The organism is Clostridium sp., assembly GCF_034179595.1.
Classification (GTDB): Bacteria; Bacillota; Clostridia; order Clostridiales; family Clostridiaceae; genus Clostridium.
The window spans coordinates 1-48825 of sequence record NZ_JAXFPT010000082.1; the positions used below are offsets into that span (position 1 = coordinate 1).

The window sequence follows — 48825 nt, forward strand, 5'->3', positions numbered from 1 at the left end:
TTTTCGGCTTCTTTTTTCATTTTAGCCATGATTCTTTGAGTTTCTCTTTTATCTACCTTTCCTTTTTTATCAAATCTCTTTTCAAAGGAAGATGCTTTTTCTCTAAAGTTGCAGTTAGTTCCAGTACAAACGTATATCTTACCTTCGCCTTGACCTCTAACTTCTAGTTTCTTTTTACATTCTGGACATCTAGCATTAGTAATTCTTGATACATTTTCTCTATATCCACATTCTCTATCTTGGCATACATTCATAGTTCCATTTTTGCCCTTAACTTCAAGCATATATTTCCCACACTCAGGGCATTTTTTACCTGTTAAATTATCATGATGGAACTTAGTGTCTTCTTGTTTTACTGCTTCAACTAATGCAGTTGAATAATTCTTCATATCCTTTATAAACTTTTTAGGATCTTCTTTTCCTTTTGCTATCTTATCAAGTTCACCTTCCCATTTTGCTGTAAGAAGTGGTGATTTTAATTCTTTAGGAACTAAGTCTATAAGTTGTTTTCCTTTTGAAGTTGGGAATATTTCTTTTCCCTTCTTTTCTATAACAAAAGAATTAAATAATTTATCTATTATATCAGCTCTTGTTGCAACTGTTCCAAGTCCACCTGTTTCTCCTAATGTTTTAGCAGATTCCTTATCTACAGTTATATATTTTTGTGGGTTTTCCATTGCAGATAAAAGCGTTCCTTCATTAAATCTTGCTGGTGGTTTTGTTTCACCTTTCTTTTCAATAACTTCTTTAACCTTAAATACATCACCTTTATTTATCTTAGGAAGTTCTTGTTCTTTTATATCTGTATCTTCTTCGTAATCTTCTCTATCAAAAACTTTTTTCCATCCTTTTGATTTAATAACTTTCCCTTTAGCAATAAGTCTTTCACCATTTACTTCCCCCTCAAGAGTAGTTTGAATATATTCAAATGGAGGCATAAGAACTGATAAAAATCTTTTAACTACTAAATCATAAACATGTCTTTCTTCTAAACTTAAGTTTTCTAAAATTCCTCTTTCTTCTGTTGGAATTATTGCGTGGTGATCTGAAACTTTAGAATCATCAACAAAACTTTTATTTCCTGTTATCTTAGTTTTAAGTAAATCTGTAGCTATCATTCTATATTCGCCTACTGAAATTGCTTTAAGTCTTTCAGGAATTGTAGCTACTATATCCTTAGAAATATATCTTGAGTCTGTTCTTGGATATGTTAAAAGCTTATGATTTTCATAAAGTCTTTGCATTATATTTAATGTTTGCTTTGCTGAATATCCAAATATTTTATTACAATCTCTTTGCAGTTCTGTTAAATCATAAAGTTTTGGTGAGAATGTTTTTTTATGACTTTCAGTAACCTTTACTATTTTTCCTTCAGAATTTCTAAGCTTTGATGCTACTTTATCTGAAAATTCCTTATTAAATATTCTTGAATTATTATCTTTATTTACCCAAGTAAAATTGCATTTATCAGCCTTAATATTAATAGTTCTATATTCTTTTGGTTTAAAGTTTTTAATCTCTTCTTCTCTTTGAACTATCATAGCTAAAGTTGGTGATTGAACTCTACCTGCTGAAAGCTGTGCATTATGCTTACATGTTAATGCTCTTGTAACATTAAGCCCAACAATCCAATCTGCTTCTGCTCTACATTCTGCTGCATGATAAAGATTATCATATAATCTTCCATCTTTTAAATTCTTAAATCCATCTTTTATTGCCTTATCTGTTTGAGATGATATCCAAAGTCTTTTTATTGGCTTTTTAACATGTGCTTTTTCTATAATCCAACGTGCAACTAATTCCCCTTCACGACCTGCATCTGTTGCAATTATTATTTCATTAACATCTTTTCTTTGCATCTGCTCTTTTACAATCTTATATTGTTTTCCACTACCTTTAATGACTGTAAGTTTCATGTGTTTTGGAAGCATTGGTAGTGTTTCCATACTCCATTTTTTCCACTCAGGATTATACCCTTCTGGTGCATCTAAAGTTACTAAATGACCAAGTGCCCAAGTTACTATGTATTTATCTCCTTCTAAAAATCCATTTCCTTTTTTATTACATTTTAAAACTCTTCCAAGTTCTCTTCCAACTGAAGGCTTTTCTGCTAAAACTAATGATTTCATAAATCTTTTCCTTCCTTAATTTAATTTATTATTTTTATTATACTACATTAATATAGTTCTTTATAAAAACATTTACCCTAAAAATTAAAAAGAGTTAAGAAATATTTTCTTAACTCCTTTTTACTATTTTTTCTTTCTACTTTTTATCTTTCTAAGCATCTTTGTTCCAAATACATTTGTACCAATTCCTAATAAAAACATTCCGCCACCAAAACTTGTTGCTAAAGTTTTTTTAAGCTTTGTTCCATCAACTACTACATCTTCTGGATCATATTCACTTACAAGTTCTAAAGTATCTTCTAAAAGCTTAACTCCAAAATCAATATCCATATTCATTGGCACTATATGAGCATAAACTTTAATATCATCATTAATATTATCTATTTTAAATCTATAAGCTACTATATTCTTTTCACTATCTTCATCTACTAATTCCATTTCAACATCTTTATGATTTACTTTTATCTTTATATTATTCATAAGATCAGTACCTGAAAATCTTAATGTTAAATACTTAACTCCATCAATTTCTTCAATTAAGGCTGTTTCATTTACATATTTTCTTGCCATCTTTTTTCCGATTGCACTATCGCTTATAATTTCATTTTTTATCGTATACTCTTTATAAGATTTTTTTGCTAAACTTTTCTTGCTAGCTTTTATGTTGCTTTTATTATTTTTACTTGTATTACTATTCTTTTCAGTGCTATCTGAGTCTGAATTTAAATCAGATTCTAAAGTAGAGTCTGAAATAATACTTGAAATATTTTCAATGTTTGGTATTGATAATGCTGTATTAGATTGTGATTCTGGTATAAATCCTATTTGAGTTACTGTATCTTTTAAAAATTTAACTCCAAAATCTATGTCTTCTCCAAGCATATCTATATGCATTTTAAAGTTAATATTATCATCTAATGAACTTACTAAAAACTCTATATCCATCAAATTATTATTCTTATCATCTTTTAAAACTGTATAATTAACTGATTTATTATTTACAAAAACTCTTATGTTAGACATTAAATCTGTGCCTGATATACTTATAGTTATATATTTTTTTCCTTCTCTAACTTCCATATAATTAATTTTTGCAATGGCTCCTCTAGCTGCAGTATATCCAATTTCACTTTCTGTTAATATTTCATTTTGCATCTTATATATCTCTTTATTTTGAGTTTGTATATTACTTTCAACTTGGTTACCTAAATTATTATTAGTATTTTGCTGATTTGTTATCTGAGAATTTGTTTCTCCATTTGTTTGTGGCTTATTTGCATTTTGTGAATTAGATATTGATCCGTTTGTTTCAGGCTTTTTATCTTCTTCTTTTTCTATTTCAGGTTTTTCTATTTCAGGTTTTTCTATTTCAGGTTTTTCTATTTGAGGTTTTTCATCATCTTCTTTCTCTTCTTCTTTTTCATCAGCATCTTCTGGTTTAGTTAAATCTTCTTCTTTTTCAAGCGTATTTTCTTTTAGTATTAATCTAAAATCAACATTCATAGTTGGAAAAGGTGTTGAACTTACTATAATATCATCTTTTATAGAATCTATTTTAAATTCATAAGTAATTTTATCATCAGTTTCATTTACTATTTTAATTTCCACAACTTCATCATTTACTTTTATCTTAACATTTTTCATCATAGATTTATTTAAAAATGTTATAACTAATCTAGCTTGTCCCTTCTCTACTTTTAGAGTACTTTCTTTTTCTAAAAACTTTCTAGCCATAGACTCTTTATCTTCTGTAAGATGAAATGCATCATTTTCTATTTTATATTTTCCATCTTTGAGTTTATTCTCTTCTTCTATACGCTCTTCTAATACTGTATTCAAAGTAGTTGCGGCTACTGGAACTGCAATTGAAAAACTCATAGTTCCAGCAATAGTTAATGCTATAATTTTATTTCTCATAAATAAATTTCTCTCCTTTATCTTATTTAAAAATATGTCTTATAAATTCATATGGTCTATAAATTATAAGTCTACATCCTGAAAATCTCATAACTTGCTTTATTTTAATTTTCATATCCTTCTTATAACAATGAATCGGACACCTTTTACAAGAAGTTTTTTCATTTCCAAATTTACAATAACTTAATCTCTTATGTGCATATTCTAATAATTCTCTGCATTCATCACATAATTGGTTATTTTTTGTTTTATGTTTCTTTTCACAATATATTTCTATCATTAATTTAACAATATCTTTTTCTTTATCTATTCTGTTTTGTTTTGTCATTTTATTACTTCCTTTATTAAATTTTTTCTTCTAATCTTAAAGTTTTTATTCTAAACATGAAGTACCAATACTTAGTTAATATAAGTAAAATTATTAAAACTTTTATCAAAATTGAATCTAATATTATTAGTGGAAACATAAGCATAATATCTGCAAATAATAATATTGTTATCTTTTGCTTCATTGTCATAGCTCTATTATTTACAAAACTTTCAAGGTGCTTTTTATACATTTTAGTTCCTCTAAACCATCTATTAAATCTTTCTGACCCTCTTACAAAACAAAAAGATGAAAGTAATAAAAAAGGTGTTGTAGGTAGTATTGGAAGTACTACCCCTATGCCTCCTAAAGCAAATGAAATAAGCCCTACAACTATATATAAAAATTTCTTTATTTTATCCAACATTAACCCCTCCTAATAATCTTCTCTTACTAACTTTTTATTTTCTACCTTAAACACTTTCTCACATACCGAAGATGTTGATTTTCTATGAGTTATTAATATTATCGTTTTATCTTTTTTGTTTTCTTTTAAAGAATTTAATATAATTCCTTCATTTAAAGTATCTAAATTACTTGTTGGTTCATCTAAAATAATAACTTCTCCTTTGCTTAAAAATGCCCTAGCAAGACCTATTCTTTGCTTTTCTCCAGAAGAAAGATTCAATCCAAGTTCTGAAACCTTTGTTTTGTATCCATTTGGAAGGCTTTCTATAAATTCATGTATAGCCGCTTTTTTTGCTGCTTCTTTCACCTCAAATTCAGTAGCATTTAAATTACTAATCTTTATGTTATCTTCTATAGTTTCATTAAATAAATATGTTTCTTGGCTCATAAGCACTTGATGTCTTCTAAGTGCATTTGTTTCAAGTGTCTTTACATCTTCTTGTCCAAATATTACTTTTCCAAAGTTAACATCAAAAAATCTCATAAGTAACTTTACAAATGTACTTTTCCCACTTCCACTTTCTCCAATAATTGCAATGCTTTCTCCTTTTTTAATTTGTATATCTATATCTTCTAATATTTCATTTCTTCCTTTGTATCCAAATGTAACATTCTCATAATTTATATCTAAATTAGTAAGAATTCTATCGCCTTTATTTTCAACAACTTCTGGCTCTTCATCTAAAAGATTAAAAACTCTTTCTGCTGATGCAAATGTTTGTAATAAATTATTTGATAAATTACTTAAAGCAACTACGGGTCCAAAAGATGCTGATACTATAATAATCGCAATAATCATTCTTTCAAATTGAATTGAATTATTTAAATATAAATATATTCCAAGTAATAAAAATCCCATAATTCCAATCATTATAGTAAAATCAGTTGTCGCTCTTATAATGCCTTCATGCAATTTTATTCTTTTTTGTTTTTCATTAAGTTCAGTAGAATATCTATGAATATTTTCTTTTCTCTTTTCCCCATTTTTAAATATTAAGACTTCTTTAAGGCCTCTTAATGAATCTAATAGATATGAATTTGTTTCTCCAAATTTATTTCTATAATCTATACCTGCTTTTTTACCAATTTTAGATGTGAAATATGGTATAAAAAATCCAATTGTAATATATAAAATAAATGCTAAAACTCCATAATATGGACTAATATTAAATAGTATTATTGCTATGATTGTATTTGTTATTATCGCAATAGAAATAGGTGCAATAGTGTGAGCATAAAATACTTCTAATAATTCAATGTCCGCTGTGATTAATGATATTAAATTACCTTTTTCTTTATTTTCAAGCTTAGCTGGTGCAAGCTTTCTAAGTGCTGTAAATACCTTATCCCTTAATATAACTAAAATTTTAAATGCTATATAATGTCCAGATAGTTGTTCTACATATCTAAGAGGCCCTCTTAAAATTGCACAAAGTGCCATAATTATTAAAGATGTAGTAAATGTTATCTTAGCTCCTTCTTTAAGCAAACTCATTATCGCAATTGCTCCAAATGATGTCATAAAAATAGCTGATAAAAATCCTAAAACTCCCATAGATATAGTAATAAACATAATTGGTATTAGAGGCTTTAATTCTAAAATTAATCTTTTCATAAGATAAACTCCTGATTTTCTATTCATTACATTACCTCCCTTTTCTCTAATGTTTCTTGTTCTTTTACCATATCAAAATAATTTTTTCTATTTTCTAAAAGCTCTTTGTGTTTTCCACTTTCAACTAACTTTCCATCATCAAGAACATATATAATATCTGCATCCTTTATATTTGCAAGCCTATGAGAAATTACAATAACTGTTTTTTCTTTTGCTAATTTTTTAATAGCTTTCCATATAATTTCTTCTGATTCAACATCAACATTTGATGTAGCTTCATCGAAAATATATATTTCTCTATCTTTTAAAATAGCTCTTGCAAGAGCTAATCTTTGCTTTTGCCCACCAGATAAAAGTGAACCTCCTTCTCCAACATTTGTATTAATTCCATCTTCAAGAGAATCTACAAAAGATTTTAGATTTGAAAGTTCTAATGCATATTGAATTTCATTATCACTCAAATTTTCTTTTGCAACCTTTAGATTATCTAATATGCTTCCATTAAATATATAACTATTAGTGTTTATTAGCATTATCTTTTCATATATATCACTAAAAGAAATATTGTTTATATTAACTCCATTAAATAATATCTCACCTTTATTTACTTCACGAGTATTTAATAAAAGGTTTGCTATTGTACTTTTTCCACTTCCACTTTTACCTACTATAGCTGTAAATTCTTTATTTTTTATATTTAAAGAAACATCTTCTATTACATTTCTTTTTCCATCATAAGAAAATGTAATATCCTTAATGTCTATATCTATATTATCTAAATTGTTAATATCAAGTTTTATATCTTTTTCCCTTTCTTTACTATCTAAAAGTTCAAATATCCTTTCAGATGCTGCAACACCATTCATAGCAACATGAAAATATGATCCTAAAAGTCTAAGAGGTATAAAAAATTCAGATGATAATAAAATGATTATAACTGTTTGTCCAATATTTATTCGTCCATTTTTAAATTCTATAAGAGCAATTATTGAACCAAAAGCAGCTCCTCCAAAAGCAATAAGGTCCATAACTGTTATTGAATTTAGTTGCATACTTAAAACTTTCATAGTTATTTTTCTAAAGCTTTCTGCTTCTTCATTCATTTTCTTATGTCTTTTTTCATCAATATTAAATACTTTTAATGTTGTAAGTCCTTGAAGATTTTCTAAGAATGTTTCACCTAGATTTGAATAGTTATTCCAGTAATTTTTTAATAATCTTTTTGCAAATTTCATTATTGCTACTATTGATATAGGTATTAATGGTACACATAATATAAATACTACTGCTGCCTTAAATGATATAAATGAAATTACAAAGAATAATGTAATAGGTGCTAAAAGTGCATAAAAAAATTGAGATAAGTATTTACCAAAATATATTTCTAAGGCTTCTACTCCTTCGATAGCACTTTGAACAATAGATGATGTAGATAAGTTTTTGTTATAATCTAATCTAAGTTTAAGTAACTTATCATAGATTATATCTCTAAGTTTTACTTTTACAATATCAGATGATTTATTTGAAAAATATCCATATAATATATTAAAAATAAATCTTATTAATAATAAAACTATAAATATCATTAAATATGATATTATGTATTCTCCAATAAATTGTTTAAAATTTACCCCACTTAAATCATTTATGTTATAGAATACTTTGTTTATAATCCCACCAACTAAAAGTACCATAACAAGATTACATACCGTAACGATCCAACTTGATAATATCGTAAGGCCTATATACTTTTTTGATTCTAAGCAAAGATTAATAAGTCTTTTATTAATCATCATAAAAATCACTCCCTTCCATTAATTACTATATAAATATATCACTTTTGATAATGATTATCAATATCTTTGTAAATTTTTTATTAAATTTTTCGAAATAAAAAAGGCATAGTAGTTTTTTACTATGCCTTAAATCTAATTATTATATGTACTATTTAAATTTCTCTTTGTATCTAGGTAAATTTCTTATAACATCAAGTTCTTTGTCTTTTTTCATATATTCTACAAAAAACTCATCAAGCTCTACTGCTTTTATTATATCATCTAGTGCTTTTTCTAACTCTCCAATTAAAGCATAAAAACAAGCTCTATTATAGTATAAAAATCCTTGATCTTTATTTTCTTTTATTCCATTTGATATAATCTCTATAGCCTTTTTATAATTGTTAGCTTCTCTATAAATTACACCTAAATTTAAATGGCTATAAGGAAAGTTAGGATTACTTTCTATTGATTTTTTATAATATTCTTTAGCTTTTTCATTATTCCCTAAGCCTTTTTGTACTACTCCCATATTAAATAATATCCTAAATTGATTTGGCTCTATATCTAATGCACTATTATTATATTTTTCTGCTTCTTTAAGTCTTCCAACTTCCTCCATTATACATGCTATATTAGCATTAGCCCAAAGATCTTTTGGATTTATCTCTAAAACTTTTTTATAAAGCTCTATTGCCTTTTCTTTTTCTCCTTCTTCATCATATATATTAGCTAAGAAAAAATATGCTTTATCGTAATTTTTATTAAGCTTTATTGCTTTTTTATAATATTCTTTTGCTTCTTCAAAGAAACCATCTTCATCATAAAGAGTTCCAAGTCCATAATAAGCTCTCTCTTCTTTATCATCTATCTTAAGGACTTCTCTATATTTTTCTTCTGCTAAATCTATTTGCTCTAACTCATGATATAAAAGTGCCATATCTAAAAGAAGTTCTATATCATGCCTTCCTTCTTCTAATTTATAAGCCTTTTTATAAAACTGAAGAGCCTTTAATTTGTTGCCTTCAGCTTTAAAACTTCTAGCAACATTTATATGATTATTAAATAAATAGCTATCCATTATATTTTCCTCTCTTTTTATAATTTATAAAAATATTATAGCAGATAAATTTTAAATATTGTAAATATAAAAAAGCCATAGAACTAAAGTTCTATGGCTTATTATTAACATATTATCTGTTGTTAAATCTTTGCTTTCTAGCTTTTCTGCATTCTGGGCATCTAACTGGTTCGTTTTCGAATCCTTTTTCTTTATAGAATTCTTGTTCTCCTACAGTGAAAACGAATTCCTTTCCACAGTCTCTGCATGTAATCTTCTTATCTTCCATTTTTCATTCCTCCAAAAAACATAAAGTTTTCAATAATTAACTTTTTCTATGAATTTGGAGAAAACTCTAAAAAACATAAAATACTTAATTATTTAAAGCTTTATTTATATTTACAGATTAAGTATAGCATAGTATTTTTAGTATTTCAAGAAAATTTTCTAAATATTCTTAATTTATTCTTCAATTAAAAATGGTTGAAGCCAAGCCCTTGCCCCATCTTCTCTATAAGCTTCTACTCTAATATATCCTTCATCACCTTTTACAATATATGAAGCTTCATTTCCTTTTTCTTCTTTAAGAACTTTTCCATTCTTTCCAATGAATTTAAAATACACATAAGGTACTCTTTTATCTCCATTTTTTAATGATATTATATTATCTTCTACTTTTATATCTTCTAACTTTATTCCAAAACTAGCATAAAAACTTCCTCTTTTAATTGCATTTATTATGCTGTCTATAGATTTTTCTTCGCATAATACCATATTGTAAGCTCCACCAGCTCTTGAAAAAATGTGCATATCATCATTTGCAAATCCATATACATATTTTCCATTGCTTAATAATTCATCCCATAAATCTGTTGCAACAGCTCTACCTTTGCAATCCATTCTAACATTATTATTAAATATCTCTATACCAGTATAATTATCTAACTTTAACAATTCTTCTAAAGTCCAATAATCTTCTCTAGTACCATGAGGATGACATATTATATTTATTCCGCCTTCAGCATCTACTTTATTAAATAATTCTTGATGATTAGTATCATCATCTAAATTATCATCATATTCTTTTATGTTTATTCCTAAAGTTTGATGATCTTTTCTTTTATATTCTACACCCTTTATAAGTAATATATCTGTTCTATCATTAAACTCACTAATATCTGTAAGTTTATAATGATCTGTTATTGCTAAAAAATCATACTCCATTTTATATGATGTATACATATTAACTATTTTTTTGGGTTCATAAAAACCACATGGACTATTTTTACTATGTGTATGAAGGTTTCCTTTTAAAAATTCTCCTTTATATCTATATGGATTTATAATTTTCATTTTTAATTCTCCCCTTTTTCATGTGTTATTTATATGCTATCTCTTTAGCTAAATTTATAATTTCAATAACTTTTTCATCAGTTAATTTATAATATCTATACATTCCTTCTTTTTTGCACTCTACAATATTTGCATTTTTTAATATTTTAAGATGCTTTGATAAATTAGCTTGAGAATATTTTATATCTTTATTTAAATTACAAACACAAGTTGGACTTTCATATAATTCTTTTATTATTTTTATCCTAACAGGATGAGCTATAGCTTTTAAAACTTCATTTGTTTTTTCATACATTATTTTATCTCCTTAAAAAGTAGATTTAAAACCTTCTCTCCTACCTTTCTATTTAGCCCTTTATAAGGATAGCAATGTATATGAATAGCAGGATTAAAGTTTATTTCTATAATTCCATAGCCATTTTCACAAGCTTCTTTATTTATATCTTGTATCATCATATCTACTCCAGTTATCTTAGCATTAACACTTTTTGCAGCTTCTATAGCTATCTTTTTATAACTTTCATGGATATCATCTGTAAAGTCTATACTATCTCCACCTGTACTTATGTTTGAATTTTCTCTTAAGTATATAATTTCGCCTTTCTTAGGAATATAATTAAAATCAAGTCCTTGTTCTTTTAAGAACATCTCTTCAATTTCACCTAAAGAAATTTTCTCTAAAGGAGTTTTATAGCCTTTTCCTCTTAATGGATCTTTATTTTTTTCATTGACAAGTTCTGTTATAGTGTCCTTTCCATTACCTAATACATTAGCTGGAACTCTATGAAGTATTCCAACAACTTCATTATCTATAATTAAAAATCTATATTCTTTTCCTTTAATAAATTCTTCAATTAATATTTCCTTATCACTTTCAAAGCCTATTTCACAAGCTCTTTTAAAATCTTTTTCTGTAAAATCACCTTTAAATATAGTGATACCAATACCGAAATTAGTTGATTTTGGCTTAATTACTATTTGTCTATCTTTATACTTATAATAATCCATTAGGGCATCTTCAATATTATCGTAGTATCCACCCTTTGGTACTCTTATATTGTTTTCTTCTAATACCTTTTTAGTAACAAGCTTATTTTCCATTATTAATGCTGTTATGTAACTGTCTTTTGATGTTTTAGTTGCTTGTTTTACATACTCTATATGATTATCTTTCTTTAATGAAATAAAGTTATCTATTCTATCTAATACCTCAAATTTTATTCCCTTTTTTATGCTGTCTATAATTAATATTTGAGTAGATAATTCTAAGTCTTCATATCCTTTTAATTTAAATACATTTTTCTTACTATATTCTAAATATTCTTTACTAAGATTCATGAAATAATCTATATAATTTGATTTTTTTATTCCACTTATTAATTTACTTGCAATTGTATTTTCATAATCATTAAATCTGCTTCTTGAAATATCAATTACTTTTTTTAATTCTTCGTTATCAGAGAATAATGTATTTACTATTTCTTCGATTTCATCTAATACTTTAAGCCCTTGCTCTCTTAAATCAACTTTTTTGCCATTAAAGTTTATTAAATGATACTCATGATTTTCTATAGCATTATTATCATTTTCTACATATTCTTCATGTAATTTAACTGTGTATTCTTGATCCTTAGTAAACAATGTAAATAATATAAATAAGAAAATTAAGTTAAGAGTGTCTTTGCTTACTCCTATCTTTGATAATGGATCTAAATCAAGAAGTCTTATTTCTATATACTTAACTCCATCATTTAAAAGATTTAAGAGCATATCACCTTGTTCTTTGCTTTTAAATCTAATAGGACTATAATATTCTCTTGCCCCTTGTATACAATTATCTTCTATAAGCTTTCTTATGTCTTTAACATATTCTTCTACATTATTATAAGAAACATAAAAATCTTCTGAGTTTTTATATCCACACTCGCTATTTCTTAAAGAGTTTACGCCCTTAAAGTAATAATCATCTTCCCCAATCTTTTCTGATTTTTTACTGCATGTTCCTTTATAACTCTTATGGAATACCGGGCTAGCTCCTGTTAAATATATTAAAAACCATTTATACTTTATTAAGTTTCTTCCTATCTTAAAATAGATATTATTTTTAAAATCTTTATAACTATCTTTGCATTTAGTTAATTTATAAAGTTCTTTTAATAATTCTTCATTAAATGAAAAATTAAAATGAACTCCACTTACAAGTTGCTTTTTAGCACCATACTTTGCAATAAGCCCTTGTCTATATTTAACCTCATCTTTATTTTTAAGCATTGCAACTGGTATCTCATCATCGCTTGGAATTATAGGAGGATTACTTTGTGGCCATAAATATTCATTCTCTAAACTTGTTGATACTATATTATGAAGGTTTTCCATAAAATCATAAACTTCATCTATAGAATTGCATATTGGTGTTACCATCTCAACTTGACTTTCAGAAAAATCTCTTTTTATATATGGATTATTTTCATCAAAAATCTTCGGATGCTTTGTTAATGCAAGTCTTCCTTTAGAATCCACCCTTAAATTTTCTTTTTCAAGACCAAATCCACTTCTTAATAATTTTCTGTTTAGTTTATTATCACTAATTAAATGTAATAAATTATTATACATAATATCTTCTCTACCTTTCATTTTCTTGAAATTTTAATACATCAAAACACCTTTAAATATTATTATCCTTTAATAAATCATTAACACTTATACTCTTTAAAACTTTATTTATTACAGTAAATCTATTTTTTCAATTAATTTTTTAAAATAAAATTTTATATTACTATATAACTATATAGTAATATAGTTATATAGTAAAGTACATTATAAATATATTATATATTTATTTTAATTCTGTATTATTTTATTTATATGTTCTATGAATTAAATTTTTATTAAAAAAAGAAGTTATGCAAAAATGCATAACTTCTTTTATGTTAATTATCTTTATTTTGTTTTATAGGAAGAGTTATTATAAACTCGCTTCCTTCACCAAGTTTACTTATTAAAGTTATTTTCCCATTATGAAGTTTAACTAAATTTTTAACTAATGTAAGTCCTAAGCCACTACTATGATGCTTATTTTTTGTATCTATTTCTACTTGTGAAAATCTATCAAAGACTATATCTCTTTGATCTTCTGCTATTCCAATCCCAGTATCTTTTACTATTATATCCACACTATCTTCATTTTCTTTAATGCTTACAAATATAGAACCACTAGGTTTATTATATTTTACAGCATTAGATATAAGATTTATTACACATCTTTCTATGTTTGTTTTATCACATTCTATAATCTTTTCTTCAATTTCTGGATCTATTATAAGCTCTAAGCCGTTATCTTCTATATAAGTTTTCATAGATAATGCAGTTTCTTCAACAAGATACACAATATCTACTTCTTCTATATTTAGCTTATAATATCCTGAATCAATTTTAGAACTATCAATTAAATCATTTATAACCTTTAAAAGATTTTTAGAATTTTTCTTTATTATTCCCATATACTTTTCTAAATCAACTTGTTTTATTCCTTCTAAATTTTTATTTAGCATAGTTATAAGTTGTTCAGTTGATAATATAACATTAAGAGGTGTTCTAAGTTCATGAGATAAATTAACTAGATATGTATTTCTAACTTTCTCGCATTTTAATAATTTATCATACATATTCTTATTTTCTTTCATCTTTTGATTAAGTTCTTCAGTTCTTTGTTTAACTAATTTATTTAGTATATTAACATAATCTATAACAAAATATGCTATAATAATCAATACTATAAAATATATAAAATATGCTATATTAGTTGCATACCAAGGCTTCTTAATCTTTAAAGAAACTTCTTTCACTTCGCTAAGCTTACCATTTTTATCTCTTGCTCTAACTTTAAATTTATATTTTCCAGGTTCTAAATTAGTGTATCTTGCAAAATTTCTCTTTCCTGAATATACCCACTCTTTATCAAACCCTTCAAGCATATATTCATATGTTCCTGCACCTAAGATTCTGTAATCTGGAAGAAAGAAATCAAAAGTAAACGTATTTTCATTGCTCTTTAACACTACTTTATCATCATTTAATCTTATATTTGGATTGCTATAAACATTAAACTTAGATATAGTTATTTTTTGTTCTATATTTTTGTCATCATTTAATTTTTCTGGGAAAAATGCTGTAACTCCATTTATCCCACCAAAGAACATTTCATCATCTTTTCCTTTAAATTCTGCTGTTCCATTAAATTCGTTGCTTTGTATACCATCTATTATCGTATAATTGTTAAAAGTATCTTCCTTTTGGTCATATTTTGATAATCCACCATTAGTACTAACCCATAAATTATCATCTTTATCTACAAGTATTCCATATGCATAATTATTTGCAAGTCCATCTTCTTCAGTATAAGTCTTAAATTCTCCACTTTTAGGATCTAACTTGCCAATTCCAACTGATGTTGTAACCCATATATAACCATTTTTATCTTCGTTTATACCTTTTATAGCATTATTGCTTAAAGATTTACTATCACCTTTAATATTTTTATAATTCTTAACAAACTTCTTGTTTTTATCTAACTGTATTAAGCCACCGTTCCATCCAGTTGCAATCCAAAAGTTGCCTTTAGAATCTTCAAATACTCTTCTTATAAATGTTTCCCCTATATTATTATCAACTAAAAGATTAGTTAAATCTGTAAACTTATCTTTTTCTGTATCGAGTATACATAATCCATCTCTTGTTCCTATCCAAAGATTCCCTTTACTATCAAAGTAAATTTCTTTAACATCATTATTAACTAAAGAATTTTCTCCTTCTTCATATTTATATCTTTTTATTTCCTCTGTTTTAGGATTTAATCTACATAATCCCTCTTTAGTAGCTACCCATATGTTACCTTTTTTATCTCCAGTAACTTGGAATATTGTATTACTTGGTATGGTGTTTTCATTATTTCTATCAAATTTATAATGAGTCATTTTATTATTTTTTCTATCAAATTTATTTAATCCATCATTTGTTGTTCCAATCCATAATACTCCATCATCATCTTGATATATTCCACCTATGCTATTATTGCTTAATGTATTTTCGTCTCCAGCTTGACTTTTATAATGTATGAATCTTTGATTTGTATCTAGTATACTTATACCACTGTATGTACCAATCCATATAAGTCCTTCATCATCCCTATAAACACTTTGTACACTATCATTTACTAAGCTTTCTGAATCATATGGATTGTTATTAAAGCTCTCTATTTTTCCTGTATCTAAAGAATATTTTATAAGACCGCCTTTACTTCCAAGCCACATATTTTTATTTGAACCTTCATACATACTGTTTACTGCAAAATTCTCTGATCCATATCTTTTATTAATACTTTCTAATTTATCTAGCTTTTTGGTTTTAAGATTAAATTTAACTACTCCACCATCTTGTGTAGCTATCCACATATTCTCATCAGAATCTTTATATAATTTTATTATATAATTGCTTGGTAATATACTTCTTGGTATTCTAGTTACTTTTCCAGTATTTCTATTTAATATATTTAACCCATCTTTTGTGCCGATCCATATTTCATCGTTTTCTCCTTCTGAAATTGAGGTAATAAAATCATCACTTAATGTATTTTTATCCGTATTAGATGGAAGAAATTTTTTAAATTCTTTTGTTTTGTAATCATATAAGTTTAATCCTGACTCTGTACCTACCCATAAATTGTCCTTACTGTCAATATATAAATCCCAAACATGGGCATTTGATAACTTTTTACTATCATTAATATCTGCATCTATTCTTTCTACAGATAATGACTTTCTATCTAATCTTCCAAGTCCTGAACTTGTCCCAATCCATAAATAGCCTTCTTTATCTTCTACTATTGATCCTATAATTCCTGAAGGTATTGTTTTTTCATCCCTATCATCAGATTTTAAAACAGTATAATCATATCCATTAAACCTATTTAAGCCATCGTTTGTTCCAAACCACATATAGCCATCTTCATCTTTAAAAATTGCATAAACTGACCCTTGCGATAAACCATCTTTTACTGTAATATTGGTGAATTTAAAATATTTATCATTCTCTTCAGCACCAACACTTATACACCCAAAATTACCTATTAAAAATATACTTAATATAAATAATGTAATTATGGTAGATTTTTTCTTCATAATTTCCTCCATCTTTCGACATTTTTTTCACATAATTTTATTTTGCCATACACGGAATTTATTGTCAATAAGTAAACTTTTCAAACTATATGTAAATTAATTTATAAAGCAAAAAAGTTATATGAAATTTCATATAACTTTTTTAAAAACTTATCTTTACTAGAATCTTGTATATTATTAGCTTTCCATGAATAATTTTATATCATCATCAACATTTGATATACCTGCAATTCCAAAATTATCAACTAATACTTTAGCTACATTTGGTGAAAGGAATGCTGGTAGAGTTGGTCCTAAATGTATATTCTTAACTCCTAAATGTAATAATGAAAGTAATACTATTACAGCTTTTTGTTCATACCATGCTATGTTGTAGCTTAATGGTAATTCATTAACACTTTCTAATCCAAATATTTCAACTAACTTTAATGCGATTAATACTAATGAATATGAGTCATTACATTGTCCTGCATCTAGTACTCTTGGGATTCCATTGATATCACCTAAATTTAATTTGTTATATTTGTACTTAGCACAACCTGCAGTAAGTATTATAGTATCCTTTGGTAATTTTTCTGCAAATTCTGTGTAGTAGTTTCTTGACTTCATTCTACCATCACAACCTGCCATTACAAAGAATCTCTTTATAGCTCCGCTCTTAATTGCATCTACAACTTTATCAGCTAATTGGAATACTTGATTATGAGCAAATCCACCAACTATTTCTCCAGTTTCGATTTCTGTTGGAGCTTTGCATTTTTTAGCAAGTTCTATTATTTCGCTGAAATCTTTATGTCCATTTTCATCAGCTTCTATGTGTTTACATCCAGGCATTCCGCTTGCTCCTGTTGTAAATAATCTATCCATGTATGGTTTCTTTGAAGGAACTACACAGTTAGTAGTCATAAGTATTGGTCCATTAAATGTTTCAAATTCTTTATCTTGTAACCACCATGCATTTCCGTAGTTTCCTGCAAAATGATCATATTTCTTAAATGCTGGATAATATTGTCCTGCTAACATTTCACTATGAGTATATATATCTACTCCTGTACCCTTAGTTTGTTCTAATAGCATTTCTAAGTCTCTTAAATCATGACCTGATATTATTATACCTGGATTCTTTCTAACTCCAATATCAACTTTTGTTATTTCTGGATGTCCATAGCTTTCAGTATTAGCTTTATCTAATAATGCCATACCACTTACACCAAATTTACCTGTTTCTAAAGCTAATTTAACATAATCATCTACAGTTAAGTTATCATCTAAAGTAGCCGCTAATGCTTTTGCCATAAATCCATGTACATCTGTATCATTATAGCCTAAGTTCATAGCATGCTTCATATATGCTGATAAACCTTTTAATCCATACATTATAAGTTCTCTTAAACTTCTTATATCTTCATCTTTAGTTGCTAAAACTCCAACTGTTTCTGATTTTGCAACAAATGCTATTTCATCTTGCGCACTCCAAGTAGCTGCATCTGGCATTATAAATTCTTTTGTTTGCATACCAAATAACTTCTTAAAGAATCCACCCTTTATTACAACTTCTCCAACTTTTCCGCCTGCATTTATAACTCTTTGTTTTAAATCTTCTCTAAGCTTTAAAGTTTCTCTTACTCTATTTAATATTACTTCTTTATCAAAGTTTGCATTTGTTATTGTTGTAAATAAATTTTCTGTTATGTATTTATCAACTTTAGTATCTATTATTCCAACTTTTCTTCCTTCATCACTTACTATAGCAAGACCTTTTGTTACATATATTAATAAATCTTGTGCCTTAGCTACATCTTCTGTCTTTCCACAAACTCCTCTTACTGTACAGCCCTTACATCCAGCTGCTTCTTGACATTGAAAACAAAACATTCCCATTTATATTTCCTCCTTGGTTATTTACATTTATCTGAATTTTATTATTTACTCTTTTTATCTTTTGTCTTCCGACAAAACAAAGTATACTAAAATACTCATATTTAATTCTGTAACCAAGGTTACGAAATATAAATTAATTTTATTTTGTTTTAAAATACCTTATTCATCTTCTTGTTTTAAATAATTATAATAACTTATAAGCTTATTTTTATTTTCCTCTGATAATTCAGTTATTTCTATATATATTCTATCTTCATCTTCTATAAACATATGTTCTCTATGGTTATTTAATGTAATTAAATATGTAGAAAATGTAGATGTTAAAGTTGATAAAAACCCAATCCCCGTCAACATTAAAATAGTTGCTACTAACCGACCTGCTGATGTTTTTGGAGTTATATCACCATATCCTATAGTTGTAAGCGTAACTATTGCAAGCCATAAAGAATCCCAATAATTTTTTACATCTCCACCTTCTCTTTCAAAAAAATACATTAAAACCGATCCAATAAGCGTTATTGTCATGACACTTGCTATTATCTGCAATACCTTAGTTGTCCTTAAAAAATCTTTCATGTTATCAACTAGCCTTAGAAAATATATAATAAACCTAAGAATATTTAAAAAATCACTAGAAATATTTTTAAGTAAAAATTGAATAGGTATTAATGCTATATAATCAATTTTATTTTTCATAATAAATTCTTTCCAATCATCTGATAATATGCATTTAATTATCCCATCTATAAGAAATAAACTATAAACAAAATTATCACATAAATTAAGAAATATAGATTGATTTTTACTTAACTGAATATCAAATTGAAGTGTAACTATAAGTATAGAAAAAACTGATAAAAAACCTATAACTATATCATATATAATTCCAAAATTCTTATTTATAAAGAATTCAAATTCATGTACTCTCTTTTTCATATTTGCACCACACTATTAAATATTATTTAAATATAGTATTTATAGTATTTTTATAAAAATACTATATTAATATAAATAAATTCAATTAATAATGCAGTATAACTTTTAAATTTACACTAAATTTTCTACATTTCTTTCATAAATATCTGCTACAAAATTAAATACCTCTTCATTATCAACTGCACTATAATTATCTTTTCCTTCCATGTCTTGAGTATATTTTAAAATTAGGAATTCTCCATTTGAATTAACAACCCTAAATAGTGATTTTTCTTCAAGCATATCTACTTGAGATAGCACTTCAACTGAATCATAATTATTAGTTTCTGAATTAAATAGCTTTACATAATTATCTTTAAACATAGTTATATTATTTTTTTCTTTATCACACTCTGTTACCTTCCCTGTTTTTCCACATAATAAACATGCATGGAATGGACAATTTTTTAGACAATTTAAGCATTTACACTTAGAACAGCATCTAAGCTTTTCTATTACATTATTAAATTTATTTTTGTAGCTTAATATAGAATCAATTTCATTATTTACTTCATTTAAATCTACATCATTTACAGTAAAAAATAAAACTTTTTTCTTTTTGTTTAATTCATTTTCAGCATACTCTAACATTTCCATATATTTATCAAGTATTTTTATATTCTTAATAAAATATCTTGTTTTTATATCTGTTCCTTCTTGAAATTCAATAATATCATTTATATTAAAAGTTATATTAGTATAATCTTCTCCTAAATAATCTTTTTCTTTTCTTACAAATTCCTTAGCTTTTTCTATATTCATCTTATATCACCTCTAAATTAATTTTATTACTTTTTCTTATATCTAAATACCACTTTACCTAAATAATACAAAATGTTCATCAAATGTTTTTACAATTCTATACTTTTTATAGTAAATTAAGTTTATAACTATTTTAAAAATGGGGGTAAATATCAATGAAAAATAAGAAAAAGTCTTTTTTTAAATTTCTTATTATAATCACTATACTTTTAAGTAATATCTTAGCATATGTTATTCCATCATATGCAGCTACCTTTAAAAGCTCATCAAACTATAGCAAACCATCAGTTTCTAGTAGCTATAATTCTACTACTTCACAAGGTAGTAAATCAAATTCAAGGTTTAATACCTCTAATAAATATAATAATAACAATTCCACTAAATCAAATGGAAATACAAATTCAAAATTCAATACTTCTGATAAGTATAATAATAATTCTTCTAAAAATAATAGTAGTAATTCAAATAATGATAATTCTAATAACAAAAATACAACTCAAACACCAAATATGAATACAGGTGATTATAATTCTAGACGAAGAAGTATTAGCTTTTTCCCTAGTTTTTCATTCTTTAGACCTCATTATGGCCATAGCTCTTCATTTATGTTTAAAGCTATAATAGCTCTTTTTGTTATAGCAATCATAATATTTATAGCTTATCACATGTTCTTTAATTAATAATTTATTAATTATAAATAATAAATTGTCTTTTAAGGAGATTAAGCATTATAATTATAATAATTAAAATAGAGAGGAGAGATATTTATGGGTATATTTGATAGAATATCTAATATGGTAAAGGCAAAAACAAATGCTGCACTTGATAACATGGAAAATCCTATAGAATTACTTGACCAAAAGATTAAAGATATGGAAGAAAACTTAAATAAAGCAAAGATTTCTTCTGCTCAAATATTTGGTAACTTAAAAGACATAGAAAAAGAAATGGATAAAACTAAAACTTTAGCTTCAGAATATGATGAAAAAGTAAGATTAGCTATGAGTAAAGGAAATGAAGAACTTGCTAAAAAAGCTCTTCAGCTAAAACTTGATTTAGATAAAAAATATGAAACACTAAAAAAATCTCATGCTGAATTAAGCATAAAAGCAAAAACATTAAAAGATAATTTAATTGAGCTTGAAAATGAAATAGCTAAAACAAGAAGCTACAGAGATGAAGCTTCTGCAAGACTTAATACTGCAAATGCTACAAAGCAAGTAAATGAAATAATGGCAAACATTAAAACTAAAAATAATTCTATAAGCTTAGATGATATAGAAAGAAAAATTGCTAAAAAAGAAAGTTATGCAGAAGGACTCTCTGATTTAAAAACTCCTTCATTAGATGATGAATTTAAAAAGCTTGAAGAAGATAGTCTTGATGCAGAACTTGAAAAGTATAGAAATAAATAAAATTTTTAAGTCACCTTTAAAAAGGTGGCTTTTTATTATGTATCTTTCACGTATATCTTAAATTTTACATATACTAAAGTATAGAACTTCTAAGGAGGAAAAAATGAAATTTTACAAATTAAGATTTGATTTTTGTATAAGTTATCTAATTATTAATCCTCAAAATAATAGTTGTATTTTAGTTGACCCTAACCTTAATCATATAGATAAGTATTTAAATATAATAAAAGAAAAACAAGGCATTTTAAAAGCTACTATTGACACTCATACACATTGCGATCATATAAGTGCATCAACAAAACTAAAAGAGATATTTAATTGCAAATTTATAATGAATGAACATACAACTTGCAAAGAAATAAATAGAAAGGTTAAAAACCATGAAATACTTAATATAGATGGTATAATCTTAAAATGTATTCATACACCAGGCCATACTTTAGATAGCATGTGTATAATATTTGAGGATAAACTTTTAACTGGAGATACACTATTTTTAGAAGATGGAGCTGGAAGAAATGATGTAAATACAGGAAATAGCGATAACCATTATAATAGTTTATACAAAATTTCTAAATTACCTAATCATCTTATTGTTTGCCCAGCACATGATTATTCTGATTCTTCACCTTATTCACTTTATCAACTAAAAAAAATAAATCCATTTCTTAAACTAAGAAATAAATCAGTATTTATGAAATATTCAAATAAATTAGCTCCTCCCCCTAAATGGATGGATGAAATTTTTAATATAAATATAGATCCTAAAAACAATAATACAAACGTTTCAATTCCTCAAAGTGAAGAACATCTTCAATGTGGATATATTAAGCCTTGTAATACACTTGCAAACTTTTTAAAAAATAAAAATCAAAAAGAAAAAGGGTAATTTAAAATTACCCTTCTTTATCTTCTATCTAAAATTTCAGAAATGACTTCTCCGATTATCTTTATTCCTTTTTCGATATCTTCTTCACTAACTCTAGAAAATCCAAGTCTTATTCTCTCTGCGCCATCTTCATTGCTATAGAAAATATCTCCAGGCATAAATACTACTCCTCTTTTATAGCATTCTTTTAAAACATCTCGTCCATTTACGCCTTTTAATTTTATAAATATATGTAAGCCTCCTTCTCCTAAAATATATTCATATGGAATATATTTTTTAACTTGAAGAAGTGTAAAGTTATATTTATCCCTATAATGCTTTCTTATCTTCTTCATATATCTTTTAAAAGCACCACTTTCCATGTATTTATAAAATATTGCTTGATCTAAAAATGAGGAATGAATATTTCTTGTTCTTTTAACACTTTCCAGTTTATTAATTAACTTTTCATCTGCTAAAATCCACCCAATTCTAAGTCCTGGAAAAAGTATCTTTGAAAAACTTCCAATATACACAATCCCATTTCCACTACCACAAAGAGATGCTAGTGGTGCTACATGAGAACTTGAATATAATAATTCCTCATTAAAACCGTCTTCTAAAATTGGTACCTTATGCTTTTCACAAATCTTATAAACTTCTTGCCTCTTCTCACCCTTCATAACTATTCCTGTTGGATTATGATATGAAGGGATTAAATAAACAAGCTTTGCACTGCATTCATTTAATGCTTCATCTAGTAATTTTGTATTTATACCATCAGCATCCATTTTTACAGATTTTATATTAAGTCCATGGGATTTCATAATCTTTATTGCAGTATTATGAGTAGGTTCTTCACAAACTATAGTATCTCCTTTATTTGTAAGCGTACTTAATAATATATCAAAACCTTCTGTAAATCCATTTGTTATTAATATATCTTTATTTTCAACATCAACGCCTTTTTTTCTCATATATTCTTTTAAATAATCTATAAGTGGCTTATATCCCTTTGCATAACCATAATTTAAAAGTTTATCACCCTCTACAGAAAAAACACTTAAAAATGCTCTTTTAAATTCTTCTAAATCAAAAAGACTTTCATCAGGAGCTATGCTTTTAAAAGAAATCATACCTTTTTTCCATGGCAATTCATTTTTTACAATATCTAATTCTTCGCATATATTGCCATAATCGCTAATCATATCTTCCCAATTTATATGTAAATCACCTTTGCTGCTCTTATTTTCTACAGCAACAAAAGTACCTTTTCCTTTTACACTTTCTATAATTCCTTCGCTTTCTAATAATTCATAAGCTAAAATAACAGAATTTCTACTTATTGAAAGAAATTTACTAACTTCTCTTGTTGATGGAAGCTTACTTCCTTTTTTAAGTATTCCTTTTTCTATATTATCTTTTATGTGCCTTTCTATTTGCACATGTATCTTTTCTTTGTCATTTATCTTAAAGGATGAAAAAATCAAAGAATATCACCTACCTCTCCAATTTTATCTTCCTATATTATAACTTATATTTAGACTAAAGATAATTTTTAATTTCAATTATTTCATTATTCTTTTTATATACTCTAGGAACTCTATGTTTTATCATACAAAGTACATCATAATTTATTGTTCCAATAAGATTTGCCATATCATCTGCATTAAATTTTAATTCATTTTCTTCTCCAAGAAGAATCACTTCATCTCCAACTTTAACTTCACCAATATCTGTAACATCTATCATACATTGATCCATGCATATTCTACCTACTACATTTGCAAACTTTCCATTTATAATAACCTTAGCTTTTCCACTTAAAAGTCTTGAGTATCCATCTGCATATCCAATTGGAAGAGTTGCTATTATACTATCTCTTTCTGTTTTAAATGTTCTTCCATAGCTTACATACATATCTTTTTCCATTTTTTTAATATGTGCTACCTTTGTTTTTAATGTCAATGCTGGTTTTATAGAAAGGTTTTTCTTTTTAACTTCATCTGAAGGGTAATATCCATATAATATAATGCCAGCTCTAACTGCATCTAAATAAGTTTCTGGTAAATCTATTATAGCTCCACTATTTGATACATGCTTTAATGGTATGTTAACTCCTTTATCTGATAATTTCTTTATAAAGTTTTGTATTTTATCAAATTGATATTTAGTATATTCTTTGTCCTCTTCATCTGCTGTTGAGAAATGTGTAAATATACCTACTATTTCTATCCCATCTAAAGCAGAAATCTTTAAAACTTCTTCTAAGCTATTATCATATGGCATAAAACCTATTCTTCCCATTCCTGTATCTAATGCTATATGAATCTTAGCCTTTTTCCCCATTTTTAAAGCTATATCTGATAATTGTTTTGCGTATTCTAAGTTATAAACAGTTTGTTCTATATCATATTTTATTAAATCCTCTGCATACTCTATAGGAGTGTATCCTAATATCATAATAGGTAATTTAATACCATGTTCTCTAAGTTCTATCGCTTCTGTTATTATTGCAACTGCAAATCTTGAAGCTCCATTTTCTGATAAAACTTTTGCAACTTCTACAGCACCATGTCCATAAGCATCTGCTTTTATTACTGCTATTACTTCTTTATCTTTTACTAACTTTTTAATATTCTTCATATTAAATGCTATATTATCTAAATCTATTTCAGCCCATACAGGTCTTACAAGTCTATCCATTAAAAATCACCTCAAAAAAATCATCCTATAATGACATTATAGTAAAATTTAAACTAAATTAAAGAACCACCTATAGTCATTTTTCTGCTTCTAGTGGCTCTATTATAGTTTACTCTATATTTTTTAACATCCATCTATGCCAAAATAAAATTTATAAAAATTTATATTTTTTAAATGTAAGTTAACTTTATTTATACTTTATATAAATAATATACATATTATAATTTTTGTTAAGATTTTACTAATAATTTTTACATAAATTTATTATATGTATTTTTTTTAACAAAAACATCACTAACTCCTACTAACCTTACTATTTTAGTAGCTTTATATTATTTAAAAATTATTCAAATTTAGGAACTTGGAGGAAATTTAAGATTTTATTAGTATTTTATTAAAAAAACTATATAATTTTAAAAAAATAGTTATTTATAAATAATTTTACGAATTAAAATAAAAATTATGAAGAATTATAATTTTTGTGTACTCTTAAACAAATGAGGTGTAAAGTATGGAAATGAATAAAAGTATAGTAAAGTCATTTGCTAAACATTTAGCTGATGAAACTTTTAATTTAAAATTATGGGATGGAGAAGTAGTAAAGATTGGTGAAGGTGAACCACAATTTAGTATAATCATAAGACAATTCCCAAGTAAAAAAGATTTATTATCCGATGCTAGTGTAGCTTTAGGTGAAGCATACATGGATGGCCATATAGATTTTGAAGGAGATCCTCAAAAGATTTTCGAAAGCATGATGAGAAACAGAGATAGTTTCTTAAATAATAGCACATTATTAAAACTTGCTGGAAAGATTAAAGCTCCTTCACTTTTAAAATCAAAGAAAGATATCGCTCATCATTACGATATAGGAAATGATTTCTACAGCTTATGGCTAGATGAAACTATGAGTTATTCATGCGGATATTTCAAAAATGAAAATGATACTCTTTATGATGCTCAAGTAAATAAGGTACATCACATTCTTAAAAAATTAAACTTAAAAGAAGGTCAAACTCTTCTTGATATAGGATGTGGATGGGGATTCCTTATAATAGAAGCTGCTAAGCTTTATAAAGTTAAAGGTTTAGGTATAACTTTAAGTGAAGAACAATTTGCAAAAGCACAACAAAGAATAAAAGAAGAAGGTCTAGAAGATTTAGTTACTGTTAAATTAATGGACTACAGAGATTTACATAAATCTGGATTAACATTTGATAGAGTTGTAAGTGTAGGTATGCTTGAACATGTTGGTCATGCAAATATTCCTCTATTCTTTAAAAATGTTGATTCAGTATTAAAAGAAGGCGGATTATTCCTACTTCACAACATAACAAACTTAGTTGAAGTTGAAGGAAACAAGTGGATAACAAAATACATATTCCCAGGTGGATATATCCCAACTTTAAGAGAAGAAATTACTGTTGCTGCAGACCTTAATTTCCATGTACTTGATGTAGAAAGCTTAAGACTTCACTACATGAAGACATTACAAGAATGGGTTAAAAACTTCGAAGCACATCTTGATGAAGAAAGAAAGATGTTTGATGAAAGATTCTTAAGAATGTGGCACATATACTTATGCTCATGTGCAGCAGCATTCCACTACTGGGATATAGATATACATCAAACATTATATTCTAAAGGAATAAACAATACATTACCTCTAACTAGAAGTTATATGTACGAAGACTAATTTTAAAAAATGGTGGCTTTATAAAGTCATCATTTTTTTATTTTAATTGTATTTTGGTTATTCTTTTATTTTTTTCTATTTTATCATTAATTTAACCTACAAATTGTTTTTCTCTAATAAATAAATTCTAAATAATTAGACAAACTATTCTTGTAAACAATTTTAGTTTAAAGGAGTCTTTAAAATGGATAATAATAAAAATAGATTAAAAGACAGGCCAAAAAGTAATGCTGAACTTAGAAAAATGTATTCTGAACATGGAGCAGAAATTGCAATAGAACATGGTCACAAAAAAGGTAGCCATGCTAATGGTAAAAAATATACTAAACGTTCAAAATTATCTCACAATAAATAGTCTAAAATAGTTTATTTTAAAATTGCACCTTCATTACATATAAGGAGATAGTAATTTTACTATCTCCTTTTAATATTTATAGTAGTTTCTTTTACTTGAACATTGTTAATTTATAGTAAAACAATTTATTATTTTATGTTTATCTTTATTTTTGATGCTAAAATAAGCATAGAGGTGGTAACAATGAAAAAGGCAAAAGATTTTATGAATATAGAAGCTCAAGATAATAAATCTAATAATGAAGAAAATAGAAAATTTCATAAAATTACCTTAGAAAACGATAAACAAAAACAACTAGGTGAAAAAAAGATAAGTGAAATAAAACAATATTTTAGTAATTTAAAAAATAAATATATAGAAGATAATAAAGGTAGATATAGAATACTTATACCTGGAGATGCTTATGATCTTAAAGTTTTAATTGATGATTTAGAAACTATTTTAAATAGTTAAAAGGAAGTGCTTTTTTAGCACTTCCTTTTTTGTTACTGTGAACTTTTCTTTGAATAAGGTTCTATGTGAATATTAACTTCTTTAATATAAGGCAACTCTTTTATTATAAGTCTTTCTAATTTATGAGAAATTTCATGAGCACTATATAATGTTTTATCATTATCAATCAGTATACTCATATCAATATATGCATATGCTCCATGCTTTCTTGATTTAATGCTACTAATTCCTTTTATATCGCTATAATCATTTGCAATTTTTTCTATAAGTTCTAAGTCTTTAAAATTAATTGAAGTATCCATTAAGTCATTGCAAGATATCTTAAATATATCAATTCCCACTTTTATTACAATTAAAGCTACTATAATAGATGCTATAGGATCAAGTAATCTAATTCCTAAAATTGAACCTCCAATACCTATAAAAGCTGCTATTGATGATAATGCATCTGATCTATGGTGCCAAGCATCTGCTTTTAAAGCCTCGGAATTTATTTTTTTAGCTGCTTTTATAGTTATCCTATATTGATACTCTTTTATAAATATTGATATAACAGCCATTATAAGAGGCAATTTAGTTGGAGTTTCTATCTTACTTGGATTAAATAAAATCATAACACCTTCCATTCCTATACCTAATGCAACAATTATCAACATTGAAGATAATATAAAAGATACTATAGTCTCTGACCTTTCATGTCCATATTGATGTTTAGCATCTTTAGGTTTTTTAGATATCTTACTTCCTATAAACACTGCTATTGAAGTTATTATATCTGATGCTGAATGCAACCCATCTGCTATAATCGAAGAAGATTTTCCAATTACACCAGATGCTATTTTTAAAATCGTAAGTATTACATTTAAAGTAATTGTTATAATTATTACTTTTTTAGACTCATTATATCTTTTTTCCATACTACTTATCCCTCTTTATTATCAAGTGATAATATATAATATGCTTTATACATGAATTTGTACCAGTTTATTTTATTTATCATATATTTTCAATTGATAGAGATACTTATTAACTTCATAGTATTAAATGACAATATATTAATTAAGCTTTATCTTTTCTACATTTACATACCCTAATCTTCTAAGTACAGGTATAACTTTTACTCCAACTATAGAAATCATAAGACTTAATAATAAATCTCCAGGTAAAAATGCTAAAATACCTATATTTATAATTTTCCATATTCCCACAACTTGTCCTAAGTAAAAATTATAAATAATATACATATGAATTACCCCAAGCAAGTAAATTATAATTAATCCTAATATACATGCAATTAAAACCTTTATACCTTTATAATAGTTATTTTTTTCGTGTTTTCAGTTATCTTTCCAATTACAAAGGCTCCTAATATAAATCCTATTAAATATCCAAAGGTAAGATTAAATATATATTGTATCCCTCCTCCTTGCGTAAAAATTGGTATACCTATAAGTCCCATTAAAACATATAAACTTTGAGATAACGCTCCTTTTTTACTGCCTAAAATCATTGCACCTAATGCGCAAAAGAAATATTGAAGTGTAAATGGCACTATAGGAAGTGGTATTTTTATAAATGCTCCTACAGCTGTAAGCGATGCGAACATTGCAATCATCGTTAAATCTCTTGTTTTTAAATCCAAAAAATCCCCTCCAAATTATAATCAATTAAAATTTCATATAATTATAAGGACATACTTAAAATTTTAAGTATGTCCCTTAAATTTACTATCTCTTCTTTTTACCTCTATATCCTTGTGAGCTACTTTTAGATCTATTTGTAGACTTTCCTCTACCTTTTCCTTGTGAATTTTTACTTGATCTACTATTTCTTCTGTCTTCACTATTTCTGCCTTTAGCATTATTTTTTTTGTTACCTTTTCTATGACCTGAAGGCTTTCCATGATTAAAGCTTCTACCATATCTAGATTCTCTTGATGGAATTAAGCATTTTGGACCATTTCCAATTAAATCTTCTCTACCTGCTGTAACTAATGCCTTATAAACTAACTCATAATTTTTTGGCTTTTTAAATTGTAAAAGCGCTCTTTGCATTGCCTTTTCTTCTCTAGTTCTAGGAACATAAACTTCTTCCATAGTTAATGGATCAAGTCCTGTATAGAACATTGTAGTTGACATTGTTCCTGGAGTTGGATAGAAATCTTGTACTTGCTCTGGTTGATATTTAGTATCTCTTAAATATTCTGCAAGTTGAATTGCTTCTTTTAATCCGCAACCTGGATGGCTTGACATTAAATACGGAATTAAATATTGCTCTTTTCCTATTTGTTTATTTATCTTAAAGAATTTTTCTCTAAATCTATCATAAGTCTTACCAGATGGCTTACCCATATATTTTAAAGCTTGTGGTGCAACGTGTTCTGGAGCAACTTTAAGTTGACCACTTACGTGATGTTCTACTAATTCTCTAAAGAATGTATCATCCTTATCAGCCATTATGTAATCATATCTAAGACCTGAACGAACAAAAGCCTTTTTAACCTTTGGAAGCTTTCTAATCTTTCTAAGTAAATGTAAATATTCAGTATGATCTACCTCCATGTTTTTACATACTCCTGGAGTTAAACATTGCTTATTTTTACATGCTCCAATTGTAAGTTGATTTTTACATGCAGGTTTTCTAAAGTTTGCAGTAGGACCGCCAACATCATGAATATAACCTTTAAAGTCCTTCATATTTGTAATTTCAGTAGCTTCTTTAAGTATTGACTCTTCACTTCTACTTTGAACTGCTCTACCTTGGTGGAAAGTTATAGCACAGAAGTTACAGTTACCAAAACATCCTCTTGAACTTACTATTGAAAATTTAACTTCTTCTATAGCTGCAATTCCACCATCTTTTTCATATATTGGATGATAATTTTTAGTATATGGAAGTGCATAAACTTCATCAAGTTCATCTCTTGATAATGGCATTTCTGGTTTATTTACAACAACATATCTATTACCATGTTTTTGTATAAGTTGTTTTCCTCTTATAGGGTCTTGTTCTTTATATTGCATTCTAAATGCTTCTGCATACTTTACCTTATCTGTTGAAACTTCTTCATAAGATGGAAGCTCAACATAATCACCATAAACTTCATCTAAAGATTCAATAACATAACAAGTACCATTTACATGTCTTACGTATTTTGCTTCAAATCCATCATTTAAACAATTTGCAACTTCAACAACTTGCTTTTCACTCATACCATATGTAATTAAATCTGCTCCACTATCTATAATAATTGAATTTCTTACACTATCACTCCAATAATCATAGTGGGCTAATCTTCTAAGACTTGCTTCAAGTCCACCGATTATAATATTAGTGTGCTTGTACGCTTCTCTAATTTTATTACAATATACAATTGTAGCTCTATCTGGTCTAGCTCCCATTTTTCCGCCTGGAGTATAAAGATCTTTTTCTCTTCTTCTCTTACTAACAGAATAATGGTTAACCATAGGATCCATATTTCCACCATTTACAAAAAATCCAAGTCTTGGTCTTCCAAGTTTTTTAAAGTCATCTGTGCTATGCCAGTCTGGTTGAGCTATTATTCCAACTTTATATCCTGCATTTTCTAATACTCTAGAAATAATTGCAGTACCAAAACTATGATGGTCTATGTAAGCATCTGCTGTAACTATTATAAAGTCACATTGCTCCCATCCTCTCTCTTCCATGTCTTCTCTGCTTATAGGTAAAAATTTATTTTCTGTCATATAATCACCTTCTATCTATTTTATTAATACAATTTATCACATTCTATTCAGTTTTCTATTATAAAGCATATTTCTATATTATAATACTTTAATCTAATAAATAAATAGATTTTTTTCATTTTTATATAATTAATTAAAAAAATAGCTTCAAAAAATTTCTATCTTTGAAGCTATTTTTCCTAAATTAAAATAATTTTTATATTAATCTATTTGTTCTAAAACTTTATCAAGTGCTATTAAAGCTGCACCAAGTGCTCCACATATTTGTGGTTCATCTGCTATAAATAATTTTCCACCTAGCTTTTCTTCTAAAGCCTTAATAACTCCCTTATTTTTAGCAACTCCACCAGTCATCATAAACTTTTCTTTCTTTCCAACTCTTTGAGCTAATCCAGCTGTTTTTGTAGCTATCGATTTATTTACTCCGTGGATTATGTCTTTTCTTTCTTTATTATCTGCAATTAAAGATACAACTTCTGATTCTGCAAAAACTGAACAAACACTAGTTATTGTTAAATCTTCGTTATATGATAATCCTTCTTCTGACATTTGTTCTAAATCTATTTCTAATGTCTTTGCTATCATTTCTAAGAATCTTCCAGTACCTGCTGCACACTTATCATTCATAACAAAGCTCTTTACATTACCATTTTCATCAAGACCTATAGCCTTACTATCTTGTCCTCCGATATCGATTATAGTTCTAACTTCAGGATTTAAGAAGTGTGCTCCTCTTCCGTGACATGTTATTTCAGTTACATTTTCATCTACGAAAGGTATATTGTATCTTCCATAACCAGTTCCAACTATAAATGTTAAGTCTTCTTTTTTAAGTCCTGATTCTTCAAGTGCATTTTGTAATGCCTTTTCAGCAGAATTCATACTCTTTGCACCAGTTTTTACTATTATACTACTTAAAATATTTCTATCTTTATCTAAGATTATTGCATTTGTAGAAGTTGATCCACTATCAATACCCATAACATATATTTTATCTTTATCTACTATCTTTTTCATTTTAATATTTCCTCCACTTAATTGCTCATTAAAAGCTTCTATACGTGTTTTCACTTGTCCATTACTTTGGTTTGTAAGGTCTGTTTCAACCTTTAGTATAGGAATATCACCTTTTTGAAGATTTATATACTCATATGAATAATGATCACAGAACTTAACTGTATGATATACTATTCCCTTAAGATTTGGATCTTCAAGTAATGCTCTTCTGTTTGTTGCATCTTCCATTCTCATACAAGGAGTATATCCCATCATTTCATCAGCATACCAAGCAATAGCATCTTCTTTGTTATAAAACTTTTCTATTCTCTTTAAATAGTGTTCTCTAGAACAAGTATGATTTACTAATGGAAAATCTAATGAGTCTTGTACTTTATGTAAAAAATCTTTTGATGCTTTAGCTCCTAAAACTGCAATATATGGAGATTCTGGAGTTTTATCTGAATCTAAGTACTTATAAAGTGAATTATTAAACTTTTCAATATCAAATTTTTTACCACTAAACTTTTCATATGCATCTATGAATTTTAATATTTCACTTTTTAACATATTTTTAGAACAACAGCTATTTTTTCTTGGAAGGTCCATTATATAAACAAATTTCACTGTTGGTATATTTTCTAATGTATCTTTAAGTCTTCTTATTGAATCACAACAATTAACTAAAAGCACCTTATCAATTTTCTTTTCAACTATTGTATCTAAAAATACCTTACTATATGAACACATATTAGGGTGTAAAAGATTATCAGCTTGGTTAAGTTGATCTATATCACTATTTAAAATAATCCCTTCTTCAGAAAATCCGTCAAAGACAGCAAAAGGACTATATTTGCACGCACACGCTATCATTATCTGTTTCCTCCTCATCTTTATCAATCATTTCAAAGAAGGCTTCTAATCTTGTTTTGTTTTGTCCTTCTTGACTGTTTCTTCTATCAACTGCATCTCCGTCTATGCTAAGTATTGGAATATTATTTTTTTCAAGTAAATCTTTTAATATTAATGCACCACCATTTGATTGTTTACATCCAAAGTGGCAGAAATTAATAACGCCATCAGCATTAAGATCTTTAGCTAAATTTAATATATTATTAGCTCTTCTGCTATATGGTCCATTATAAGAATTTAAGATTACTTTTTTAGCAATTGATCCAAATGGATCATTAACATCTAATTTGTGCAGATAATCAGCATTCATATCTGACATAAGTAATTGATAATCTGTATTTTTATCTAAGAATTTCTTTATTGATTCACTATAAAATGGTAATAAGTGAGCCCATAATAATCTCTTCTTAGCTTTTATATCTGGATATTTTTCTATATCATCAGCTAAAATTTTAAAGAATTTAAGTGTATCAGGTCTTCCCATTCCTAAATGAGTTGCAAATACCTTAAACATTTCTGATGTTAATGTATTTGGGAAGTATTTTGTTTTTAAATTTTCTAAATAACTTTTATAATAATCAATAGATTGATTTTCATTTAAGATAATTTGCTTTAATTTATCTTCATCTAGCTTTTTACTTATATTATCTTCAATGAAAGTCACCATTTCTCTTAATTGTTCTTCCACATATTCTTGTGAATCTTTTGAGTATTCATATGGCACATCTATCACAAATTTATCTATATTATAATAATCTGCAAGATATCTAAATGTATTAACATTACCATCGCAAGCAGTTGAAGTTGTAATTGCAAATCTAGGTTTTTGTAATACATCACTCATAGCTGCCCCTAAAAATGTCTTATGATATGAACATAAGCTATCTGCTATCCCTGCACTTTCAGCCTTATTTATAAAAGCATCTTCGCATCTTGCTCCTGACATATATGATGAATATGCTTCTATAAGTTGAGGACTCATTCCAAAAGCATGTAAAAATTCTGTTGGAGTAAATACATTTACAAAAGCTGCATTATCTGGATTCTTCATTGGGTCTAATGTAAATCTCATACAAAGTCTAGCTAAATATCTAAGTGATTTTGGAAGGTCTTTATCGCCAAATAAATTTAAGTTTACATATTCTAAATTATATCCGGCTTTAATCATTTTTCTTACCTTTTCTGGATGATCCATATTATTTTTTAAAAGGTCACTATAAATTTTTAAAAAGTCCATAATTTCTCCTTAACAATATTTTTATTTTTTATAAAACAATTCTATTATATATTAAAAAAGTCTATTCCTTTTTACTATTATGTGTATATTTTTTTAATAAACTGTTAAAAACTCCTACGCAGTGCTAAATAATATAACAAATATCACAATATCTATTTATTTCTAATTAAAAATCTTGAAATTATAAGTTTAAGTTTTTCCTTTTATACCTTATGTATGTTAATCTTAAAATTAACGAAGTTCCTAAGATAAATAAAATACATATCACTCCACAAACTAAAAAGTATTCTTCTGGCAATGCAGTTATAATAGGGTCAACTCTTTTATCAAATATCCAGTAATCATTGTTGAATAATATTTTATGAAACTTTTCAAATATATAACTAAAGTCAAAACAAAACCCTACTAATAATAATATAAAAATTATACTTGTAATATTAAATAAATATTCAAAGCCTTCCATTGAAAAAGTTATGGCATTTCTTTTTTTCATTTTATAAAGCACTAAAGCTATAATACAAAACGCAATAAATAAAATCTGTATTTTAAAAATTATATTTTTAACTTCTAAAAAATGATATGCTCCATTATAACTCATAGAGAAATTTTCAAATTCAAGATTATTATTAAGAGGATTATTTAAGTAATTTATTATGCGTTTATAATCTATCATCAAATTATCTGGTGATATGCCTGTATATTTTTCTAAATTAAAAAGTGATATAAATATTCTATATATAAATGTTGAATTTAATACAATCAATATACTTATTAAAGATATAAATATTAATATATATGTAGAAAATATAATTTCTTTTAGTTTTTCCTTCATAAATACCTCAATCATTATTTTTTATAATAAATGTAACTATCTTTTTTACATAATATATGTCGTAATTTTTCCATTTCTTTTTTTAACTTATATCATAATTATTTCCACATTACACCAAATAATATTCCATAAAAATTAAGATAATAAATAATATAATTAATTTATCTTACTTTTTTACATAATTTACATTTAATATTAAAGATATATAGTCATATATTGATTATCCTTATATTATTATATTCGGTTAAATACGTAAATTTATTACACTTTTATTTTGTGTCATAAAAATTAATGACAAAATTTGAGCACTTTTGATTGTTTTATGACACAAAATATCAAAAATATTTTTTATGATTATTTTAATAAATTGATTATTTTTTTGATAAAAACTTATATAATAGTTCATTTTTTTAAAATATTTTATGTAAATTGTATATGTAAACATGAACATTTGAAATTTTATTAATTTCATTTATTTAATTTTTTATGATATTCTTTATTCAGTGCTTGGTTACTTTTAAAGCATTATATTTTTTTAATACGGAGGTTAAGTAATGAAAAAGCTTAATTGTAAACAATTAACTAAGAAATTAATATTCTTCTTTCTTGGTCTATGGATCATTCAAACAGGTGTTGCAATATTTATAGGAACTAAAATAGGATCTGATCCTTTCACAGTATTTACTCAAGGGATTGCCAATGTTTTAAATATAACTCCTGGTAGAGCAAATATGGTTATCACTTTTATATTTTTAGTTATAATATTACTTATTGAAAGACGTTATATAAATATAGGTACAGTTCTTTCAATGTTATCTGCTGGTGTGTTTATAGATTTAATGACTAACTGCTTTGCAGGTATCCATTTTGAAAACTTTAATATTATAGTTAAAATGCTTTTATTAGTTCTTAGCTGTGTAATAATTGCAATAGGTTTTTCATTACTTAAAGCTACAGAACTTGGTGTTTCTCCAAATGATGTAATACCGTTTTTAATATCAGACAAAACAAAAGGTCAATATCGTGTAATTCGTATATGCATGGATGTAACTTTCTTTGTTGTTGGATGGTTACTAGGTGGTGTAATTGGTGTAGGTACTATAATCGCTGCATTACTTCAAGGTCCTACAATTCAATTCTTTATGCCTAAATTAGAAAAGTTTGTTCATAGAGTTATCTATACTGATGAAGAATTAGAAGCTATGAATAATACAGCTAATTAATAAATTTAGACAAGCTTAAAGGGTGCTAAAGCACCCTTTTTTATTACTTTAAAATATTTTTTTATATTATACTTGCTATAATCCCTTGAATTAAACCTATAAAACCACCTAAGAAAAATCCTAATACTTCTATATGTTTTAATTCTTTTTTTGCAACATTTATTATTATTTTTTCTAATTCTAGAAGGTCTAATTCATTTATTTTTTCTTCTACTATTTTTTGTATGTCTATTCTTTCTTTTATCTTATTAAGGGCTTTTTCTTGAACATCTTCTAAAGCTCCATCTACTTCTTCGTTTATAATATTATCTAAAGGACCTTGTACCATCATTTTAAATGGTGCAGGTATAAAATTCATCTTTTCATCTACTAAGGCTTTTATTTTATCCTTTATATAGTTATTTAAATCTTCTTTATCATTTTCTTTTATAGATGAATTAATTAAATCATCTACTGATAATAATTCTTTTGAAATAACTTCACCAATATTTTTTGCTATTTCTTTTTTTCTTTTTGGTACAAGCCCTATTATTTCTAAATTTAATATTGGTATTTTAATTGGGTTTATTGGCCTAAACATTAATTTTATAGCTAAAACATTTGTTATCCATCCTATAACCCCACCAATTAAGGCCATTATAACTATTGTTAGCACAATATTCATATATATTTTCCTCCATATATTCAATATTAAAAAATGTGACACATAGTCATATTTTTTACTTTATATAGATTACAATATTTTTCTTAATTAGTCTACCAATAATCATACATTTATAAATCTATATTTTCTTTTATTATCCTAATAAATACCTTTGCTATGTACGGATCAAATTGCGTTCCACTGCATCTTTCTATTTCTCTTGTTGCCTGCAAATATGTTCTTTTCTTTTTATAAGGTCTATCAGAAGTCATTGCATCAAAAGAGTCTACTATAGTTAGTATTCTAGCTATATATGGTATTTCTTGCCCTTTTAGTCCATCTGGATATCCTGTTCCATCATACCTTTCATGATGATGCAATATTATAGGTTCAATATCTTTCAATTCTTTAATAGGTTTTATTATATCAACACCACCTTTAGGATGATTCTTTAATATCTCCCATTCCTCATTAGTAAGAGGTGTTGCTTTCATTAATATATCTTTTTCAACATTAATTTTACCTATATCATGAATATATGCAGAATAAATCAATATCATTTTTTCTTTTTTACTAAGCTTAAGCCTCTCTGCTAAAATTCTACTATAAAATACAACTCTTTCAGAATGGCCATAAGTGTATCTATCCTTAGCATTTATTAAACTTATCAGTTTCTTTGCTGATGCAAGTGCTTTTTCTTCTTCTTTATCCATATCATTTTTTAATTCTTCTAATACACTAGAATATCTTTCAACTCTATTTTTAAAAAGTTTAGCCCTATATAAGGCATCATCTGCACTTTTTATTAGTTCAACATCATCTGCTGATTTATCTGGGAAAACTGATACCCCTATTGATACTGTTAAATTTCTATTTGGTTGACTTTCTTGTCCATAAAAATATTCATTTTCTATATTTTTACGTATATTTTCTGCTATAACTACAGCCTCATCTTCACAAGTATTAGGTAAAATAATGGCAAATTCTTCACCTCCATACCTAGCAACAATATCATCATCTCTAATTGTTTCTTTTAATATATCTCCAACTTTTTTAAGTGCATCATCACCTTTTTGATGACCATGCAAATCATTATATTGCTTAAAATAATCTATATCAATAAATATCATAGAAACCTTAGTTTTTTGTTGTATAGCTTTATCTATCTCCATATTTAATACATTATGAAAATATCTATGATTGTATATTCCAGTAAGACCATCTTTATTTGCTAAAATTTTTAAGTCACTAATATGATTCGTTTCTATTTTTACATAAAATCCAAGTGGCCATGATGTTAATATAAATATAGATGATAATACTATGTCTTTTTCAAAGTATATATTCATAATTCCTTTAGGAGCACATAATAAATCCATAGATAAAATAATAATTGATGAAATTATCGAAACTACAATCCCATATTTCATTCCTGATTGAATTGTAGTTGTTGTTATTATAAATAAAAATAAAATCTTATACTCACTACCATAGCCCCCAGATGCTAATATAACTAAAGTAAACATTGTAACAAATACTAAAGTTTCTATTCTCCTCATAACAGTAGGCTTTTTAGTATATATATTATTTGATGTAGCAAATGAGCAAATCACAAATATAAGCAATAATATTACTATTAAAAAACTTATTCCAACTATACTATATTGAATATGTTTATAAAAATGGCATACCCTATCTTTTTCTATGTAAATATTACTTTTATCAAAAAAGCATTGTATTAAAACCATTCCAGTAAATACTACTGATACTAATTTAACTATTTGCACTATATCATCTATTTTTTTGTATTTATCACTTTCTATCTCTTTCATTTTAATCCTCAATTTTCATACTCAGTTATTAAAAAATTCGGATAAAAAGATCGGAAATTCCAATCTTTTTTATTCTTCCCTTAAACTTTTAGGTTCTTTAGGTTGATAAAAACTCCATAAGCAAGCCGATGTAGCTATTGCTCCAGCAAACATAGTTGCAATTGTTGCAATTCCCATCACTAATTTACCATTAATTTTTCTCATAATTATTCATCTCCAACATATACATATTTTTTCTATTAAAGATAAAGTCTAAATATCCTAATACTATATGACCTATCCTAGTTAAAGAAAATACTTGCCATACTACCCCTAGGTAAATACACATACAATATACAAGTTCTTTTTTTAATTTTAAATTTACATATGTAAATAATAAAAATATAACTATAAATAGATATACAGTTAAGATTATTATAGATTTTCTTTTTAATTCTTTTCTTCTTTTTATATTCTTTATAGGCTTATTAACGCTATCTACTGGCGCTAATTTATGTATTAGATAATATGAAATAATAAAAATTACAATTCCAAATATTAATGTCAAATCAAATGTAATCTGTACTCTTGATACGACCAAAGCTCCTATAATACATATTGCAGTACCTATAACCATACATGAATTAGGCGTGCTAGCATGTATGCCTCCTGAATACTTTCTTAAAATTCCTATAGACAAAGAAATTATTAGTGCTTCAATCATAACATTAAATAATGCTCCAAAAATTATTACTAAAAGTATTGATATAAAGATTTGCAACATTCCAAATATACCATATGCAATTACATCTCTTTTTTCATTATCACAATCGATTTCTTTTGCTATTTTTTCAGCCAATTTATCTGATAGATTTCCTACATTAAACATACTCAATCTCTTTTTTATTAGATTTTATTAATCTATATATTAATAATGTAATAAGGAATATAACTAAAGAAGGTAATCCATATAAAGTCTTTAATATAGGGTTATTAAATATTTCTTCCATTTTATTTGCATGGAATAATTGAAGAAATATAACGTTAAGTCCTTCACAAACAAACATCAAAATTGTTGTAAGTATTGAGTATTTTATAGACTTATTAACATCTATCTTGATTAATAAATTTTGAATACTAAAAAATATAATTATATTAAGCATAGTATGTATTCCATAGCTAATAGGTAGCATTCTTACTAAAAATGTAACAATTGCTAGAACAAAGCCTGATACTAAAAATCTTTTTACCTCAAACTTAACACCAGAAAAAATATATATAGCTAAAATAAATAATAATCCTTCCGGAATAGTTCTAAATAAAAATTCAAAACAAGATAGTTTTAACTCCATCGTATTCCCTCCAAAGCTGCTTTACAAACTAAAGATTTATTTATGCTTTTTATAACTCCAAATATTATTACAAAAACATAAAATCTTATAAATATGTCTCCAATACTTAAAATAGCATATCCTAAATCAAATATATCAGTTAAAAATTTTAAATTAGTATTTATACCACCAAGTACATGAACATCATTTGCTTTAATAAATGAATCTGACTTTACATATCCTGTAATATATGATAATCTAGGAAATGCTGGCATCATACCTCCATTTGCTTTTATAGCCAAATCATTTAAAAAACCGCCTATTACCATGCTTAAAGATCCTATAATAGCATTTTTATATTGATTGTACTTAAAAATAATAGGTAAATATGAGAAAATATATAATACCTCCATTATCTTTGTATATTTTAGAAATTTATAATTTCCATTAAATAAAGTTATACACATGATTACATTTAAAATTTCTAAAAATATAACAGGATATATTGTCCAATTTTTGAATAATGGCATTATCTTATACCCTTTTAATTTACAAATTATTAAAGCAATCAATATAGTCTCTAACATTTAAAAATCCTCATTTCTGTATACTTTATAATTCGTATATTTAATTATCTTTATTATACTATAATTTTTCATACTTTTTTATTTTTTGACATATTAATTTAACAATTTTATAATATATTAACAATATTAACAGATTATCTATTATTAAATTTATTTTTTATTCGTATTTTAACTTTATAAAAATAGCTGATTAAAAATCAGATATTTTTAATCAGCTATTTTTTTGCAACTTTCTCTTTCTATAAGTTTTACTGGTAAAACTATTTTTCTACTTATTTTTATATTCTTCTTTATTCTTTCAAGCAATATATCTACAGCGCTTTCTCCCATAAAATCTGTATAAACCTTAACTGTAGTAAGTGCAGGAGTTAAAAATTTTGCTGTAATAATATCATCAAAGCCAATAATACTTATATCTTCTGGTATGCTATATCCTTCTTCTACTATTGCTTTATATGCACCTATAGCCATAGGATCACTAGCAATGAAAACTGCTGTAGGTATCTTTTTATTAGCTAGCATTTTCTTCATTAGATCATATCCATCTTCTAAAGTAAAATTACCTTTATATACCCATTCATCTCTATAATTTCCTATACTTTGCATGAAAGTTTTATAAGTCTCTTCTCTATAATTTACAAGTTCTATACCATTAAGATCATTATGAGGAACTACTTTTGCACCTATATAACCAATATTTCTATGTCCTAATTCATATAAATATGACATTGCAGTATTAACTCCATAAGTAAAGTCAACTACTACTGAGTCAAATTCCCATACATTTGGTGATGAATCAACAAACACTATATTTTTTGTTATAGTTTTTAATACGTTTATTTCATCTTCTTTAAATATCCCAATAGCTATTATTCCATCTAACTTTTCATTGACACTATTATCTAAAATTTTATTTATATAAAGTGATTTAAAATCTATATTTTCTTCACTACATTTTTTCTCTATTGCCATTCTTATAGATAAAAAATATGGATCATTTAATTCTTTAAGTTCTACAAAACTTGTTATAATCCCTATTTTATATGACTTTTCTTTATTTTTTCTCTGCCTTATAGTAACATAATTCATTTCTTCAGCAATCTTAAGAACCTTTTTTCTAGTTTCTTCAGATACATTTAATGTTTTATCTAAATTTAATATTCTAGATATCGTTGAAATAGATACCCCTGCTTCTTTTGATATATCTTTAATTGTTGCCAAGTTTTTCACCTCTTTCCTAAATAAATATTATATAATAAATCCTTATTACTATCAAAATAAATAGGGTAATATTTATTAAATATTACCCTATTTTACAATTTATTTTATATCTACTTTTAATTTATCTATATATCTTTCCATTGCTTGTCTTCCATTTTCATCCCATTTAAAGACTCCACAATGTTCTAAAACCTTAGTAAATACTTGAGATACCTCATCATTTATTATTTGGTCTACATTTTCTTCATTTATTGAAGGATGCTTTTCTCTTATTTCATAGAACCAATCTAAGTGACTTTTCATCATTTCTTCATTTTCTATGATTCCATCATTTCTTAAAAGATTTTTCTTAATTACTTCTAATTCATCTTTTAATCTTGCTGGTAAAACTGCAAGTCCAAGCACTTCTATAAGTCCTATATTTTCTTTCTTTATATGATGAAGTTCTTCATGAGGATGGAATATACCATCTGGATATTTTTCAGAAGTTCTATTGTTTCTTAAAACAAGATCCAGAATATATTTTCCATCTTCAATTCTTGCAATTGGAGTAATTGTATTATGTGGAGTTTCATCAGTATAAGCTAAAACATCAACACTTTCATCACTATAATTTCTCCAATGTTTCAATATCTTATCAGCAAGAATACTTAAATCATTTCTATCATCACCTTTTAATCTTACTACTGTTAAAGGCCATTTAACTATTGATAGATCTATATTTTCATATGAAGGTATATTGAATTTATATACATCTTCTGCTTTATTCATAGCAAAAGTATAATTTCCACCTTGATAATGATCATGAGTAAGTATTGATCCACCAACTATAGGTAAATCTGCATTTGATCCAATAAAATAATGTGGGAACTTTTCTACAAATTCCAATATTCTATCAAAAGTATTCTTGCTAATAGACATTGGTACATGTTTTCCTGCAAAAACAATACAATGTTCATTGTAGTATGCATAAGGTGAATATTGCATATACCAATCCTCTGAAGAAAGCTTCATTGGAATAACTCTAAGATTTTGTCTTGCTGGATGATTAACTCTTCCTCTATACCCTACATTCTCCTTGCAAAGCAGGCATTTTGGATAATTTGATGATGGTAGATTTTTTGCTGCCGCTATTGCCTTTGGATCCTTTTCAGGTTTTGAAAGGTTGATTGTTATATCTAAATCTCCATAGTTTGTATTTGATTTCCAAACTATATTTTGAGCTATTCTATCAGTTCTTATATAATCACAAGCTTTGCTTATATTATGAAAATATTCTGTAGCAAGCTTTGGATTTTCATTATATCTTATTTTAAATTCTTTAGTTACATCTGATGGTCTTGGCATTAATATACCCATTATTTTTGTATCAAATAAATCTCTATATATTGGAGTATTTGATTCTAATATCCCATTTTTATAAGCATAATCTAATAAATTATTTAAAATAGGAGTAGGAGTATCTAAATTTTCATCTTCTATTGTAACTTCTTCAAATTCATCTAAGTTAAATAAACTTAAAAGTGAATTTCTTATAAATATTTTATCTTCATCTTCTATTAAGTTCTTCTTAATTCCATATTGAATTAATCTTTCAATATCTCTGTAAATACTCATAATATCCTCCTAAATTTCTCTAGTACCACTACCTATGTTAGCAATATAAAAATCAGCATCATAGCCTATTTTTTCTTTATATCCTTCGCTTACATTTTCTATAAATTCTTTAGCACAATCTCTCTTAACTAAAGATACTGTACATCCACCAAATCCTGCTCCTGTCATTCTTGCTCCAAGAGTTCCTTTTTGTTTAGATGCAAAATCAACTAGTGTATCTAATTCTATTCCAGTAACTTCATAATCATCTCTTAAAGAAGCGTGTGATGCATTCATAAGCTTTCCGAATGTTTCTAAATCATCATTTTCTAATGCTTCTTTTGCTTTAAGTGTTCTTATATTTTCATAAACAGCATGTTTTGCTCTTTTTCTTCTTGTTTCATCTTTTATTAATTCTTTATTTTCTTCAAATTCTTCTATACTAAGTTCACCTAATGCATTTATATCTAATTTAGTTTTAAGTTCTTCTAATGCAGTTTCACATTCACTTCTTCTTTCATTGTACTTTGAATCTGCAAGACCTCTTCTCTTATTTGTGTTTGCTATTATTAATACATTATCTTTTAAATCAATGTTTGAATAGCTATATTCTAATGTATTACAATCAAGTAATATAGCACTATTATCTTTTCCCATTCCTATAGCAAATTGGTCCATAATTCCGCAGTTAACACCAATGAATTTATTTTCTGCTTCTTGTGAATACTTAACTAAATCTACTCTATCTACATTTAATTCAAAAAGGCTGTCCATCATAACTGCTATAAGAAGTTCTAAAGATGCTGATGATGATAATCCTGCACCATTTGGAATATTTCCATCTATTGCAATATTAAATCCTTTATCTATCTTATGTCCTTTTTTCATTAAAACATCTATAACACCTTTTGCATAATTAGCCCAATCATGTTCTTTTTCATATTTTATATCGTCTAAATCAAATTCTATGATTCCTAAATCTTTAAAATTATTTGAGAACATTCTTACTTTTTTATCATCTCTTAATGATATAGCTCCATAAGTACCAAAACTTAATGCACATGGAAATACATTTCCGCCATTATAATCTGTATGTTCTCCAATTAAATTAACTCTTCCTGGTGAGAAGAATGTTCTTACGCCTTCTCTATCTCCAAAAACTTCATAAAATGTATTTAAAATTTGTTGCTTCATAAAAATACCTACCCTCATAAAAAATTTCTTGTTCTTTATGTTTATATAATATCACCTTTAGAAAACATTTTCAATAATTTTTACTTGCTTTTTACTAAAATTTTTACTCTTTTTTACTGAATTTTTTGTAACAAATTTTAATTTCATATTTATTAAATAGAGGAAAAAATAAAATACATAAAAAATAATGGTTAGAAAGTTAAATTATAAAACTTTCTAACCATTATTTTAAACATATAATATATTAAGCTTACTACATATTTAAAGCTACTTTTCCTTTTATATTCTTAGTATCTCCTTTATGATGTGGAGCTTTTACTGTTAATACTATTATAAGTGATATTATACAAAGTACTCCAATGACCATAAATGTTGGTTTAAATCCTCCAACTATATTTGCAATTATAGAACCTGAGAATGCTCCAAGACCAAATCCTTGATATATAACTCCATAATTTTTATTATGGTTTTTAAGTCCAAAGAAATCTCCTACTAAACTTGGGAATATAGTTATATTTCCTCCAAAACAGAATGCTATTGCTGCAACACAAGCAAAGAATATTCCAAAGTTTAAGTTAACAAATAATAAAACAAATACTGCAACAGCTGTTACTATAAAGTCAAATGCTAATACTTTTAAGTTTCCTACTTTATCTGATAATCCACCTAAAATTATTCTTCCAACTGTATTAAAAATTGCTACCATTGCAACTGCATTTGCTGCAACTTGTACATCTAAGTGTGCTAGACTAACACCAATATCTTTTACTATTCCGATTAAGTAAAGACCACTCATACAAGCTGAAAAGAAAACTATAAATAAAAGGTATGCTTCTTTAGTTTTAAGCATTTCTTTTACAGTGAAGTTATTATCTTCTACCTTTTGACCATTTGTTTTAGCTTGTTCAGCCACAGGGTTTAAAGGAGCTTGTTTTAATAATAATCCTCCGATAAATATAAGAACCATTCCTATTATTCCCCAATATTCAAAGGCTCCACTTACTCCAAATGCTTTTAAGAAAGCTTGATCTATATACTTAAATAAAAGACTACCTACTCCGTATGCTCCAACTGATATACCTGATATAAGTCCTTTCTTTTCTGGGAACCACTTAATACAGTTTGATAATGTCATCATATATGCTATACCATCTGCTATTCCAACCATAATTCCAGCAAAAATGTATAATAGAGCAAGTTTATTTGCAAATGATGTTAATATAAGTCCTACTCCAAATAAAATTCCGCAAAAACAAACTACTTTTTTAATTCCAAACTTTTCTTGAAGCTTTCCTGTAAATAAAGTTGAAATTGATAATGCTAAACTTGCAATTGAGAATGTAAGTGCTACTCTATTTAAGTTCCATCCAAATTTATTTACTAAAGGCTGATTAAATAAACTCCAAGAATATATTGTACCAAGCCCTAATTGAGCTATTACTGTACCTAATAATATAAGGCCTCTATTTTCTTTTGCTTTTCCCATATGCTTTTCTCTCCTTCCATTATAAATCTATAATATTTTTTAGTTGTTTTAAAAATTAAATTAGCAACTCGTTGATTTAATTATATATCTTTTAGATTTAAACGGTTTAAATTGTAAATTAGTTGCATTCATTTATACATCAAATACATTATTTTTTACATGAAATACATATAGATATATTTTTAAAATATATCTATATATTCATTAAGCTTCTAAAATCTTTTATATGGCTTCTACTAACTGGAATATTATCTTCAATATCTTTAAGTTTTAAATTATATGTATTATTAAACCAAGGAATTATTTCTTTTACTTTAGTTAAATTTACTATGTATGATCTATGTGTTTTAAAGAATATGTCTCTAGGTAAAGTTTCATAAAATTCCGATATAAGATTTTCTCTATATATAAGTTTAATTCTTGAATAAACATTTTTAAGTCCAATTTTATTTTTAGTGTCATTGCCATTGTATATATCATCAATTATATCTTGCCCTATTCCAACACCATCATCTTCTATTGAAATCATAACTTTTTCTTTAAGGTCTTTTACTACTATTTTAACAGTTCCTTTTCCTGCTTTTTTTAATATTCCATGAACTATTGCATTTTCTACTAAAGGTTGAATACTAAGACTTGGTATTTTTACATTTATATCATCAATATCATATAAAATATTAAGTCTATCTCCAAACCTTGCTTTTTCAATTTGAATATAATGCTCTACCTGCTTTAATTCTTCCTTTATATCAATAAATTCATCACTAAGTTCAATATTATATCTTAGATAGCTTGATAAATTTATTATAAGTTCTCTTGCTTTATTTGGATCAATTCTTATAAATGAAATTATTGAATTTAAAGAATTAAATAAAAAATGAGGATTTATTTGACTTTGAAGTGCTTTAAGTTCTGCTTTTGTTGCCATTTCTTTCATCTGTTCGTACTTAGAAAGTTCCATAAGCGTTGATATTATTTTAGATAATCCAATTCCTAAAGTTTCAATTGAATGACTTATCTTATTTTTGTTTATATAATATATTTTTAATGCCCCTATAACCTCCTTATTTTCTAAGAAAGGAATTATTATTGCAGATTTTAATTTATTCTTTTTATCACTCATACCATAATTTTTTATAACTATTTTACCAGTTCTTATAGCTTGCTTAGTTTCTTCTGTTAAAAATTCGCTTCCTATATTATGATTCTCAGATCCAACTCCAACATATGCTAGTATATATTTTTTATCTATAATTGAAACAGCATCTGCTTTTAGTTCTTCTTTTATAATTTTACATATTTGTGTTAATGAATCTCTATTTATATTTCTAAAATACGGAAGTGCCTTATTTGCTATATCTAAAGCAAGTTTTGCTTGTTTTGCTGCAATTTCTTCCCTTTCACTTTCTATACTTTGAATTAATATTACTATAAATCCTATACTTACTTGTCCTAATAACATAGGAAGTGCAATTTTAGATACAATATTTATTCCAACACTCCTTGGATTTGTAAGTACAAGTATCAATATCATTGTCAATGATTCACAAATAACACCACATATTATTCCAATAAACCACATATATCTCTTTTTGACTTTTCTATTTATTATTCCTGATACAAATCCAGCAATTATACTAGAAATCAAACATGGTATAGATGTTACCCCATTAACATCTATAAGAAATCTATGTAACCCTGAAATCAAACCAGTAGTTATTCCAACAAAAGGTCCAAAAAGTATACCAGCTGCAGTTATTGTTATTATTCTAATATTTACAATAGATCCATCAATAGTTATCCCTGTAAGTGTTTCAAATATAGCAAAAAATGAGAATATTATTGCAACTATTACATAATCTAGTTTATCGTAATTTTCTTTTTGAAGCACATTTTTAACGCCCTTTATCCGTGTCATAAAAAAAAGACACATCAAAAGCCAAGATACTCTTACTATTATTTGAGATGATATATCAAAAAATGTATCCATATTTTAAAATCCTCCTTTATAATTTTTTCTAACAAAGTAAATTATACTATTAAAAAGATTTTTATAAAACTTAAAAAAGATGCAAATAAAATTTGCATCTTTTTTTAAAATATTATTTATTATTTTG

General features: G+C 26.2%; 40 protein-coding genes and 1 pseudogene. 7 read left to right on the plus strand and 34 right to left on the minus strand.

Going from position 1 to position 48825, the window contains the following annotated elements; genetic code table 11:
* From SPJ33_RS09865 to SPJ33_RS09935, 15 genes are all read right to left on the minus strand, one after another.
* Positions 1–2129: DNA topoisomerase III (locus tag SPJ33_RS09865; RefSeq protein ID WP_321117793.1), on the minus strand; the 2129-nt coding region annotated here is incomplete at its 3' end.
* 123 nt (positions 2130–2252) lie between these two features.
* The gene (locus SPJ33_RS09870; protein WP_321117794.1) at positions 2253–4046 is read right to left on the minus strand and encodes an NEAT domain-containing protein; all 1794 of its coding nucleotides are present in this window, start codon (positions 4044–4046) and stop codon (positions 2253–2255) included.
* A 22-nt stretch (positions 4047–4068) separates the two neighbouring features.
* Positions 4069–4374: a nitrous oxide-stimulated promoter family protein gene (locus SPJ33_RS09875; protein WP_321117795.1), complete on the minus strand. Its 306-nt coding sequence runs from the start codon at positions 4372–4374 to the stop codon at positions 4069–4071.
* A 16-nt stretch (positions 4375–4390) separates the two neighbouring features.
* Positions 4391–4780: a YbaN family protein gene (locus SPJ33_RS09880; RefSeq protein ID WP_321117796.1), complete on the minus strand. Its 390-nt coding sequence runs from the start codon at positions 4778–4780 to the stop codon at positions 4391–4393.
* A gap of 9 nt (positions 4781–4789) precedes the next feature.
* Positions 4790–6463 carry an ABC transporter ATP-binding protein gene (locus SPJ33_RS09885; RefSeq protein ID WP_321117797.1) on the minus strand — a complete coding sequence of 558 codons (1674 nt, stop codon included), beginning with the start codon at positions 6461–6463 and terminating at the stop codon, positions 4790–4792.
* The gene (locus tag SPJ33_RS09890; protein WP_321117798.1) at positions 6463–8232 is read right to left on the minus strand and encodes an ABC transporter ATP-binding protein/permease; all 1770 of its coding nucleotides are present in this window, start codon (positions 8230–8232) and stop codon (positions 6463–6465) included. The genes SPJ33_RS09885 and SPJ33_RS09890 overlap by 1 nt, the downstream gene beginning before the upstream one ends.
* A gap of 148 nt (positions 8233–8380) precedes the next feature.
* Positions 8381–9292 (minus strand): tetratricopeptide repeat protein, encoded by a 912-nt coding sequence (locus SPJ33_RS09895; RefSeq protein WP_321117799.1) that lies wholly within the window; start codon positions 9290–9292, stop codon positions 8381–8383.
* A gap of 112 nt (positions 9293–9404) precedes the next feature.
* A complete protein-coding gene (locus tag SPJ33_RS09900) occupies positions 9405–9560 on the minus strand; it encodes a zinc-ribbon domain-containing protein (RefSeq protein ID WP_321117800.1) in 156 nt (51 codons plus the stop codon).
* 173 nt (positions 9561–9733) lie between these two features.
* A complete protein-coding gene (locus SPJ33_RS09905) occupies positions 9734–10624 on the minus strand; it encodes a hypothetical protein (protein ID WP_321117801.1) in 891 nt (296 codons plus the stop codon).
* A gap of 25 nt (positions 10625–10649) precedes the next feature.
* A complete protein-coding gene (locus SPJ33_RS09910) occupies positions 10650–10919 on the minus strand; it encodes a metalloregulator ArsR/SmtB family transcription factor (RefSeq protein ID WP_321117802.1) in 270 nt (89 codons plus the stop codon).
* Positions 10919–13237 (minus strand): bifunctional glutamate--cysteine ligase GshA/glutathione synthetase GshB, encoded by a 2319-nt coding sequence (gene gshAB, locus SPJ33_RS09915; RefSeq protein WP_321117803.1) that lies wholly within the window; start codon positions 13235–13237, stop codon positions 10919–10921. The genes SPJ33_RS09910 and gshAB overlap by 1 nt, the downstream gene beginning before the upstream one ends.
* A 317-nt stretch (positions 13238–13554) precedes the next feature.
* Positions 13555–16800 carry a two-component regulator propeller domain-containing protein gene (locus SPJ33_RS09920; RefSeq protein WP_321117804.1) on the minus strand — a complete coding sequence of 1082 codons (3246 nt, stop codon included), beginning with the start codon at positions 16798–16800 and terminating at the stop codon, positions 13555–13557.
* A 177-nt stretch (positions 16801–16977) separates the two neighbouring features.
* Entirely contained in the window at positions 16978–18681 is a 1704-nt protein-coding gene (hcp, locus tag SPJ33_RS09925) for a hydroxylamine reductase (RefSeq protein WP_321117805.1), read from the minus strand.
* 159 nt (positions 18682–18840) lie between these two features.
* The gene (locus tag SPJ33_RS09930) at positions 18841–19617 is read right to left on the minus strand and encodes a potassium channel family protein (RefSeq protein ID WP_321117806.1); all 777 of its coding nucleotides are present in this window, start codon (positions 19615–19617) and stop codon (positions 18841–18843) included.
* Positions 19618–19728: 111 nt separating this feature from the next.
* Positions 19729–20418 carry a hypothetical protein gene (locus SPJ33_RS09935; protein ID WP_321117807.1) on the minus strand — a complete coding sequence of 230 codons (690 nt, stop codon included), beginning with the start codon at positions 20416–20418 and terminating at the stop codon, positions 19729–19731.
* 155 nt (positions 20419–20573) lie between these two features.
* Between SPJ33_RS09935 and SPJ33_RS09940 the strand changes: the two genes are divergently transcribed.
* The 3 genes from SPJ33_RS09940 (at position 20574) to SPJ33_RS09950 (ending at position 22722) form a co-directional block, all read left to right on the plus strand.
* Positions 20574–21098 carry a hypothetical protein gene (locus tag SPJ33_RS09940; protein ID WP_321117808.1) on the plus strand — a complete coding sequence of 175 codons (525 nt, stop codon included), beginning with the start codon at positions 20574–20576 and terminating at the stop codon, positions 21096–21098.
* Between the two features lie 87 nt (positions 21099–21185).
* Positions 21186–21833 (plus strand): PspA/IM30 family protein, encoded by a 648-nt coding sequence (locus tag SPJ33_RS09945; RefSeq protein ID WP_321117809.1) that lies wholly within the window; start codon positions 21186–21188, stop codon positions 21831–21833.
* 103 nt (positions 21834–21936) lie between these two features.
* Positions 21937–22722 carry an MBL fold metallo-hydrolase gene (locus SPJ33_RS09950; RefSeq protein ID WP_321117810.1) on the plus strand — a complete coding sequence of 262 codons (786 nt, stop codon included), beginning with the start codon at positions 21937–21939 and terminating at the stop codon, positions 22720–22722.
* A gap of 17 nt (positions 22723–22739) precedes the next feature.
* Here SPJ33_RS09950 and SPJ33_RS09955 read toward each other — a convergent pair whose 3' ends face one another.
* Positions 22740–24191 (minus strand): PLP-dependent aminotransferase family protein, encoded by a 1452-nt coding sequence (locus SPJ33_RS09955; RefSeq protein ID WP_321117811.1) that lies wholly within the window; start codon positions 24189–24191, stop codon positions 22740–22742.
* A 55-nt stretch (positions 24192–24246) separates the two neighbouring features.
* Positions 24247–25407: an alanine racemase gene (gene alr / locus SPJ33_RS09960; protein ID WP_321117812.1), complete on the minus strand. Its 1161-nt coding sequence runs from the start codon at positions 25405–25407 to the stop codon at positions 24247–24249.
* 511 nt (positions 25408–25918) lie between these two features.
* Between alr and SPJ33_RS09965 the strand changes: the two genes are divergently transcribed.
* From SPJ33_RS09965 to SPJ33_RS09975, 3 genes are all read left to right on the plus strand, one after another.
* Complete coding sequence (locus SPJ33_RS09965) at positions 25919–27103, plus strand: cyclopropane-fatty-acyl-phospholipid synthase family protein (RefSeq protein WP_321117813.1); 1185 nt, start codon at positions 25919–25921, stop codon at positions 27101–27103.
* 184 nt (positions 27104–27287) lie between these two features.
* Positions 27288–27458, plus strand: a complete 171-nt coding sequence (locus tag SPJ33_RS09970; protein WP_321117814.1) for a hypothetical protein — start codon at positions 27288–27290, stop codon at positions 27456–27458.
* Positions 27459–27641: 183 nt separating this feature from the next.
* The gene (locus SPJ33_RS09975; RefSeq protein ID WP_321117815.1) at positions 27642–27911 is read left to right on the plus strand and encodes a hypothetical protein; all 270 of its coding nucleotides are present in this window, start codon (positions 27642–27644) and stop codon (positions 27909–27911) included.
* 32 nt (positions 27912–27943) lie between these two features.
* Here SPJ33_RS09975 and SPJ33_RS09980 read toward each other — a convergent pair whose 3' ends face one another.
* The 6 genes and pseudogenes from SPJ33_RS09980 to SPJ33_RS10005 all read right to left on the minus strand — a co-directional run bounded on the left by SPJ33_RS09980 (position 27944) and on the right by SPJ33_RS10005 (position 35616).
* Positions 27944–28828: a cation diffusion facilitator family transporter gene (locus SPJ33_RS09980; RefSeq protein ID WP_321117816.1), complete on the minus strand. Its 885-nt coding sequence runs from the start codon at positions 28826–28828 to the stop codon at positions 27944–27946.
* Between the two features lie 138 nt (positions 28829–28966).
* Positions 28967–29553, minus strand: a pseudogene (locus tag SPJ33_RS09985) (biotin transporter BioY).
* An 85-nt stretch (positions 29554–29638) separates the two neighbouring features.
* Positions 29639–31639, minus strand: coding sequence for a YgiQ family radical SAM protein (locus SPJ33_RS09990; protein ID WP_321117817.1), 2001 nt, complete (start codon positions 31637–31639; stop codon positions 29639–29641).
* A gap of 201 nt (positions 31640–31840) precedes the next feature.
* Positions 31841–33508, minus strand: a complete 1668-nt coding sequence (locus SPJ33_RS09995; protein ID WP_321117818.1) for an acyl-CoA dehydratase activase — start codon at positions 33506–33508, stop codon at positions 31841–31843.
* Positions 33483–34784: a 2-hydroxyacyl-CoA dehydratase family protein gene (locus tag SPJ33_RS10000; RefSeq protein ID WP_321117819.1), complete on the minus strand. Its 1302-nt coding sequence runs from the start codon at positions 34782–34784 to the stop codon at positions 33483–33485. The genes SPJ33_RS09995 and SPJ33_RS10000 overlap by 26 nt, the downstream gene beginning before the upstream one ends.
* A gap of 181 nt (positions 34785–34965) precedes the next feature.
* Entirely contained in the window at positions 34966–35616 is a 651-nt protein-coding gene (locus tag SPJ33_RS10005) for a TIGR01906 family membrane protein (RefSeq protein ID WP_321117820.1), read from the minus strand.
* Positions 35617–36170: 554 nt separating this feature from the next.
* On the opposite strand from SPJ33_RS10005, the gene SPJ33_RS10010 reads away from it, so the two are divergent.
* The gene (locus SPJ33_RS10010; protein ID WP_321117821.1) at positions 36171–36839 is read left to right on the plus strand and encodes a YczE/YyaS/YitT family protein; all 669 of its coding nucleotides are present in this window, start codon (positions 36171–36173) and stop codon (positions 36837–36839) included.
* 61 nt (positions 36840–36900) lie between these two features.
* Here the strand turns inward: SPJ33_RS10010 and SPJ33_RS10015 are convergent, their stop codons facing one another.
* The 11 genes from SPJ33_RS10015 to SPJ33_RS10065 form a co-directional block, all read right to left on the minus strand.
* Positions 36901–37503 (minus strand): DUF445 domain-containing protein, encoded by a 603-nt coding sequence (locus tag SPJ33_RS10015; protein WP_321117822.1) that lies wholly within the window; start codon positions 37501–37503, stop codon positions 36901–36903.
* Between the two features lie 110 nt (positions 37504–37613).
* On the minus strand, positions 37614–39314 hold the full coding sequence (locus SPJ33_RS10020) for a diguanylate cyclase (protein ID WP_321117823.1): 1701 nt from the start codon (positions 39312–39314) through the stop codon (positions 37614–37616).
* Positions 39315–39383: 69 nt separating this feature from the next.
* On the minus strand, positions 39384–39518 hold the full coding sequence (locus SPJ33_RS10025) for a cyclic lactone autoinducer peptide (protein WP_321117824.1): 135 nt from the start codon (positions 39516–39518) through the stop codon (positions 39384–39386).
* Entirely contained in the window at positions 39505–40182 is a 678-nt protein-coding gene (locus SPJ33_RS10030) for an accessory gene regulator B family protein (RefSeq protein WP_321117825.1), read from the minus strand. The genes SPJ33_RS10025 and SPJ33_RS10030 overlap by 14 nt, the downstream gene beginning before the upstream one ends.
* Positions 40175–40645: a hypothetical protein gene (locus tag SPJ33_RS10035; protein ID WP_321117826.1), complete on the minus strand. Its 471-nt coding sequence runs from the start codon at positions 40643–40645 to the stop codon at positions 40175–40177. Before SPJ33_RS10035 ends, SPJ33_RS10030 begins: the two co-directional genes overlap by 8 nt.
* Positions 40636–41211 (minus strand): DUF5317 family protein, encoded by a 576-nt coding sequence (locus tag SPJ33_RS10040; protein WP_321117827.1) that lies wholly within the window; start codon positions 41209–41211, stop codon positions 40636–40638. Before SPJ33_RS10040 ends, SPJ33_RS10035 begins: the two co-directional genes overlap by 10 nt.
* A 207-nt stretch (positions 41212–41418) precedes the next feature.
* Complete coding sequence (locus SPJ33_RS10045) at positions 41419–42432, minus strand: LacI family DNA-binding transcriptional regulator (RefSeq protein ID WP_321117828.1); 1014 nt, start codon at positions 42430–42432, stop codon at positions 41419–41421.
* 99 nt (positions 42433–42531) lie between these two features.
* Positions 42532–44049, minus strand: a complete 1518-nt coding sequence (gene galT, locus SPJ33_RS10050; RefSeq protein ID WP_321117829.1) for a UDP-glucose--hexose-1-phosphate uridylyltransferase — start codon at positions 44047–44049, stop codon at positions 42532–42534.
* 9 nt (positions 44050–44058) lie between these two features.
* The gene (locus SPJ33_RS10055) at positions 44059–45222 is read right to left on the minus strand and encodes a galactokinase (protein ID WP_321117830.1); all 1164 of its coding nucleotides are present in this window, start codon (positions 45220–45222) and stop codon (positions 44059–44061) included.
* Between the two features lie 253 nt (positions 45223–45475).
* Positions 45476–46708 (minus strand): OFA family MFS transporter, encoded by a 1233-nt coding sequence (locus tag SPJ33_RS10060; RefSeq protein WP_321117831.1) that lies wholly within the window; start codon positions 46706–46708, stop codon positions 45476–45478.
* A 193-nt stretch (positions 46709–46901) separates the two neighbouring features.
* On the minus strand, positions 46902–48698 hold the full coding sequence (locus tag SPJ33_RS10065; RefSeq protein ID WP_321117832.1) for a LytS/YhcK type 5TM receptor domain-containing protein: 1797 nt from the start codon (positions 48696–48698) through the stop codon (positions 46902–46904).
* Positions 48699–48825 lie beyond the last annotated feature (127 nt).

Coding starts and splice junctions, on each gene's coding strand:
- SPJ33_RS09870 (WP_321117794.1), bottom strand. CDS start 4,046: ATGAGAAATAAAATTATAGCATTAACTATTGCTGGAACTATGAGTTTT.
- SPJ33_RS09875 (WP_321117795.1), bottom strand. CDS start 4,374: ATGACAAAACAAAACAGAATAGATAAAGAAAAAGATATTGTTAAATTA.
- SPJ33_RS09880 (WP_321117796.1), bottom strand. CDS start 4,780: ATGTTGGATAAAATAAAGAAATTTTTATATATAGTTGTAGGGCTTATT.
- SPJ33_RS09885 (WP_321117797.1), bottom strand. CDS start 6,463: ATGAATAGAAAATCAGGAGTTTATCTTATGAAAAGATTAATTTTAGAA.
- SPJ33_RS09890 (WP_321117798.1), bottom strand. CDS start 8,232: ATGATGATTAATAAAAGACTTATTAATCTTTGCTTAGAATCAAAAAAG.
- SPJ33_RS09895 (WP_321117799.1), bottom strand. CDS start 9,292: ATGGATAGCTATTTATTTAATAATCATATAAATGTTGCTAGAAGTTTT.
- SPJ33_RS09900 (WP_321117800.1), bottom strand. CDS start 9,560: ATGGAAGATAAGAAGATTACATGCAGAGACTGTGGAAAGGAATTCGTT.
- SPJ33_RS09905 (WP_321117801.1), bottom strand. CDS start 10,624: ATGAAAATTATAAATCCATATAGATATAAAGGAGAATTTTTAAAAGGA.
- SPJ33_RS09910 (WP_321117802.1), bottom strand. CDS start 10,919: ATGTATGAAAAAACAAATGAAGTTTTAAAAGCTATAGCTCATCCTGTT.
- gshAB (WP_321117803.1), bottom strand. CDS start 13,237: ATGTATAATAATTTATTACATTTAATTAGTGATAATAAACTAAACAGA.
- SPJ33_RS09920 (WP_321117804.1), bottom strand. CDS start 16,800: ATGAAGAAAAAATCTACCATAATTACATTATTTATATTAAGTATATTT.
- hcp (WP_321117805.1), bottom strand. CDS start 18,681: ATGGGAATGTTTTGTTTTCAATGTCAAGAAGCAGCTGGATGTAAGGGC.
- SPJ33_RS09930 (WP_321117806.1), bottom strand. CDS start 19,617: ATGAAAAAGAGAGTACATGAATTTGAATTCTTTATAAATAAGAATTTT.
- SPJ33_RS09935 (WP_321117807.1), bottom strand. CDS start 20,418: ATGAATATAGAAAAAGCTAAGGAATTTGTAAGAAAAGAAAAAGATTAT.
- SPJ33_RS09940 (WP_321117808.1), top strand. CDS start 20,574: ATGAAAAATAAGAAAAAGTCTTTTTTTAAATTTCTTATTATAATCACT.
- SPJ33_RS09945 (WP_321117809.1), top strand. CDS start 21,186: ATGGGTATATTTGATAGAATATCTAATATGGTAAAGGCAAAAACAAAT.
- SPJ33_RS09950 (WP_321117810.1), top strand. CDS start 21,937: ATGAAATTTTACAAATTAAGATTTGATTTTTGTATAAGTTATCTAATT.
- alr (WP_321117812.1), bottom strand. CDS start 25,407: ATGGATAGACTTGTAAGACCTGTATGGGCTGAAATAGATTTAGATAAT.
- SPJ33_RS09965 (WP_321117813.1), top strand. CDS start 25,919: ATGGAAATGAATAAAAGTATAGTAAAGTCATTTGCTAAACATTTAGCT.
- SPJ33_RS09970 (WP_321117814.1), top strand. CDS start 27,288: ATGGATAATAATAAAAATAGATTAAAAGACAGGCCAAAAAGTAATGCT.
- SPJ33_RS09975 (WP_321117815.1), top strand. CDS start 27,642: ATGAAAAAGGCAAAAGATTTTATGAATATAGAAGCTCAAGATAATAAA.
- SPJ33_RS09980 (WP_321117816.1), bottom strand. CDS start 28,828: ATGGAAAAAAGATATAATGAGTCTAAAAAAGTAATAATTATAACAATT.
- SPJ33_RS09990 (WP_321117817.1), bottom strand. CDS start 31,639: ATGACAGAAAATAAATTTTTACCTATAAGCAGAGAAGACATGGAAGAG.
- SPJ33_RS09995 (WP_321117818.1), bottom strand. CDS start 33,508: ATGATAGCGTGTGCGTGCAAATATAGTCCTTTTGCTGTCTTTGACGGA.
- SPJ33_RS10000 (WP_321117819.1), bottom strand. CDS start 34,784: ATGGACTTTTTAAAAATTTATAGTGACCTTTTAAAAAATAATATGGAT.
- SPJ33_RS10005 (WP_321117820.1), bottom strand. CDS start 35,616: ATGAAGGAAAAACTAAAAGAAATTATATTTTCTACATATATATTAATA.
- SPJ33_RS10010 (WP_321117821.1), top strand. CDS start 36,171: ATGAAAAAGCTTAATTGTAAACAATTAACTAAGAAATTAATATTCTTC.
- SPJ33_RS10015 (WP_321117822.1), bottom strand. CDS start 37,503: ATGAATATTGTGCTAACAATAGTTATAATGGCCTTAATTGGTGGGGTT.
- SPJ33_RS10020 (WP_321117823.1), bottom strand. CDS start 39,314: ATGAAAGAGATAGAAAGTGATAAATACAAAAAAATAGATGATATAGTG.
- SPJ33_RS10025 (WP_321117824.1), bottom strand. CDS start 39,518: ATGAGAAAAATTAATGGTAAATTAGTGATGGGAATTGCAACAATTGCA.
- SPJ33_RS10030 (WP_321117825.1), bottom strand. CDS start 40,182: ATGTTTAATGTAGGAAATCTATCAGATAAATTGGCTGAAAAAATAGCA.
- SPJ33_RS10035 (WP_321117826.1), bottom strand. CDS start 40,645: ATGGAGTTAAAACTATCTTGTTTTGAATTTTTATTTAGAACTATTCCG.
- SPJ33_RS10040 (WP_321117827.1), bottom strand. CDS start 41,211: ATGTTAGAGACTATATTGATTGCTTTAATAATTTGTAAATTAAAAGGG.
- galT (WP_321117829.1), bottom strand. CDS start 44,049: ATGAGTATTTACAGAGATATTGAAAGATTAATTCAATATGGAATTAAG.
- SPJ33_RS10055 (WP_321117830.1), bottom strand. CDS start 45,222: ATGAAGCAACAAATTTTAAATACATTTTATGAAGTTTTTGGAGATAGA.
- SPJ33_RS10060 (WP_321117831.1), bottom strand. CDS start 46,708: ATGGGAAAAGCAAAAGAAAATAGAGGCCTTATATTATTAGGTACAGTA.
- SPJ33_RS10065 (WP_321117832.1), bottom strand. CDS start 48,698: ATGGATACATTTTTTGATATATCATCTCAAATAATAGTAAGAGTATCT.